This is a genomic window from Arsukibacterium sp., assembly GCF_018402695.1.
GTDB lineage: Bacteria > Pseudomonadota > Gammaproteobacteria > Enterobacterales > Alteromonadaceae > Alishewanella.
The window spans coordinates 1-57671 of sequence record NZ_JAGYIM010000017.1 but is presented as its reverse complement, the minus strand read 5'-3'; the positions used below and the strand labels follow the sequence as shown (position 1 = coordinate 57671).

The 57671-nt window shown below is 48.4% G+C and carries 57 protein-coding genes and 4 pseudogenes; 52 read left to right on the top strand and 9 right to left on the bottom strand.

Translation table 11 applies throughout. The features are described 5' to 3' along the window. The first annotated feature begins 218 nt into the window (after nucleotides 1-218). The gene (locus KG631_RS10810) at nucleotides 219-578 is read left to right on the top strand and encodes a hypothetical protein (protein WP_213999744.1); all 360 of its coding nucleotides are present in this window, start codon (nucleotides 219-221) and stop codon (nucleotides 576-578) included. Nucleotides 579-867: 289 nt separating this feature from the next. On the opposite strand, the gene KG631_RS10805 is transcribed toward KG631_RS10810, so the two are convergent. Further along, nucleotides 868-1908: an IS110 family transposase gene (locus KG631_RS10805; RefSeq protein WP_213377562.1), complete on the bottom strand. Its 1041-nt coding sequence runs from the start codon at nucleotides 1906-1908 to the stop codon at nucleotides 868-870. Between the two features lie 166 nt (nucleotides 1909-2074). Here KG631_RS10805 and KG631_RS10800 point away from each other — a divergent pair, with 166 nt between their 5' ends. From KG631_RS10800 to KG631_RS10760, 9 genes are all read left to right on the top strand, one after another. Beyond that, entirely contained in the window at nucleotides 2075-2368 is a 294-nt protein-coding gene (locus tag KG631_RS10800; protein WP_213999743.1) for a hypothetical protein, read from the top strand. 88 nt (nucleotides 2369-2456) lie between these two features. Further along, the gene (locus KG631_RS10795; protein WP_213999742.1) at nucleotides 2457-2819 is read left to right on the top strand and encodes a hypothetical protein; all 363 of its coding nucleotides are present in this window, start codon (nucleotides 2457-2459) and stop codon (nucleotides 2817-2819) included. A gap of 167 nt (nucleotides 2820-2986) precedes the next feature. Next, the gene (locus KG631_RS19235) at nucleotides 2987-3277 is read left to right on the top strand and encodes a 2OG-Fe(II) oxygenase (RefSeq protein WP_365868924.1); all 291 of its coding nucleotides are present in this window, start codon (nucleotides 2987-2989) and stop codon (nucleotides 3275-3277) included. Nucleotides 3278-3374: 97 nt separating this feature from the next. After that, a complete protein-coding gene (locus tag KG631_RS10785) occupies nucleotides 3375-3755 on the top strand; it encodes a hypothetical protein (protein WP_213999740.1) in 381 nt (126 codons plus the stop codon). Nucleotides 3756-3845: 90 nt separating this feature from the next. Then, nucleotides 3846-4292: a hypothetical protein gene (locus KG631_RS10780; RefSeq protein WP_213999739.1), complete on the top strand. Its 447-nt coding sequence runs from the start codon at nucleotides 3846-3848 to the stop codon at nucleotides 4290-4292. Nucleotides 4293-4387: 95 nt separating this feature from the next. After that, nucleotides 4388-4654 carry a hypothetical protein gene (locus KG631_RS10775; RefSeq protein WP_213377564.1) on the top strand — a complete coding sequence of 89 codons (267 nt, stop codon included), beginning with the start codon at nucleotides 4388-4390 and terminating at the stop codon, nucleotides 4652-4654. Between the two features lie 114 nt (nucleotides 4655-4768). After that, nucleotides 4769-5212: a hypothetical protein gene (locus tag KG631_RS10770; RefSeq protein WP_213999738.1), complete on the top strand. Its 444-nt coding sequence runs from the start codon at nucleotides 4769-4771 to the stop codon at nucleotides 5210-5212. A gap of 98 nt (nucleotides 5213-5310) precedes the next feature. Continuing rightward, complete coding sequence (locus KG631_RS10765) at nucleotides 5311-5937, top strand: hypothetical protein (RefSeq protein ID WP_213999737.1); 627 nt, start codon at nucleotides 5311-5313, stop codon at nucleotides 5935-5937. A 97-nt stretch (nucleotides 5938-6034) separates the two neighbouring features. Then, entirely contained in the window at nucleotides 6035-6568 is a 534-nt protein-coding gene (locus KG631_RS10760) for a hypothetical protein (protein ID WP_213999736.1), read from the top strand. Nucleotides 6569-6859: 291 nt separating this feature from the next. On the opposite strand, the gene KG631_RS10755 is transcribed toward KG631_RS10760, so the two are convergent. Next, complete coding sequence (locus KG631_RS10755; RefSeq protein ID WP_213999735.1) at nucleotides 6860-7900, bottom strand: IS110 family transposase; 1041 nt, start codon at nucleotides 7898-7900, stop codon at nucleotides 6860-6862. A 190-nt stretch (nucleotides 7901-8090) separates the two neighbouring features. On the opposite strand from KG631_RS10755, the gene KG631_RS10750 reads away from it, so the two are divergent. The 3 genes from KG631_RS10750 (at nucleotide 8091) to KG631_RS10740 (ending at nucleotide 10578) form a co-directional block, all read left to right on the top strand. Beyond that, nucleotides 8091-8585 (top strand): hypothetical protein, encoded by a 495-nt coding sequence (locus tag KG631_RS10750; RefSeq protein WP_213999734.1) that lies wholly within the window; start codon nucleotides 8091-8093, stop codon nucleotides 8583-8585. 409 nt (nucleotides 8586-8994) lie between these two features. Next, nucleotides 8995-9300, top strand: a complete 306-nt coding sequence (locus KG631_RS10745; protein ID WP_213999733.1) for a hypothetical protein — start codon at nucleotides 8995-8997, stop codon at nucleotides 9298-9300. An 831-nt stretch (nucleotides 9301-10131) separates the two neighbouring features. After that, the gene (locus tag KG631_RS10740) at nucleotides 10132-10578 is read left to right on the top strand and encodes a hypothetical protein (RefSeq protein ID WP_213999732.1); all 447 of its coding nucleotides are present in this window, start codon (nucleotides 10132-10134) and stop codon (nucleotides 10576-10578) included. A 289-nt stretch (nucleotides 10579-10867) separates the two neighbouring features. On the opposite strand, the pseudogene KG631_RS10735 reads toward KG631_RS10740, so the two are convergent. Further along, a pseudogene (locus tag KG631_RS10735) lies at nucleotides 10868-11909 on the bottom strand (IS110 family transposase). 1009 nt (nucleotides 11910-12918) lie between these two features. Between KG631_RS10735 and KG631_RS19230 the strand changes: the two are divergent. From KG631_RS19230 to KG631_RS10710, 4 genes and pseudogenes are all read left to right on the top strand, one after another. Beyond that, nucleotides 12919-13191, top strand: a pseudogene (locus KG631_RS19230) (hypothetical protein); the annotation flags it as partial. 714 nt (nucleotides 13192-13905) lie between these two features. Then, on the top strand, nucleotides 13906-14166 hold the full coding sequence (locus tag KG631_RS10720) for a hypothetical protein (RefSeq protein ID WP_213999729.1): 261 nt from the start codon (nucleotides 13906-13908) through the stop codon (nucleotides 14164-14166). A gap of 1459 nt (nucleotides 14167-15625) precedes the next feature. After that, entirely contained in the window at nucleotides 15626-15829 is a 204-nt protein-coding gene (locus KG631_RS10715; protein ID WP_213999727.1) for a hypothetical protein, read from the top strand. An 88-nt stretch (nucleotides 15830-15917) separates the two neighbouring features. Continuing rightward, complete coding sequence (locus KG631_RS10710; RefSeq protein ID WP_213999725.1) at nucleotides 15918-16358, top strand: hypothetical protein; 441 nt, start codon at nucleotides 15918-15920, stop codon at nucleotides 16356-16358. A gap of 451 nt (nucleotides 16359-16809) precedes the next feature. On the opposite strand, the pseudogene KG631_RS10705 reads toward KG631_RS10710, so the two are convergent. The 4 genes and pseudogenes from KG631_RS10705 to KG631_RS10685 form a co-directional block, all read right to left on the bottom strand. Continuing rightward, nucleotides 16810-18339, bottom strand: a pseudogene (locus tag KG631_RS10705) (IS66 family transposase). Nucleotides 18340-18388: 49 nt separating this feature from the next. Further along, on the bottom strand, nucleotides 18389-18736 hold the full coding sequence (gene tnpB / locus KG631_RS10700) for an IS66 family insertion sequence element accessory protein TnpB (RefSeq protein WP_019677928.1): 348 nt from the start codon (nucleotides 18734-18736) through the stop codon (nucleotides 18389-18391). Beyond that, complete coding sequence (locus tag KG631_RS10695; RefSeq protein ID WP_213999723.1) at nucleotides 18733-18987, bottom strand: hypothetical protein; 255 nt, start codon at nucleotides 18985-18987, stop codon at nucleotides 18733-18735. Before KG631_RS10695 ends, tnpB begins: the two co-directional genes overlap by 4 nt. 747 nt (nucleotides 18988-19734) lie before the next feature. Then, a pseudogene (locus KG631_RS10685) lies at nucleotides 19735-20774 on the bottom strand (IS110 family transposase). 640 nt (nucleotides 20775-21414) lie between these two features. On the opposite strand from KG631_RS10685, the gene KG631_RS18925 reads away from it, so the two are divergent. The 13 genes from KG631_RS18925 to wrbA all read left to right on the top strand — a co-directional run bounded on the left by KG631_RS18925 (nucleotide 21415) and on the right by wrbA (nucleotide 30860). Next, nucleotides 21415-21885, top strand: coding sequence for a transposase (locus KG631_RS18925; RefSeq protein WP_301003755.1), 471 nt, complete (start codon nucleotides 21415-21417; stop codon nucleotides 21883-21885). Beyond that, nucleotides 21866-22993, top strand: coding sequence for a transposase (locus tag KG631_RS10680; protein WP_301003754.1), 1128 nt, complete (start codon nucleotides 21866-21868; stop codon nucleotides 22991-22993). Before KG631_RS18925 ends, KG631_RS10680 begins: the two co-directional genes overlap by 20 nt. Nucleotides 22994-23202: 209 nt before the next feature. Then, nucleotides 23203-24570, top strand: coding sequence for a serine hydrolase (locus KG631_RS10675; RefSeq protein ID WP_213999718.1), 1368 nt, complete (start codon nucleotides 23203-23205; stop codon nucleotides 24568-24570). A gap of 120 nt (nucleotides 24571-24690) precedes the next feature. Further along, nucleotides 24691-25029, top strand: a complete 339-nt coding sequence (locus KG631_RS10670) for a hypothetical protein (RefSeq protein ID WP_213999715.1) — start codon at nucleotides 24691-24693, stop codon at nucleotides 25027-25029. A gap of 109 nt (nucleotides 25030-25138) precedes the next feature. Next, a complete protein-coding gene (locus KG631_RS10665) occupies nucleotides 25139-25453 on the top strand; it encodes a hypothetical protein (RefSeq protein WP_213999713.1) in 315 nt (104 codons plus the stop codon). Between the two features lie 95 nt (nucleotides 25454-25548). After that, entirely contained in the window at nucleotides 25549-25902 is a 354-nt protein-coding gene (locus KG631_RS10660; RefSeq protein ID WP_213999711.1) for an energy transducer TonB, read from the top strand. A gap of 136 nt (nucleotides 25903-26038) precedes the next feature. Next, nucleotides 26039-26179 (top strand): DUF4160 domain-containing protein, encoded by a 141-nt coding sequence (locus KG631_RS10655; RefSeq protein WP_365868841.1) that lies wholly within the window; start codon nucleotides 26039-26041, stop codon nucleotides 26177-26179. 129 nt (nucleotides 26180-26308) lie between these two features. Further along, the gene (locus KG631_RS10650; RefSeq protein ID WP_213999707.1) at nucleotides 26309-26707 is read left to right on the top strand and encodes a thiol-disulfide oxidoreductase DCC family protein; all 399 of its coding nucleotides are present in this window, start codon (nucleotides 26309-26311) and stop codon (nucleotides 26705-26707) included. Beyond that, nucleotides 26704-27186 (top strand): GNAT family N-acetyltransferase, encoded by a 483-nt coding sequence (locus tag KG631_RS10645; protein WP_213999705.1) that lies wholly within the window; start codon nucleotides 26704-26706, stop codon nucleotides 27184-27186. Before KG631_RS10650 ends, KG631_RS10645 begins: the two co-directional genes overlap by 4 nt. Further along, a complete protein-coding gene (locus tag KG631_RS10640) occupies nucleotides 27164-27523 on the top strand; it encodes a VOC family protein (RefSeq protein ID WP_213999703.1) in 360 nt (119 codons plus the stop codon). The genes KG631_RS10645 and KG631_RS10640 overlap by 23 nt, the downstream gene beginning before the upstream one ends. Before the next feature lie 245 nt (nucleotides 27524-27768). After that, the gene (locus KG631_RS10635) at nucleotides 27769-28911 is read left to right on the top strand and encodes an acyltransferase family protein (protein WP_301003767.1); all 1143 of its coding nucleotides are present in this window, start codon (nucleotides 27769-27771) and stop codon (nucleotides 28909-28911) included. 5 nt (nucleotides 28912-28916) lie between these two features. Continuing rightward, a complete protein-coding gene (locus tag KG631_RS10630; protein WP_213999699.1) occupies nucleotides 28917-29963 on the top strand; it encodes a serine hydrolase in 1047 nt (348 codons plus the stop codon). Between the two features lie 294 nt (nucleotides 29964-30257). Continuing rightward, nucleotides 30258-30860, top strand: a complete 603-nt coding sequence (wrbA, locus tag KG631_RS10625) for an NAD(P)H:quinone oxidoreductase (RefSeq protein ID WP_213999696.1) — start codon at nucleotides 30258-30260, stop codon at nucleotides 30858-30860. A 90-nt stretch (nucleotides 30861-30950) separates the two neighbouring features. Here wrbA and KG631_RS10620 read toward each other — a convergent pair whose 3' ends face one another. Further along, nucleotides 30951-31694, bottom strand: a complete 744-nt coding sequence (locus KG631_RS10620) for a glutaredoxin (protein WP_213999694.1) — start codon at nucleotides 31692-31694, stop codon at nucleotides 30951-30953. 116 nt (nucleotides 31695-31810) lie between these two features. On the opposite strand from KG631_RS10620, the gene KG631_RS10615 reads away from it, so the two are divergent. The 6 genes from KG631_RS10615 (at nucleotide 31811) to KG631_RS10590 (ending at nucleotide 36022) form a co-directional block, all read left to right on the top strand. Next, complete coding sequence (locus tag KG631_RS10615; protein ID WP_213999692.1) at nucleotides 31811-32122, top strand: YkgJ family cysteine cluster protein; 312 nt, start codon at nucleotides 31811-31813, stop codon at nucleotides 32120-32122. A 111-nt stretch (nucleotides 32123-32233) separates the two neighbouring features. Next, the gene (locus KG631_RS10610) at nucleotides 32234-32611 is read left to right on the top strand and encodes a hypothetical protein (protein ID WP_213999690.1); all 378 of its coding nucleotides are present in this window, start codon (nucleotides 32234-32236) and stop codon (nucleotides 32609-32611) included. A 105-nt stretch (nucleotides 32612-32716) separates the two neighbouring features. Continuing rightward, nucleotides 32717-33502 (top strand): ABC transporter ATP-binding protein, encoded by a 786-nt coding sequence (locus tag KG631_RS10605; protein WP_213999688.1) that lies wholly within the window; start codon nucleotides 32717-32719, stop codon nucleotides 33500-33502. After that, nucleotides 33499-34485, top strand: coding sequence for an iron ABC transporter permease (locus KG631_RS10600; protein ID WP_213999686.1), 987 nt, complete (start codon nucleotides 33499-33501; stop codon nucleotides 34483-34485). Before KG631_RS10605 ends, KG631_RS10600 begins: the two co-directional genes overlap by 4 nt. A gap of 2 nt (nucleotides 34486-34487) precedes the next feature. Then, nucleotides 34488-35153: a cob(I)yrinic acid a,c-diamide adenosyltransferase gene (gene cobO / locus KG631_RS10595; protein WP_301003753.1), complete on the top strand. Its 666-nt coding sequence runs from the start codon at nucleotides 34488-34490 to the stop codon at nucleotides 35151-35153. After that, a complete protein-coding gene (locus KG631_RS10590; RefSeq protein WP_365868833.1) occupies nucleotides 35150-36022 on the top strand; it encodes a cobalamin-binding protein in 873 nt (290 codons plus the stop codon). The genes cobO and KG631_RS10590 overlap by 4 nt, the downstream gene beginning before the upstream one ends. Here KG631_RS10590 and KG631_RS10585 read toward each other — a convergent pair. Further along, nucleotides 36019-38079: a serine/threonine-protein kinase gene (locus tag KG631_RS10585; protein WP_213999684.1), complete on the bottom strand. Its 2061-nt coding sequence runs from the start codon at nucleotides 38077-38079 to the stop codon at nucleotides 36019-36021. The two genes, KG631_RS10590 and KG631_RS10585, sit on opposite strands and share 4 nt — an antisense overlap. A 352-nt stretch (nucleotides 38080-38431) precedes the next feature. Here KG631_RS10585 and tagH point away from each other — a divergent pair, with 352 nt between their 5' ends. The 16 genes from tagH to KG631_RS10505 all read left to right on the top strand — a co-directional run. Then, complete coding sequence (gene tagH, locus KG631_RS10580; protein WP_213999682.1) at nucleotides 38432-39742, top strand: type VI secretion system-associated FHA domain protein TagH; 1311 nt, start codon at nucleotides 38432-38434, stop codon at nucleotides 39740-39742. A gap of 22 nt (nucleotides 39743-39764) precedes the next feature. After that, on the top strand, nucleotides 39765-40250 hold the full coding sequence (gene tssJ / locus KG631_RS10575; protein WP_213999680.1) for a type VI secretion system lipoprotein TssJ: 486 nt from the start codon (nucleotides 39765-39767) through the stop codon (nucleotides 40248-40250). A gap of 30 nt (nucleotides 40251-40280) precedes the next feature. Beyond that, nucleotides 40281-41609: a type VI secretion system baseplate subunit TssK gene (gene tssK, locus KG631_RS10570; protein WP_213999677.1), complete on the top strand. Its 1329-nt coding sequence runs from the start codon at nucleotides 40281-40283 to the stop codon at nucleotides 41607-41609. Nucleotides 41610-41628: 19 nt separating this feature from the next. Then, entirely contained in the window at nucleotides 41629-42957 is a 1329-nt protein-coding gene (gene tssL / locus KG631_RS10565) for a type VI secretion system protein TssL, long form (protein ID WP_213999675.1), read from the top strand. Nucleotides 42958-42981: 24 nt separating this feature from the next. Beyond that, complete coding sequence (gene tssM, locus KG631_RS10560; RefSeq protein WP_213999672.1) at nucleotides 42982-46527, top strand: type VI secretion system membrane subunit TssM; 3546 nt, start codon at nucleotides 42982-42984, stop codon at nucleotides 46525-46527. Then, nucleotides 46509-47237: a type VI secretion system-associated protein TagF gene (gene tagF / locus KG631_RS10555; protein ID WP_213999670.1), complete on the top strand. Its 729-nt coding sequence runs from the start codon at nucleotides 46509-46511 to the stop codon at nucleotides 47235-47237. The genes tssM and tagF overlap by 19 nt, the downstream gene beginning before the upstream one ends. A 19-nt stretch (nucleotides 47238-47256) precedes the next feature. Continuing rightward, nucleotides 47257-48027 carry a protein phosphatase 2C domain-containing protein gene (locus KG631_RS10550; protein WP_213999668.1) on the top strand — a complete coding sequence of 257 codons (771 nt, stop codon included), beginning with the start codon at nucleotides 47257-47259 and terminating at the stop codon, nucleotides 48025-48027. Nucleotides 48028-48105: 78 nt separating this feature from the next. Next, nucleotides 48106-49197, top strand: coding sequence for a type VI secretion system protein TssA (tssA, locus tag KG631_RS10545; RefSeq protein WP_213999666.1), 1092 nt, complete (start codon nucleotides 48106-48108; stop codon nucleotides 49195-49197). 57 nt (nucleotides 49198-49254) lie between these two features. Beyond that, nucleotides 49255-49755 carry a type VI secretion system contractile sheath small subunit gene (tssB, locus tag KG631_RS10540; RefSeq protein WP_097109783.1) on the top strand — a complete coding sequence of 167 codons (501 nt, stop codon included), beginning with the start codon at nucleotides 49255-49257 and terminating at the stop codon, nucleotides 49753-49755. Between the two features lies 1 nt (nucleotide 49756). Next, the gene (gene tssC, locus KG631_RS10535) at nucleotides 49757-51250 is read left to right on the top strand and encodes a type VI secretion system contractile sheath large subunit (RefSeq protein ID WP_213999663.1); all 1494 of its coding nucleotides are present in this window, start codon (nucleotides 49757-49759) and stop codon (nucleotides 51248-51250) included. Between the two features lie 55 nt (nucleotides 51251-51305). Further along, nucleotides 51306-52841, top strand: coding sequence for a type VI secretion system contractile sheath large subunit (tssC, locus tag KG631_RS10530; RefSeq protein ID WP_213994645.1), 1536 nt, complete (start codon nucleotides 51306-51308; stop codon nucleotides 52839-52841). A gap of 10 nt (nucleotides 52842-52851) precedes the next feature. Then, nucleotides 52852-53688, top strand: coding sequence for a type VI secretion system accessory protein TagJ (locus tag KG631_RS10525; protein ID WP_213994644.1), 837 nt, complete (start codon nucleotides 52852-52854; stop codon nucleotides 53686-53688). Nucleotides 53689-53693: 5 nt separating this feature from the next. Continuing rightward, the gene (gene tssE, locus KG631_RS10520) at nucleotides 53694-54182 is read left to right on the top strand and encodes a type VI secretion system baseplate subunit TssE (RefSeq protein ID WP_213994643.1); all 489 of its coding nucleotides are present in this window, start codon (nucleotides 53694-53696) and stop codon (nucleotides 54180-54182) included. Next, nucleotides 54182-56014, top strand: coding sequence for a type VI secretion system baseplate subunit TssF (gene tssF, locus KG631_RS10515; protein WP_213999661.1), 1833 nt, complete (start codon nucleotides 54182-54184; stop codon nucleotides 56012-56014). Before tssE ends, tssF begins: the two co-directional genes overlap by 1 nt. A gap of 24 nt (nucleotides 56015-56038) precedes the next feature. Further along, nucleotides 56039-57034 carry a type VI secretion system baseplate subunit TssG gene (gene tssG, locus KG631_RS10510; protein WP_213994641.1) on the top strand — a complete coding sequence of 332 codons (996 nt, stop codon included), beginning with the start codon at nucleotides 56039-56041 and terminating at the stop codon, nucleotides 57032-57034. Between the two features lie 20 nt (nucleotides 57035-57054). Then, nucleotides 57055-57671: Clp protease N-terminal domain-containing protein (locus KG631_RS10505; protein WP_301003752.1), on the top strand; the 617-nt coding region annotated here is incomplete at its 3' end.

Genomic DNA, 57671 nt, shown 5'->3' with positions numbered 1-57671 from the left:
GCGAGTAATTGGCTATGAAGAGCCTTATTGTAAAAACCATAAGCCAGCCCATGCTCAAGAGTGTGAGCACATAAAGGTTTTTATAATTAAGGAGTACGTTTTTGATTAAATCACATAACAAGCAAATTATGTACGCGCGTTTCACGCGCCGGACACCCTCCTGCGTCGGGCGCCGCATATTTGGGCGTTATGTGTGAATGACTATGGATTGGCGCCAAATGGAAGTATTTAACGGTATCGATCTCAATGATTCTTTCGTTTTAGATTGGAATTATGAGAATAACTGCCTGCGCCTTGAGCTGGAGGCCAGTATTTGGCCAGAGTCCAAATATTATGTTGAGCCAAAGCTAAATGAATATACGTGTTACCGAAAAGCAATACTTCAATTTGTTAATACAGTTTCCGTATCTGGTTTAAAGCCCAAATCAGCTGTAATGTCATCAACTGATCCTTACGGTTCAATTGATTATGGCAACATTGATACATTGCAGGTGGTCGATGGTGGATTTGAGCTTACCGGTGATTTCGGCATTATAAAAATATCTGGCGGGGAGCTTCGATTTGAAATTCACACATAACAAACCGTCTATGGACTCCCCCTCTATTGCAAGAACAAAGTGATCAAACTTGGCGGTGAATGACTGCATACGTCTATTCGGCTCGTGAGTTTCATGGTGTTAGCCATGCTCCAGCCCTGATAACTTTCGCGCACAGGTGCCTCATCGCATCAACGGTAATGAATACCGGGATTGTTATCAGGCCCTTCCTGTGCACGGTCGTTGCCGCTTTGTTTTATCCGCTTTGTAGTGCAATTCTTTGGTTGAGAGTTGTCGTTAACTTACTGTTTTACTACATTGTATTGCTACATCATGTTGATAAGCCTTGCGCATCTTGCCGCTGCTGTTTTGCCATAATTGCCCAGAGCATTCTGGCCTGTTTTGCGGCGATAGCGACTGCCACGACATTGTTTGGCCGTCGCTCTTGCAGCTTATAAATCCATTCAAACATCGGTGTCGTTTGTGTGGATTTTTGAGCTCTGCTCGCTGCCAGCATTACTGTTCGGGCGCCTTGCACCAGCAGTGTTCGCAAATAACGGTCGCCACGTTTGGTAATGGCTCCGAGCTGTGTTTTACCACCCGATGAATTCTGTCTTGGTACTAAACCGAGCCAGGCGGCAAATTGCCGGCCGTTTTTAAATACTGACACATCGCCGGCCGTTGCTACTGCTGCACTGGCGGTAACGCTACCGACACCACAGACCTCGAGTAGTGCTTTTGCTGTGCTATCTTGCTTACTCCAGCTTTCAATCCGTTTGTTAAGTGCAGTAATCCGCGTCTCCAAATCAGTCAGCCTATCAGCTAAATCCGCAATGCTTTGGCGAAACAGCAGTGGCAAGGTTTCCGATTCAGCCACCAAGGGTAATGTCTTGGCTAACGCTGCACGGCCCTGATTAATTACGATACCAAATTCGTGCAGGTAGCTGCGGATTTGGTTCATCAGTGAAGTGCGCTCACGCACCCATTGGTCACGCATACGATGCATGACTAATACTGCTTGTTGTGATTCTGATTTAACTGCTACAAAGCGCATATTGGGCCTGGTCAACGCTTCGCAAATGGCTTCGGCATCATTGGCATCGTTTTTACCGCCACGGCGGTAAGGTGCGACATATTGCGGTGTCATCAGCTTTACCGTATGGCCTAGTTTAGTGAGTTCACGCGCCCAATAATGTGCGCCACCACAGGCTTCAATACCAATGAGCATCGGTGGTTTATTGGCATAAAAGCGCAGCATTTCGCCTCTGGCTAACTTCTTTACCATCGATGTTTCACCGGATTTAGCATTAACGCCATGAATTTGAAACACCAGCTTTGCAATATCAACCCCACAACGTATAGACTGTTCCATGCGACTTCCCCTCACTTGTGACTGTTTGTTTTGACGCTCTCAGTTTGGCACATCGATGCCGGATAGTGAGGGGGAGTCCATGTTATTGCGTCATTCGGGGCCTGCGGCACCTGCGACGCTCACAAGTTCGCGCGCATGCGCGGGGCGTTATGTGGGGAGGCAGTAGTTGGAACCAGTAATCGAAACACTAGTACTTAGTGGAACTTGGCTCTACGCTGATGAAATTGAAAAAGAAGTTCATGTAATTAAGAGCAATTTCAAACCAGGTTCAGGCGATTATGAAGACCCACTGGAGATTCAGGATGATCAATATGGTGAGTTTTATGACATACGCACCGGTAAATATCCCGATGGAAGACCAGCTTATGGCGGTACGTACGCCACGCAAAGTGAAGCTATGGAATATGCGGCCAAAGTATGTCCATCGTTAAAATGGATTCTTAATGTTAAAAGCACATAACAAGCGCCTTAAACAACGCGGCCTGCGGCCGCTGGACTCGCAACAAGTTGCTCGCCGTTTAGGCGTGCGTTATGCCTAAGGAAGTCAGTTGAATCGTCGAGAAAGGATTTTCAGAGTCGTCTTAACGTTAATATTCGTTGCAGCAGCGCTGCTTTGCCTGAACCAAAGTATGGCCTCGTTTTGGGTTGCGGGCGGGCCGCCAACCGAATTCCCAAATGCCTGGTATCAAAGTGGCATCATTTGGGGCTGGCGTGGGTTAGCGTTACTGGTTTTCGGTATATTTTTGCAGTTTAAATGGCACAGCTTACGCTCTAGTTGGTTCGCCAAATTAATAACAGCAATTGTAATTTTGGGTATGCTGTATCCCTATGCAAGGGAGCAGCTTTTAATCGATTCGTGTCTTGATGGTGGTGGTGCATGGTCAACACAGCACTTCGATTGCACAAAGTAAGGCATAACAAGGCAAGCCAGCATCGCACCTTCGGTGCTGGACTCGCTAACGCTCGCCGCTGCTTGCAGCGTTATGTGTAATCAGGAATCACGGAGTTGAGTATCAAGAGATTTCTTTCCCGTCTTTTCCGCTGGGAGAAAGGCCGGCAAAACACGGGATACGATAAGATGCTCGTCGGGGCCGGTTTTTGGCCCAATCCTTTTGACGTGTACCTGCTCCGATTCCGAGAGGGTCAGGGTATACCGCCCCATGTCGATCAAGTTAATAGCGGAGAGCATTACCGGTTTAACCTGGTGCTCAAGCAGCCAAAGTCTGGTGGCCACTTTCGGTGCAGCAACCCGATTTTTGAGAGCTCAAGGATCAAACTCTTCCGGTCTGATATTTCTGAGCACTCAGTGACACCAGTCAAGCAAGGGAGTCGTTATGTGCTCAGCATTGGATGGGTTAAAAACACATAACAAGTGCATTAAGTCTGTTCCGGCCCGATGGGCCTCCACCGGACGCCCCTGACGGGTCGCCGCTTATGCAAAGCGTTAGTAATCAAGGCGAAAACCGATGAGCAACTCTATACAATTAGGTTTTATGTCAGTTCTTCTAGCGCTGGTTATGTACTTTGCTGTCCTCAGCTTTCAGAAAGATGATTTAGGCTTGGAGATTTCTACAAGTACAGTATGCCCAGGCATGTGTTGTCTAACTCGTTGCGAGACTCATAAAATTGAAGTGGTTGATGCGCAAAGTGTGCGTTTTCAAAATAGCCTGTTATCACCTGATGAGTTTGCCAAACACTTATTGCTCGCTCACAAAGAATGTGAGATCCAGCGTATTAACGTATTGGCTGCCTCAGATATAAACCATGACATAGTGCTAGATATCAGTAATAGGGTACGGGAAGTTGTTCCAGACATTGTTATCGCTTGGGATAAAATTGATTACTAACAAGGCGCTGTTGTCGCCACTATCGTGGCTGGGACGGCTTACGCTGCGCTCCAGCCGCCCCAAAGCTTTGCGTTAGGCATAAGGACGGGTATGGCTGATAACTTGAAAGCGCCTCAAATTGCAGTAAAAGCATCAGTAACTGAGCCAGATGATTTTTCTAAAGATGCACAGCTTTACCGTCGAAATGTGCTGGTAAGCTTTTCAGTGGCCTTACTACTGGCGCTGTCAGATACTCAGGAACCATCGTTTCTTGGTATCAAAGTATCTTCCTCGGTTATGTGGAGCTGCCTCCTAATCGCTCACATATATCAGTTCATAATGTGGCGGCTAACTTCGCATATAGAAATGGACACTGAGAAAAAATTTTTTAATTTTAAAGGCCTTATAAGGCAGGCACTCTTTAAAGGCACAGGAAAATTTCCAGGCAAAACAAAGGCTCAGGTCATACTACTGCGTGCCTTGCCTATATGGGCGTTTGTTTTCGGTTTTTTCATAATAGTTTTTGGCATATACAAGTCGGTTGTAATTTATGCCTAACAAGCAAATATTATCGCCAGCAAAAAACGCTGGCTGCGACGTCAATCCGCTGCGCGGCTTTCCGCGCTAAATTTGGGCGTTATAGCGACTAGACGATGATCGAATGGCTGAAAAGAAGAAGATTGGCTTCTCTGGTTGAAGAGCTCGCGATCTATAATGACAAGGGAATTGCCTGGAGTGGCCATGATCCTGCTAGAGCTGAAGTCGAGAGGTCGTTGTTGCTTGCCAAAGTGGAGCAGCAAATCGCATCAATAGGCGAGGAAAATGTCTCGCGGAAGCTTCTTGAAGCTATTGCTGACGGAGGCATAAGATTGGACAGCACAGGGAAGTATGTGCCATATGCAAAGCATGGAAAGCTATAACAATCGGCTGCACCGGATAAATTTCCGCTGTCATCTTTTGTGCATAAAGCCGCACAAAAGCCGCCATCAAAAATTTACCCGGTGAGCCGGGCGTTATAACTCAAGGAGAGTTAGTTGAAAGATTCTGTTTTTTTCACAATTCTGGCTGGTGTTTCAGTATTTGTTTTGGGGCAATTTATTTTGAAACTGGTCTTGGAGCCAATAGTTTCTTTTAAGGAAAGCTTGGGTAATTTGTCGGCATTTTGTTTGAGATACAGGGCCAAAATCACCAATGCTAATGCATCGCTAGAGCTTCAGAATGAACTCAAAGTACTAATTTCAACAATTCTATCGAAGAGTCAGTCGATCCCATTTTACTCAGCTTTCGCGAGGGTGCTCGGGTTGCCAAGTGAAACATCTATAATCGAAAGCTGTCGTCTACTAAATGGCATTTCATATGAAATGGTCAAAGAGACATCACAGCATCAAGGAAATCTACAAGGACCTTTTCTAATCCTTACGGATCTGCAAAAAGTCAGTGAGTTGTTAAAGGTTAGGCTTGATTACAGTGAGTTATAACAAACGCAGTCACAAACGGCCACTGCGTGGCCTGGACCTCAACCGCTGCGCGGGTTTCGGCCTGTGCTGCGAGCGTTATACCTACTGGGAGAATACGATTGAACCTTAAAGTTATTGTACCGTTGTTAGTTCTGGTTATCGCCGGTTGTTCTTCTGTGCCGACTGTAAAATTAAAACCTGAAACATTTAATGGTCTTAAAACGGTAAGGCTGGAGTCCAATCCAGATAATAATTTGATGTTGCACTCTGTTAGCACTGTTGATGTGCAGTTTGTTGGGGTTGGTTTTGCAACGTCAGCTGGAGATGGAAAAGGTGTTAAAGAGTTCGCTCTTGAATACATGGAACAGAATAATATCAGTCTCAACGAGTTGGTTCGCAGTCAGTTTAAAAATAAAGTCCAATCGGATAATTTGCCAATAGTTTTCACACAAGACTCACCTAACAAGCTTGTTCTTACACTAAACGTAGTTGTACTCGGTATGAAGCACGGATTTTCTGATGAGTTCAACGCATTATTCAACATTTCTGGCCAGTTATCGAACGGACAAGGTGAAGTCGTTTGGTCTTATAACGCGATACCAATGCCGCCTGCGCCGGGTTACTCAGCAACCTTAGATGAAATGTTTGCCTCACCTGAAGCATTTATAAAGTATCTATCGGCTGCGTCTGAGCCCATGGTGCACAAATTATACAAGCACTTTAAAAGTGGCTTAAAGCAGGTATAACAATCCGCGTCATTCGGGGCCTGCGGCCCCTGCGACGCTCACAAGTTCGCGCGCATGCGCGGGGCGTTAGGCAATACATATGATTCCAGTTGGATACATGGCAAAAAGAGTTGAATTGAAACCTGAATGGCTCAATACCGATCAAGTTAAAGATTTGTATTCTGTCAGCAACTGTACATCAAAGGATTTTGCCGATTACATCGAATTCTGGAAACACAACGGCTATTGGTTATTTGACTCACCAGAAGTAATAAATGATCTGGCCAAAGAGCACGGCATTGATATGTCCGGAACAAGAATGTTCTATTACGAGGTGTATGAATATCAATGCTATGAAGATGAACCGGAATGGGAAGAATTTGAACCAGAGAAGTCATTCGAAACTAATGTGAAGGTGCCAAGGGAAAAGGTGCTTGAAGGGTTTGATGTAGTGTCTCTCTACAATGGAAATGCGCCAGAATGCTCTTATCTTTCATGTAACCACATGGCGCAAGAGCTTAAAGTCAACAAGCATTGTCTTCTGTCCAGCCTTGAGGAAGCCAAAGCTCATTTAGAAAACAAAGCCTTCGATGGCTGTGAACCTGGGCCGTGTCGAATATTTGCTGTTTATTCGGTGCCAGAAAATGCCTAACAAGTGCCTCTATGGACTCCCCCTCTATTGCAAGCACAAAGTGATCAAACGTGGCGGTGAATGACTGCATACGTCTATTCGGCTCTTGAGTTTCATGGTGTCAACCATGCTCCAGCCCTGATAACTTTCGCGCACAGGTGCCTCATCGCTCAAACGGTACTGCTGTACCTAACTTGTTATCAGGCCTTTCCTGTGCACGGTCGTTGCCGCTTTGTTTTATCCGCTTTGTAGTGCAATTCTTTGGTTGAGAGTTGTCGTTAACTTACTATTTTACCGCTATATATTGCTACATCATGTTGCTAAACCTGTTTGCGCTTGCCGTTGCTGTTTTGCCATTATGGCCCACAGCATTCTGGCTTGTTTGGCCGCGATAGCCACTGCAACAACATTATTGGGCCGTCGTTCCTGCAAGGCGTAAATCCAATCAAACATCGGATTGGTTTGGGTGGATTTTTGCGCTCTGCTGGCTGCCAGCATCACGGTTCTGGCGCCCTGAACCAAGAGTGTTCGCAAATAGCGGTCACCGCGTTTGGTAATAGCGCCAAGTATTGTTTTACCACCGGATGAATTTTGCTTGGGCACTAAACCTAGCCAGGCGGCAAATTGCCTGCCGTTTTTAAATACTGACACATCACCCGCAGTGGCAACAGCGGCACTGGCAGTAATACTGCCAACCCCACATAGGGCTAACAACGCTTGAGCCGTGTTGTCCTGCTTACTCCAGCTTTCAATCCGTTTGTTTAACGTATCAATGCGCGTCTCTAAATCGGTCAGCCTATCAGCTAAATCCGCGATGCTTTGGCGAAACAGCAGCGGCAAGGTTTCTGATTCAGCCACCAAGGGTAATGTCTTGGCCAACGCTGCACGGCCCTGATTAATCACAATGCCAAACTCATGCAGGTAGCTGCGGATTTGGTTCATCAGTGAGGTGCGTTCGCGCACCCATTGCTCACGCATGCGGTGCATCACCAGTACCGCTTGTTGTGACTCTGATTTAACAGCGACAAAGCGCATATTCGGCCTGGCTAAGGCTTCGCAAATGGCTTCGGCATCATTGGCATCGTTTTTACCGCCACGCCGGTAAGGCGCAACATACTGCGGTGTCATGAGCTTTACTTCATGACCGAGCTTAGTCAGTTCTCGCGCCCAATAATGTGCGCCACCACAGGCTTCAATACCAATGAGCATCGGTGGTTTATTTGCGAAATAACGCAACATTTCGTGCCGGGCTAACTTTTTGACCATCACTGTTTCACCGGATTTAGCATTAACGCCATGAATTTGAAACACGAGCTTTGCAATATCTATCCCGCACCGTATAGAATGATTCATGCGACTTCCCCTTACCTGTGACTGTTTGTTTTGACGCTCTCAGTGTGGCACATCGATGCCGGATGGTAAGGGGGAGTCCATGTTATTGCTTAATTTCGTTCCGGCCACGAAAAGCGTGGCCTCCACTGGACTGCCTACGCTACGCTGCGGCAGCCAATTAGCAAAGCGTTATACAACTTAAGGAAGACTTGTGAAAATCTGGCGAAATGGAAAAACAGAAAAGATTTCACTCATTAAATCTATTTTTCTGCATATTTGGCTGGTTCCTGCCGTTCCCTTTGGCGCATATGCTTTTGCTTTTTTTTTAGATGCTCGTGGCAATCGTTGGGGAGCGGAAAAGGAATATTTCCTGATCTCTATTTTAAATATCGAACCGACGGTAACAGTATTCTTGCTCTCAGGCGTAGGATGCTTATTGTGGCTACTGACTATTAAAGCTTTAACTATGCCTGTTTTTGTTCTATCCAAAGAAAAATTGACACTTTATAGCTATGGCTTTTTCCCTGATCACTTAGCACTGGCATCTCTAGCCGAAATTAGACCTTATAATCTTGGCCCTATTGGTACTCTTATTGATTTCAAATCAAACGTAGGGACAAACTTCAGAGAGTTTGCTTTTCTTACAAAGATTAAAAAAGATGTTTTACAAGAACTTATTGGGGAGCATGGTGTTAAAGTTGTATAACAAGCGCCATCAAAAACGCGCCCTTTGGGCGCTCGACTCGCAACAAGTTGCTCGCGTTTGTGGCGGGCGTTAAATGTACAGGACTGAAGCATGGAGTTAGTCGGGGTAATCGCTGTTATCGCTATAGCCGTGCTCCTTAATGGCCTGATCGCGAAAGTGGAGGATGACTCCCCTGGTGGATCCAATAACCCGGACGGTAATTGGCCCGAAACCTTTCGCAAGCCAAAAATTCATCAGATAGTGATTTGGGCTCTGGGATTGTCAGTGGCAGCTTGGCTTATATACATGTTTGCGACGAAGTGATGACATTTAACCAGTCGCTTTTGTCGGACAATTTCTCCACCGCTTCGCGGCTACAAAATTGCCGCAAAGCTCTACGTTATGCCGTTTAGCTGGTTAAGGCTCTGATATGACTTATGGTGGCGCAGGAATAATTGCTCTTTTACCAGTCTTGCTGTTATCGATTTTGATCAACACGATTTGGTTTATCAAAGGTAATGGGAGCCGCAGCTGGAAAATACGTGTTCTTTTAATCTATGTCGCGATGATTATTTTCCCATGGTTCGCACCTTTGTTTCTCGGGTGGGAATTTGTTAATAACAGCCTGATTTTTGAAGCTGGTATCATTGTGTCGGTATTACTATTAGTTTTTGGTGGTTTTGCTATACCAGCTATTTCAAATTCTATATTAAGGAAGCAAAGTGAAACGGCATAACAATGCGCATCATTCGCTCCCTTCGGTCGCTGGGACGCCAACCCGCTGCGCGGCTCGCCGCCCATGTGCTATGCGTTAAGTGTCTATGAGAACTGAAACCAAAACTCAGGAATGGTTCTTGCGCGATCCGAGAACAAAAAAATGGATAAGGCAGTGTGGTGCGTGTGGGCAGTATGGGAGAGATCCAGTAACACCAGAAAATATCCCAAAAGTTAATTTTGAGAGTATGTTCCCAGTAATGGAATTAGATGATCGCGGGCTATGTCAGTATTGTTCACCAAGGTTTAAATAATGACCGGCGCAAAAACACTTAACAAGACGCTATTGTCGCCACTATCGTGGCTGGGACGGCTTACGCTGCGCTCCAGCCGCCCCAAAGCTTTGCGTTAAACTTCTTACGGTGTAATTTTGACAAGATTTCTCCTATACATATTTCCCGTTTTGGCTACATTTGGTTTTCTTGGCTATATGTGTACTGTAGGACCGCTGTACGATAGCGCATTCTTTTCGAGTTTTAAGTTTCTTTTTATACTAGGGTTTCCATTTTATATATTGTCAGTGTTTTTCAGTGCTCCTTATAGCTTTATAGGCACATATTTCGTGTATAAGTCTTATGTACTGAAAAAAAGTGGTAACAAAAATTGGCTGCATTTTCGGATCTCTGGTGTCTGGCAGTTAGTCTTAGCATTTAGTTACTTTGGAGCAACGGTAAGTGGTTATACAATTACAGTTTAACAAGCGCAGTCACAAACGGCCATTGCATGGCCTGGACCTCAACCGCTGCGCGGTTTTCGGCCTGTGCTGCGAGCGTTAGGCATTCAAGGAGGAAAGATGCACGCTTCAAGTAACAAGTATTTACTGGCTGCGGCAATATGTTGTTTTGCTGCCGCACTTGCTCATCTTGGCTGTATTGTTTTCGGAGGCGATTGGTATCGATTCTTTGGTGCAGGTGAGCAGATGGCCCAAATGGCAGAGCAAGGGCTTTGGTACCCAACAATCGTTACTTCTGTTATCGTCTTGGTACTTCTGGTTTGGGCGCTTTACGGTCTGTCGGGCGCAGGCGCAATTAAACGTTTACCGCTTACAAAATTGGCGCTAATCCTCATTGCCAGTATATTTTTAATTCGTGGCGTTTCCTTCGTCGGGTTAATGCCGATGTTCCCAGAAAATAGTCTGACGTTTTGGGTAATTAGTTCTGGTATATGTTTGTTTATTGGCGGCCTGTTTGCTCTAGGTTCATGGCAGCAGTGGTTAGTTTTAGGTGTAAAAAATGCCTAACAATACGTCTATGGACTCCCCCTCTATTGCAAGAACAAAGTGATCAAACTTGGCGGTGAATGACTGCATACGTCTATTCGGCTCGTGAGTTTCATGGTGTTAGCCATGCTCCAGCCCTGATAACTTTCGCGCACAGGTGCCTCATCGCATCAACGGTAATGAATACCGGGATTGTTATCAGGCCCTTCCTGTGCACGGTCGTTGCCGCTTTGTTTTATCCGCTTTGTAGTGCAATTCTTTGGTTGAGAGTTGTCGTTAACTTACTGTTTTACTACATTGTATTGCTACATCATGTTGATAAGCCTTGCGCATCTTGCCGCTGCTGTTTTGCCATAATTGCCCAGAGCATTCTGGCCTGTTTTGCGGCGATAGCGACTGCCACGACATTGTTTGGCCGTCGCTCTTGCAGCTTATAAATCCATTCAAACATCGGTGTCGTTTGTGTGGATTTTTGAGCTCTGCTCGCTGCCAGCATTACTGTTCGGGCGCCTTGCACCAGCAGTGTTCGCAAATAACGGTCGCCACGTTTGGTAATGGCTCCGAGCTGTGTTTTACCACCCGATGAATTCTGTCTTGGTACTAAACCGAGCCAGGCGGCAAATTGCCGGCCGTTTTTAAATACTGACACATCGCCGACCGTTGCTACTGCTGCACTGGCGGTAACGCTACCGACACCACAGACCTCGAGTAGTGCTTTTGCTGTGCTATCTTGCTTACTCCAGCTTTCAATCCGTTTGTTAAGTGCAGTAATCCGCGTCTCCAAATCAGTCAGCCTATCAGCTAAATCCGCAATGCTTTGGCGAAACAGCAGTGGCAAGGTTTCCGATTCAGCCACCAAGGGTAATGTCTTGGCTAACGCTGCACGGCCCTGATTAATTACGATACCAAATTCGTGCAGGTAGCTGCGGATTTGGTTCATCAGTGAAGTGCGCTCACGCACCCATTGGTCACGCATACGATGCATGACTAATACTGCTTGTTGTGATTCTGATTTAACTGCTACAAAGCGCATATTGGGCCTGGTCAACGCTTCGCAAATGGCTTCGGCATCATTGGCATCGTTTTTACCGCCACTGGCGGTAAGGTGCGACATATTGCGGTGTCATCAGCTTTACCGTATGGCCTAGTTTAGTGAGTTCACGCGCCCAATAATGTGCGCCACCACAGGCTTCAATACCAATGAGCATCGGTGGTTTATTGGCATAAAAGCGCAGCATTTCGCCTCTGGCTAACTTCTTTACCATCGATGTTTCACCGGATTTAGCATTAACGCCATGAATTTGAAACACCAGCTTTGCAATATCAACCCCACAACGTATAGACTGTTCCATGCGACTTCCCCTCACTTGTGACTGTTTGTTTTGACGCTCTCAGTTTGGCACATCGATGCCGGATAGTGAGGGGGAGTCCATGTTATTGCATCACTCGCTCCCGTTGGGCGCTGGGACGCCAACCGCTGCGCGGCTCGTCGCCCGTGTGCTTTGCGTTATAGCGACTAGACGATGATCGAATGGCTGAAAAGAAGAAGATTGGCTTCTCTGGTTGAAGAGCTCGCGATCTATAATGACAAGGGAATTGCCTGAGTAGGCCATGATCCTGCTAGAGCTGAAGTCGAGAGGTCGTTGTTGCTTGCCAAAGTGGAGCAGCAAATCGCATCAATAGGCGAGGAAAATGTCTCGCGGAAGCTTCTTGAAGCTATTGCTGACGGAGGCATAAGATTGGACAGCACAGGGAAGTATGTGCCATATGCAAAGCATGGAAAGCTGATAACAATGGCTGCACCGGATAAATTTCCGCCGTCATCTTTTGTGCATAAAGCCGCACAAAAGCCGCCATCAAAATTTACCCGGTGAGCCGGGCGTTAGCAGGTGTTCGGGTTTAACTGTTTTGGTCAGTAGTTTTATTCCGGCTTTGCTCGCGTTTAGTTTTCTTAGCGGCGCCACAAAGTCAAAGGTCGCCAGTTTGTGGGTTTGCTGCAAACGGTGGTGGCGGTAGCGTTGTTCTTCTTGGCTTCGCTTAAACTGTTTTACAGGTTCCGGTTGAGCTCTCGCCGTATCGCAGCTGGCCGGTGTAGGTTTTTAATTAAAAGCAGCCGTGCCGTTGTTCGGGTTTGCCAGTGCGGCAAGCCGCGCAAGTCCGGTTTTGGCTGCTAACAAGCAAAAGCCAGCCGACGCGTACCGCGCAGCTGCACTTGAGCGTTAAGTGTCACTATGGAAATCGAAGAAATATCAAAATTGAGATACAGGAAAACGGTGAAATGTTTGTCGTGCTAGCAAGCGGCGGCAAGCCCATGTATCAATACATTTATCGAGAGGCGGCTGAAGTTACTGGGACAATGAAGTAAAAGGTTTCAAAGCTCCTACTCCGAGGAAATGGGGTCACTCCGACTGGTTTAAACAAATTGTCAGTGTTGTAGCTTCCGGATTGGGCGTCACGCTAAGCTGTCAAACGCCACAATCTGGGTTAATGTACCAAAGCACACAAAGGCAGAAATATGCGCCGTGCAAACACTTAACAAGGCCAATCACAACCGTGCAATGCAAAACGCATTGCACTGGACCTCGCTACGCTCGGCCTGTGTTGGCGGCGTTATACGCAATAGGGAAGTTATGAGTAATCTACGGTTTTGGTGTATTGCGGTAGCTGTAACCGTTATTTCATGCATGTTGACGTATTATCACTTCGTTTATACAGGTGCACTAGTAGCAGCTGTTTTTGGATACTTTGGTTCATTAGCAGTCTTACCGCTTATGCTTGTAACTTTGTTAGTAATTTTAGTGCGTTTTAGTTATGCCTGATATTTTTACTACTACCCAAAAGTGGCTGTTTATTTTTTAGTGCCCCTTGGTTTTCATGCTCTTTAGGTTTGGTGTACTTGTATTGGCAGGTGCAATATGGGAGTCACTAATGCAAATTGCGTATAACAAGGCTCCATCAGTTCGCAGCCTTTGGCTGCCGGACTCCTTACGCTCGCCGCTGTGGGCGGCGTTAGTTATCCATGAAGAGTTTTAGTTACATTCTGAATGTTATGTTGATTAGCTTTGTGTGTTCTTTTGTCAGTTGTGATATTTAAATTGAACGATAAAGTGGGTCTGCTTACTGTGTTATTTGAAGATGCTCAAACTGGTGAAGCGCTTCAAGGACAGTTTCAAATTAGCCTTCTTATGGAATTGCAGACACTTCATGCGGAAAAATCCAGTGGAAGCGGCCAAAGCGGTTAATGCCATAGTTTGCAGTTCTACTGAAACAGCTTGATGATTACCTAGCATTATCAACCCGTATCTGAAAATGCTAAAAGTACGATTTTAAAAACTAAGGAAGATGTTCTTGAGCATTGCGGCAACTAACGGTAAATCAGCGGAAAAGCACTCGCTGGCTGCGCCAAAGCGCTCGCTTTTTCCGCTGTTTAAAGCGTTATGTTCTGAGGTGAAAAATGAGACTTACATTAACTTTGTTGGCATTGGCGCTTTTTCGGAAGCACCATTTGCACTTGAGTTACATATTGGAATAACTAAGCAGCAATCTCTTACGCTAAATGGTAAGGACGTCACATTAGATTATCTTCAATGCCAAGGTCGATGCTGCTAAATCGAATAATGAAAAAATCAGTATTGTAATCGGTGGTTATAAACAGGACGAAGCTAAACTCAAAGAAATTTTAGGAGAGCTGGAAGAGTTTGTTGTGCCAAATCAGCCACCAATTTTGATACTGCAAAGTGATGTTAAGCATTAAGAAACATAACAAGGCAAGTCAGCATCGCTGGACTCGCTAATCGCTCGCCGCCGCTTGCGGCGTTATACAACATACAGGGTTTAGCGGTGGGTTACGTTCCTTTTTTATTACTTGTTATGGTAGTACTGCCGCTCATATTAGTGCCAGTGGTTTTGTTTCCTGCACTTTTAGTGCTTAGAGCCCGTAATGGTTAAATCACTACAAATTTATGGCGCAGTTGGTGCGTCCGTCGGCGGTTTGCTTGGGTGTGTTTTTAGCTATTCGTTTTATGCACTCAGTAATGAGTTTAATAATTACTATGTGTTCTTAACTTTGGCGTCGTTACTAATTGGCTTAGTAGTTTCAATCTTTGCATGGCGTTCAGTTCATAGGCGAAAAGTTGTATAACAAGTGCCTTAAACATCGCGGCCTGCGGCCGCTGGACTCGCAACAAGTTGCTCGCCGTTTAGGCGTGCGTTATATGCAAGGAAACTTATGCGTAAATTTCTAGTTCTCATTGCTCTTAATTGTACCTTTTGCAAGTGCTTCTCAAATTAGTGCTTGTGACGAGGGCTATACGGCATTCATTTACGAAAAAATTGAAAAAAGTCAAGACTCTATATCTTATGTGCCTTTTGAACTAGGCAAAGAGTTTGAGGGTATTTGTGAGATTAAACACATCGAAATGATGGATGGGCTAGCCTATCTTTTATACAAAAACACTGAAACCGGTTCTTATTTTTATAGGGCTCTACAATGGTTTGGATGGTAGCAACCAAATGCATGGTCCGTTTATCAGATAACTTGCATATAACAAGTAAAGCCAGCCGACGCGTACCGCGCAGCTGCTTTGAGCGTTAGCCGTACGGAGAGAGAATGGAAGTATTGGCGAATTTAGGACAAGCGATAGCAGTTATTGCAGCCTCGCTGGGCAATTATATCTGGTGTAGACGCTTGGAAACGAGAATATATCGGAAAGAGAAAGCTAGAGTTAGCTGAAGATGCCTTAGCACTGTTTTTTGAAATAAAAGACACAATTGCCCACATAAGCAGTCCCATTCTCAAATACTGAGGAAGGTAAATCCCGACAAAGATCAGACCGTGAAAGTCCAGCAGAAAGTGGATTGCTGGACAGAGGTTATATAGTATTTGAGAGGTACGAGAGTAGAAAAAGCGTATTTATTCAATTCAGTACTTTGAAGTATCGATTTATGGCCACATTTGGTTCAGAAACTGAAAAGATTTTTAGCTGATACAAATAAAACTCTTAATAGCATTTTCATAGCGGCTCGATTGCTTGCTACACATTACTGGCCCAGACAAGGCAGGGTCCATATGACAGAGCAAGAGTTTGAAAAGCATTTAGATGACATGAACAAACACGAAGGGGTTTTCTGGGATATGTTGAATGACGAAGACGAAATTCGCTCTAAGTTAGAAACAATTCAAAATGAATTAGAAAAAATAACGAAGCCTTGCTTTGAGGAAACAATGCGAAGCTACGCTATGTTTACTAAAAGGCTAAATAAAAATGGCTAACAAAGCTCATCACTCGCTCCTTACGGTCGCTGGGACGTCAACCCGCTGCGCGGCTCGCCGCCCGTGTGCTTTGCGTTATGTGTAAACCATGATCGACAGAGAAGCAAGAAACAGGCTGGCGGAGCTAATTCGTGCGTTGGCTTCGGGAAGAATTACGAATGACGAGTTCGAGGACGCGCTGCCTCTATCGGAAGACAATGCCGTGAAAGAGGTCTTCCATCATGGAGCTTGGTGTCTCTACAGTGATATGAAAGAGTACAGGCTCAAAGGAAAGGATGCGCTGTCAACCGAAGAGCGTTCACTTGTCGCAAGGTGGATCTTATTCCTAAAGTCAGATTACGAATACGAATGGCCGTCCGCTAGCTTTAGGGAACATGTCTTGAAACTGGTCTCTCTCGGAATATTTGGTCAAAGTACTCTCGACAAATGGCAGGCAAGCGGCGACGTTTCCTACTGGCCTTTTTTAGGCTCTGAACAATTTCAGGAAGCCAAGCATGCGAAAGGCTACCTCGGTGCTGGAAGCACATAACAATCGCAGGCACCGGGACAAAGTCTCCGCTGCGCTTCAACTTTGCCCGTGCTGCGGGCGTTAAGCAGCTTAAAAGATGAGCGATATTCAAAACATGCCCTTTTATAAAACTAGTTCATTTTTGTGCTATACAGCAATTTCAGGGTAAGCGTCTGGTCGTTACAGGTTCATGTTTAATGCCCATTAATGCACTGGTTATTTGAGTCGTTCTCAGCGCACTATTTTGTTTCAGCAGTGAAACCGTAGAATGCTATTTTGGGGGTTGCAGAATGCCATTTTTGACCCTGCTATATATTACCGTTATAACGGTAGCATATTTTTCGCTATACCTTACGTGAGTCCGTGTCCGACGACGTATGTGCATCTGGATGTTCTGATTTTAAGTGTTCGGCGAACACAGAGTAATGCGCTAATTTAAGTGTCCACTTAATTTTAGTGGACACTTATTATCTTAAATTGCGTCACCTGGCTGTGTGGTTAAATCGATATTCCAGGGTAACAACTCATCGACACGATTGATGGGGTGATTGCAGATGCGCTTGAGTACCGTGGTCAGGTAGACATTTGGATTGATGTCATTGAGTTTGGCGGTGCCGAGTATTGAGTACAACACGGCAGCCCGCTCCCCTCCGGCAGCTGAACCAGCAAACAAGTAATTTTTCCTGCCCAGGGCGATGGGCCGCAATGAGCGCTCTGCACTGTTGTTATCAATCTCAGCATAACCGTTATCCACATAGGCAACCAACGCCTCCCATTGTTTCAGAGCATAGTGGATTGCTTTGGACAGCGGCGAGCCTTTCGATAAGGTGCGCAATGTTGTCTGTAACCAGATATGGAAGCGCTCAAGGATAGGCTTGGCATGTATGCCCCGGATGTGTTGTCGTTCATCCGGTGGTTGGCCGCGCGCCTGTTTCTCAATCACATAGAGGGATTGGATAGTGGTTATCGCTTCATCAGCTAACGGCGAAGGGCCTGTTTGGGTGATGTCATAGAACTTCCGCCGCACGTGTGCCCAACAACCGTGCTGGGTTATTTGCCGTTGGTATAATTCGTTGTAACCGGCATAAGCATCGGCCTGCAGTGAGCCTTTGTAGCCTTTTAAATGCGCCGTGGGATGGATGCTTTTACGGTCTTCACTGTATTGCAGCCAAACCGCTGGCGCTGTGGTATCTCCCAGGGGCGACCATCACGCACATAAGTCCAGTAACGTCCGGTTTGGGTGCGGCCTTTACCGGGTGATAGCGTCGGTGCGGTGGTGTCATCGGCATGCACGTGGTTGGCAGCTTTCACATGGCGTCCGATGGCATCAGCCAGTGGCGTGAGTAAGGCGCCAGTTTGTCCTACCCAGTCTGCCAGAGTAGAGCGTTCAACATCAATCCCTTCACGTTCCATCTGCTCAGCCTGGCGGTACAGCGGTTGATGGTCGAGGTATTTATCGACAATAACCTGTGTGAGCAACGCTGCACTGGCCAGTCCTTTTTTAATCACACGCTCAGGCGCTTGGCCTTGAACCAGTGTGTCGCAGTGCTGGCAGCTGAACTTTGGCCGCACAATGCGGATAACCCGGTAAGATGCCGGTACCACATCCAGCATTTCAGAGACATCATCACCGATATGGGTTAATTCGCCCTGACATCCCGGACACTGGCAGGCGGCTTCAACACGCAACTCTTCTCGCGGCAATTGTGCAGGCAGAGAAGCGCGTCGACGTGGCGTCGCTTTGTCCCTCTGTTGCCGGTGCAACTAGCTTAGGTAAGGCACTGGTCTGCATCTCCAGCTCTTCAAGTTGTAATTCCAACTGATGAATTTGCTTGTCGAGATGCTCGGACGAACGCCCGAAGCGGGCACGTTTTAACACGGATAACTGGTGGCGTAACGAGGCAATAACGGTATCCTGCTGGGCAAGCGTTGACTGCAGTTGAAGGATAATTTCCTGCAACTGTTTCGGGTCATTGGGTAAGTGAGATGCCATCGCTTTCATGCGGTACATGATAGCATAAATCGGAATCTAACTCATTGATTAATTGCACTTATGCAGCATTTTTTGGTGTGTTTTTTCTGGCAGGCGGGCGCCAGTCTAAGCCTTCCAGTAGCAGCGCCAATTCGGCCTGCGTTAAGTGCACTACACCGGTTTTTGCGGTGGGCCACACGAACCGCCCCTGCTCCAGGCGTTTGTAAAATAAACACAACCCCTGACCATCCCACCATAGCAGTTTAACCCTGTCCCCACGCCGCCCACGAAACACAAACACATGCCCGCTAAAAGGGTCTTTCTGCAACACATGCTGTGCCATGGCCGCCAGGCCATCAAAGCCCTTGCGCATATCGGTGTAACCGGCACACAGCCATACACGCAGCTCATGGGATAAGGTAATCATGACAACGCCGCCACCAATTGCTGCAACATACCCGGTGTTGCCTCATGCAATACCAGTTGGTGACCACTGCGAAACGACACCGTTATGGCAGGTTTATGTAGTGCCTGCGGTGTCTCAACCGCCCGGATACTGACAGGAAGGAATGGTGTGGGGGCAGCTTGCGTATCCACTTCACCTTTAGCGCGCCTGACCCACAAAGCCTTACCGACGTTAACTTCCCGCACCCAGCGAAATACCTGGTTGGTATTCACATCGTTTTGCGCGCTAACTCAGAGACCGACAGCGTACGTTCTTTCGATTCCTGAACGAGCTGCCATTTAAACTCGGCCGAAAAGGCCCGGCGCGCATCGGATTGTTTTAATACGGGCATTCATAACTCTCACGGTTAATAACAGTGACAGCTATGATGCGTGATCAGTCAGCAAATAAAAGATGTGATGGCCGGACGCTTACATTTCAGGCTTGGTTTTGATTGTAAGTTTAATATTTAGCGATGTAACTGGCCTGGACGTATTGTGGGTCTTTTTACTTTATATTTATTCTAATAGCTGGATATACTGCTTTATTTTTGAGACGAAGAATGTATATACCCGCAGGCGAACTAAAGCTCGGAGAGCATGATATATACAGGTTCATTGTATTTGCCTTAGGGGTAGCTTTGACTTTAAGTATATTGCTCAGTATTAATGGTGTATTCCAGCATGCTTAACAATCCGTCTATGGACTCCCCCTCTATTGCAAGAACAAAGTGATCAAACTTGGCGGTGAATGACTGCATACGTCTATTCGGCTCGTGAGTTTCATGGTGTTAGCCATGCTCCAGCCCTGATAACTTTCGCGCATGGGTGCCTCATCGCATCAACGGTAATGAATACCGGGATTGTTATCAGGCCCTTCCTGTGCACGGTCGTTGCCGCTTTGTTTTATCCGCTTTGTAGTGCAATTCTTTGGTTGAGAGTTGTCGTTAACTTACTGTTTTACTACATTGTATTGCTACATCATGTTGATAAGCCTTGCGCATCTTGCCGCTGCTGTTTTGCCATAATTGCCCAGAGCATTCTGGCCTGTTTTGCGGCGATAGCGACTGCCACGACATTGTTTGGCCGTCGCTCTTGCAGCTTATAAATCCATTCAAACATCGGTGTCGTTTGTGTGGATTTTTGAGCTCTGCTCGCTGCCAGCATTACTGTTCGGGCGCCTTGCACCAGCAGTGTTCGCAAATAACGGTCGCCACGTTTGGTAATGGCTCCGAGCTGTGTTTACCACCCGATGAATTCTGTCTTGGTACTAAACCGAGCCAGGCGGCAAATTGCCGGCCGTTTTTAAATACTGACACATCGCCGGCCGTTGCTACTGCTGCACTGGCGGTAACGCTACCGACACCACAGACCTCGAGTAGTGCTTTTGCTGTGCTATCTTGCTTACTCCAGCTTTCAATCCGTTTGTTAAGTGCAGTAATCCGCGTCTCCAAATCAGTCAGCCTATCAGCTAAATCCGCAATGCTTTGGCGAAACAGCAGTGGCAAGGTTTCCGATTCAGCCACCAAGGGTAATGTCTTGGCTAACGCTGCACGGCCCTGATTAATTACGATACCAAATTCGTGCAGGTAGCTGCGGATTTGGTTCATCAGTGAAGTGCGCTCACGCACCCATTGGTCACGCATACGATGCATGACTAATACTGCTTGTTGTGATTCTGATTTAACTGCTACAAAGCGCATATTGGGCCTGGTCAACGCTTCGCAAATGGCTTCGGCATCATTGGCATCGTTTTTACCGCCACGGCGGTAAGGTGCGACATATTGCGGTGTCATCAGCTTTACCGTATGGCCTAGTTTAGTGAGTTCACGCGCCCAATAATGTGCGCCACCACAGGCTTCAATACCAATGAGCATCGGTGGTTTATTGGCATAAAAGCGCAGCATTTCGCCTCTGGCTAACTTCTTTACCATCGATGTTTCACCGGATTTAGCATTAACGCCATGAATTTGAAACACCAGCTTTGCAATATCAACCCCACAACGTATAGACTGTTCCATGCGACTTCCCCTCACTTGTGACTGTTTGTTTTGACGCTCTCAGTTTGGCACATCGATGCCGGATAGTGAGGGGGAGTCCATGTTATTGCGTCATTCAGGGCCTCTGGCCCCTGCGATGCTCACAAGTTCGCGCGCATGCGCGGGGTGTTAGGGAACAATTTGAGTATCGAGAATTATCAGAAACTAAAGTTCCGCTACAAAGCTTACTTTGTATTCATTTGTTGGGGGGGAATAGTCTTAGGTTTTTACCCCGCATTACAATATGCGCTGTGGCTTGAAAGTTTATTTCTGACTTCAGAGAGAAGTGGTTGGTTTGACTTTTTGTACCTAACAGGTTTTTTTATTTGTGTTGGTGTTGGCTGGCTCATAGTTACTTGGATTATATGTAAGTTCAAAGGTTGGCAATGGAGACAAGCAATTGATTACTTTATTAAGTATAAAAACCTTCCAAAGCACTGGCTAAAGGAGTAAGTGGTGTTGTTCCCTAACAATCGCCATCAAAAACGCGCCCTTTGGGCGCTCGACTCGCAACACGTTGCTCGCGTTTGTGGCGGGCGTTGAGGCTGTAGAAAAACCTCTTTTCAGCTGATCAAGTTTGTGATCAAATAGCGTTGTCTGATTAAAAAGTGGACAACGCCTAATGCCTAAATACATTCCTTACGATTACAACCAGAGCGCCATGGTAGTGATTAATTATCTCGACCAACTGCAGCCCGGCACTTTTGAACATGCTATTCATTACCTGATTGATAACAAATTCGACCTGTCGATATTTCACTGCAAATACCAGAATGAAGATAACGGCCGCCCGGCGTATGACCCGGCGGTGCTTTTGAAAATCATTTTGTTTGCTTACTCCAAAGGTATTACCTCTAGCCGCGAAATACAGTGGTGCTGCGAAACCAACATCATCTTTAAAGCGCTGTCTTGCGATACCGTACCGCACTTTACGACGATAGCGGCCTTTGTTAGTAGCTCGTCAATACAAATTGCCCAGTTGTTTGAGCAGGTGTTGCTGGTGTGCCATCAGCAGGGTTTGCTGGGCAACGAACTGTTCGCGATAGACTGGAAGGCCAGCCCCGGGATGCAAAATGTCTTCGAATGCCGCTAAGGAATGGTCTGGCACATTTAAAGAGTTGGCGGCAAAGCGGGATAAGTTAAAGCGGCAAATCCGCTACCACTTGGAGCAACATAAAAAGCTGGATGAGCAAGCCAGTGCAGATGAAGTGCGTAAAGCCCGGCACCAGCAAAGCATAGACACGCTGAATAAGGCGCATGACAAGATTACTGACTTTTTAAAGACCGCCAGTCCACGGATGGGCCGGGGCAAAAAACGCACGGAAGTGAAAAGTAACATCACCGATAATGAATCAGCCAAAATGACCACCAGCAAAGGCACCATTCAGGGCTATAACGGCGTGGCAGCGGTGGATAAGAAGCATCAGATTATTGTGGACGCGCAAGCCTTCGGTGAAGGGCAAGAGCACCACACCTTAGTGCCGGTGCTGGAAAAGATAAAACAGCGCTATAAAAGTATGGGGATAAGCGACAATATCTTTGCCGGTAACACTATCGTGACGGCCGACACCGGTTTTGCTAATGAGGCTAACAACCATTACCTGTATCAGCAGCAAATAAACGGCTATGTGCCGGATAACCAGTTTAGAAAACGTGACCCGAAATTCAGCGAGCAAAAGCAAAAATACGGCAAGCGGCATCAGGACAAGGCAAAGGGGCAAAAGCCTATCTTCCCCTCCAGTGTTTTTGAGTTTGACCCGATAGCCATGACCTGTATTTGCCCGGCGGGAAAATCGTTACCCTGTCGGGGCACCAGGCCAGAGCCGGACGGCCAACAACGCGCTTTGTTTGGCGGTCGGCTGTTGCAATGCAGGCACTGTGATTTAAAAGAGCAATGTATGCTCACACCAGAGTCAGCCAATCACCGAAACGGTAATGGCCGTCAGGTGTCATTTTTACTCAAAGCCAATGCACCACCGAATTACACCGACTGGATGAAACAGCGGGTAGATAGTGAGGCAGGCAAGCAGATATACAGCCATAGAATGTCGGTAGTGGAGCCGGTGTTTGGCAATATCGGCACCAATAAAAGGCTAAACCGGTTTAGTTTGCGCGGCAAAACCAAAGTGCAAGGCCAATGGCAGTTGTATTGTTTAGTGCATAATTTGGAGAAGGTAAGTCGATACGGTAAGTTAGGGTAAACAGGCTGTCGATAGTGCCCAACAAGGCCAACTAAAGCAGCTGTTTAAGTGAAATGGCATCCAATAAATCTTGTCTTGAAATTCCCGCCAAAAGCATGCAAAGTCGCTAACAAATAATAAACAGAATAGCCTGAGTAGAAATGCTGTGCACTTAACAGGTTTTTCTACAGGCTCGTTAGGTGCTATATAAGTCTCAGTAAGGAATTCTTGTGTTAAGGATAATTTTATTTACCATTTTCTTGTTTATATTCTCAGCCACTACTTATGCAAATCAGGCTAGTAATATTCAAAAATTAGTTAAGCAATATCAAGAGCTTGGCTGGTTTTCAGGAAACGTACTTGTATTTGAAAATCAAAACAAAATTTTCGAATCATCCGTAGGCTACGCCAACTTAGATGAAGGGATAAAACATCAAGCAGATACTCTATTTGATATAGGTTCAATTCAAAAAGATTTAACCGCTGTTTTAGTGTTGCAAGCAGTTGATGACGGTTTAATCGGGCTTGATGAACCGTTAGTCAAATACGTTTCAGATCTTCCAATTGATATTTCAAACAAGGTTAAAGTTGTCCATTTATTGCGACATACATCAGGCATCCCTGATGTTTTTAATGCTGAATACCGGACAAACTTTCGCCTTTACGACACTATTGCTAAGACAATTACGTTGGTGAATGATTCAGAGCTATTGTTTGAACCAGGCAGTGACCGGCGGTATTCAAATATGGGCTATGTTCTTCTTGGCGCAATTCTAGAGAAAGCCTACAACAAAGATTATTGGGCGCTTGTTGAAATAATGATTATGTCTAAAGTGCGTGCCACTTCTCTTGAAACTGGAGTAATGCCAAAGGTTATGGCTGAACTTTATCATTTCAATTATGACGGTCAGCAAGTTCTAGTCGATAAGGATCAAAGAGAGCATAAAGGTCCAGCCGGAGGAGGTTTTTATTCTGCTACAGACTTAATGTTGTTCTATCAACAACTTTTTAATGGGAAACTTTTATCCAAATCTTCATTGACCTTTTTTAAAAACTTACAAAAAGATAATTCACAATGGGTTGCGTTTGGTGGGGGTAAAGGTGTAAGCACCGCAGTAGAAATAAATTTCCTAAGTGGAGTATGGGTTTGCGTACTTGCTAACACTGACGGTTTAGTAGCTGAAGAGATCTCTGGTCGAATCATGGGGTTAATGCATGAGGGTGAAATTGAAGCACCTCGTGTTCCTCCTTCGACTTTTGCCTATAAATTGTACGAGCAAATTGGCAAGAAAAGGTTTAATGAAGAGTTTAAGCCTAGATATAAAGCTGAAGGATACGACACTTTTATTGGTCGAGTGTTGACGGATTTGGGTAGAAATTTAATTAGTGCTGGAAAACCTGAAGAATCAATCTTCTTCTTTGAGTATTTAACTGAAAACTTTCCCGAAATGCCAGAGGTTTATGATGGCCTTGCGCTAGGCTATTTTAGTTCGGGATATCATAAAGAGGCGTTAAACGCTTTTCAAAAATCCGTTGTAATGAAACCAGATTACCAGAGCCTTTTTCATCCAACTAACTATGTTGTTAATTTAGAATAGTCGCAACTTAACAAGCGCATGTTTCGGACAAATTTCCGCTGCGCTCCAATTTGTCGCAAATGCGCATAACCGAGTGTCTACTTTTTATGGGTAAGAACAGTATTGTAAGGAATTGATGATTTGGCTGTTTATTTAGAATCTTTTTACACAACACTAATGGGTGGTTTGGTTATATTTTCTGATTTTTTAGTCCCAGTACTGATGGTTGCAGGTTTATTTCTGCTGTCATGGCAATTTGTGCAGTATCAAAAAAGAATTCGTTACTTGGAGATCACATTAGGTGCACTCATTAAGCTTGCTGGTATTGAGTTAAATGACCCCACTTTTGTCCCTCCTGAAGTGCGTAAGGCCCTAGATGAAGGCCATAGATTAAAAGCCATCAGGCTTTATCGAAAATTCACAGGTGCAAATTTAAAAGAAGCAATAGAGGTCGTGGATGTATTGCTCAAAAAAACATAAAAATACGCATCACTTGCTCCTGTTGGTCGCTGGGACACCAACCCAGCTACGCGTCTCAACGCCCGTGTGCTTTGCGATACGCTTGATTTTGCCAGCAACGGATTGAATATTGGAAAGTGATCAGCTAATTAAAAAATCTGTCGGAGTTGTTATTTCCATTCCGCTAGTTGTACCGTTGTGTTTAATGATGGCCTGGCCAGTTATGCTTTATGCTTCTATTGGTCTTTGGGACGCGCATGAGTCCGTTGCAACGTGGAAGGACCCATTTTATGCCTCTATTATGGCTTTTTATCCCATTCCCGTGCTATTTGGTTTGTATTTTTGTACCCGAGGGATTGTTAAAGGAATACCGCTTCAATCTGCACTTGGGACGGTTATTGGTTATATACCTTTCGCTTGCTTCACTTTATTTTGGTTCATCTAATGCGTATCAAAAAAATATTATCGCCAGCAAACAGCGCTGGCTGCGTCGTCAACTCGCTGCGCCGCTTTCCGCGCTAAATTTGGGCGTTCTATGCCATGATGATTGAGATACTTTTCGCTTCAACACTGCTTACGTTCGTTGTAACCGATGAATATGAGGTTGAGTCTTGTTCTGATGAGAAATTTGAACTGCTTAGTGCGATTATTCCTAGGTGGCCTATGTATACTGAAAGGTTTAGCGGATTAGGTTTTGTCGATATTCGAGTCATGGTTGACGATAGCGGTAAGGTAGCTGAAACAGTTATCACTGACTCTATGCCTTTTAGATTATTTGATAGGGAGTCTTTGAGGGCAGTCAGAACTTGGCAATTTAATCGGTCAAGCTATAAAGAGCGCTGTTTCGACATAAGGTTTAAGTTTGATTTTGATAAGTTCAATGAGCCAGAGTAAGTGGCATATAGCAAACAAGTTCTATCGCCAACAAAAAAATGCTGGCGGGCTTCCACTAGCCGGCCTTTTCTTCACTTGGCTAGGCAATAGCCGCCACTAAATATTGGCTTTATGCCAGATTTGACTCCTCGTGTTGATGCAATATGATGAAGCTATGCTTTTCAGTGGGATGAATACGATGCCAGTAATCAGCCGATTTTACGGAATTTGGATTGCTATGTATTTTAACGATCACAATCCACCGTATTTTCATGCAGAATATTCTGGTTGTAGTTGATAGAACCATACTGGCGCCGAGCCAGAGCAGGAGAACCTCTTAATTACACAGCACCACTAGTGCAAATTATAGCCATGCTGGCATGGTTCAACATTATTGGCTAGGGTTTGCGACAACGACACAGCAATTATGAATAACAGACACTTAGTGGTATTTGATGGCGTATGTAACTTTTGCAATGGCGCGGTTAACTTTATTATTAAACGCGATCCTGCGGCACACTTTGTGTTTACGCCGATGCAAAGCGAACTGGCAAAACAAACAATGCATGCCTATGGTATCAGTGACACCGGGCCAGATACCTTTTTACTGGTTAAAAATGGTAAAGCCTATGTCTGGTCTGATGCGGCCCTGGAAATAACCAAAGACCTCAGTGGCTACTGGTACTTATTCAACATATTAAAAGTGGTGCCTCGCTCCGCCAGGGATTGGTGTTATCGTTTGTTTGCCCGCAACCGTTACAAACTGTTTGGCAAAGCAAATGAGTGCAGAGTGCCGACTGAGGCTGAAAAAGACCGGTTTTTATGAATATTGAGCAAGCCACTGCGGCAGATTTGGCAGAAGTAAGTACCTGGTTAAGCAGCGCTGATGACTGCCGGACCTGGGCCGGACCGCGGGTAAGCTACCCGTTAACGCCAGTGCAGCTGGCCGCTGAAATTATGTTTTGCCCGGATAATGCTTATTGTTATAAAACACAGAGCAGCCTGGCTGGTTTCGGTCAGCTGATTAATATTAATGATGCCTGTTATCACCTGGCCAGAATTATTACTAACCCAGCGTGGCGGGGGCAGGGCGTTGCCCGGGAGTTATGCCGTCAGCTGATTAAGCTGGCCTGGCAACGCGGTGCAGAGCAACTCAGCCTGAACGTTTACCGGCACAATGTGCGGGCACAGGCGCTTTATCAAAGCCTGGGGTTTTGCGAACAGCCCGAAAAATCAGATGCTAATATGGTCTATATGCTACTGGACAACGAGGACCTGAATAATGAAACAGACTGGCAAAATTAATTATCTGGAGATGCCGGCGCGCGATTTGGCACAAACCAAAATATTTTTCAGTACCGTGTTTGGCTGGGAGTTTATCGATTATGGCCCGGACTACATGGCAATAGCGAATGCTGGCTTAGATGGCGGTTTTTTTAAATCAGACAAGGTTGCGACTACCCGCAATGGCAGTGTGCTGGTGGTGTTGTATAGTAGCGAGCTGGAACACACTCTGGATAAAGTAACAGGGGCCGGCGGCCAGATAATCCAGAGCATTTTTGACTTTCCCGGCGGACGCCGCTTTCACTTTACAGACCCAAACGGCAACGAATATGCGGTTTGGTCTGAACCCTATGCGTAATCAGGCCATCAGATGTAATTTAACTTTTAAGGTTTCAGGTCTCTGGGTTAACGCAGGTCAACACGCCCTAGTGAAAAGGAGAAGACACTCATGGATATTAGCTACCGAACCGGCTACGGATCCCTGGAGGTCACTCTAAGCGGAAAGTTGACTGCTTAGTTGCAGTTGTTCAACGTAAATTATGCTAACTTCCGGAATATACCGCCAACACATACAGCGATGATGGAGCAACAGGAAAGGATGTGATGCAAGCAAAATGGCTGAGACAAGCCAGGGGGCAATTGTGGTCATGGCTGGCTCGTCCTCCTGCAATCCCCGGACAGACTGAACGTATTTGCTCGGTTGATCTGGCCCGGGGCATTGCTGTTGCGCTGATGATACTCAGCCATAGTGTCATTGGTATGCTGAGCTTTGACGAGTTGCCGGGCTATGGACAGATCCCAATCCATCTGATCACCAAGTTTTCGTCTTCTACCTTTGTTATGGTATTCGGTATTGCCCTTGCTGTGGCGTTTCTGCCCCGGGTTGGCACAAAGCAATGGCCTCGCCTCCGGCTGAAATTGCTGCTAAGCGGCGTGGTAGTCTTCTTCTGGTACAAAGTGCTGACGGTGGCTGAAATGCTTTACCTGTTTCAGCCTGCAGATATTGTCGACACGTTGCTATATCGCGACTTTCCGTCCTTTGTAGAAATCCTTGGTTTTTATGCCTTTGCCTTGATGTGGGTGCCGTTCCTGTTGCCACTGTGGCGCCGCACGCCGTTGATTTTAAGGTTGTTGAGCCCGGCTGCGCTGGCATTGCTGGGTGTTTGGGTAGCAGATAATGTGACCTTCTGGGGCAGCCAGCAGCTACGAGCCATTTTTGTGGAGGATGACGACTATTACGTCTGGGGGCAGTTGACTCGCGGACCACTGGTGCTGCTGGGCTTGTTAATTGGGGAGGCGCTGCTGTGGTGTCACGGCAAATTGCGTTGGCGTCTGTCACTGGCGGGGGCTTTGTTACTGGTGTCAAGCTTACTCTTTCTGTCTCTTTGGTGGCTGGCCTCGCCGGAACTGGCGCAAGCTCTTGCTCTGATTGCCGCCAACGTGGGTAAGCACCCACCGGATCTGCCGTTTATGCTGTTTTCTATGGCGGGCGCGTTTCTGATTATTGGCCTTTGTGTGGCGGGTGGCCCCTTGCTCTCGAAGGTGTTGTATCCACTAACGGTGATTGGGTCCAATGCCCTGCAAGCGTTTATTTTTCACATTGTTGTTATTTTTGTGGGCTTTCGTTATCTGATGGGCTATTGGCAGAATGTCGAGTACCACTTCGTGTTGATGCTGACGTTGGGCCTGATCCTGGCCACCGCTGTTTGGATCAAGCTTGTTGAATTTGTGAAAGTATATAGGTGAGAGTTATGACAAGCCGAATAGTGCGATTTGTGCTGCTGCCGCTAATGCTGTTACCGTTGATGGCACCGTCCGTTGCGGCTTCCTCCTGGCAGACACGCCTGGCTAATGATCTTGCGGCAGCCGACCGGGCTTTTTCCGGTGATCTCAGTGTGTACATCAAGGACATCGACAGCGGCGAGGAGGTAGCGTTACGTGCCGACTCGCCTTGGTATCTGGCTTCCAGCGTCAAGGTGTTCATCGCTGTTGCGCTCTACTCCCAGGTGGAGCAGGGCAAGTTGACACTTGATGATAAGGTAACGCTGGACTACTCGGATTATGTTGATGGTGCGGGCAATACCAACTGGTCCGAGGTTGGTACGGTATTCACCCTGCATCAGCTTTACCGAAAAATGGTGATCGAAAGTGATAACACCGCCACAGACATGGTGATCCGCACCTTGGGGCTGGACAACATTAACAACACTATTGCGGCACTGGAACTGAATTATGTTGGCCCGATCACCACCTTGGCCGATGTGCGGCGTCTGGCCTACAGCGAGTTTCATAAGGGGGCGCATGAATTTGCATCTACCGAGTTTTTCCGCATCCAGAAAGCCAGCGATCCTGAAGGTCGGGCTAATGTAATTGCTGAATTGTTTGGGGTAACGCGGGCAGAACTGGGACAGCCAGACCTGGACAGCGCCTTTGACGCCTATTACGCTACTACCTATAACTCTGGCTCGATGCGTGGCGTGGGGCAATATCTGGAGCTGTTGGTTGGCGGGGCGCTATTGTCTGAGAAGTATACCGCCAAACTGCTGGATACGATGGAGTCCATTACGACCGGTGGTAATCGTCTGCAGGCAACCCTGCCGGAGGGTATTCGTTTTGCGCATAAAACCGGCACTCAGCACCGGCGAGCCTGTGATGTTGGCATAGTGTGGGCAAAACCGAACCGCAAGCGGCCTGTGGTTGTCGCTGCCTGCACACGCGGGCCATTGAGTACCGCCGAGGCGGAAGCGGCTTTACGCGCTGTTGGCACAGCAATAACCCGCTCGGGTCTGCTCGATTAGCACAACGGCTGTGTATCTGGACATCTCATATTATATGTCCTGCCAAAAGCATGCAGAGTTATTAACGAATAGTAAACAGAGAAGTCGTGCTGAAAATGTTCAATAGAAGGTAAGGTTTGTTCGGTTGTTAACAGATGTCGGGGTCAGCGTAATATGGATAATGCGCCAATCATATTAACGTCAGCCAGCGAGTGCGGGCAGAGAACAGGGTATTAGTGCTCCCGGTGGTCTATGCTTACAGGGCTAATATCAGCTTAGCCCTATTGCAAAACCAGCTAAAACAGGAGGAGCAACATGACAAAAATTCTCGTTCTTTACTACAGTATGTATGGTCACGTTGAAACCATGGCACAAAAAGTAGCGGAGGGCGCCCGCAGCGTCAGTGGTACTGACGTTACTCTCAAGCGCGTGCCCGAGCTTATGCCGGAAGAGGTGGCACGAAAAGCTGGCGCCAAGCTTGACCAGACTGCCGATGTCGCCAGTCCGGACGAGCTGGCAGATTATGACGCTGTTATCTTTGGCACTCCGACCCGCTTTGGCAACATGTGCGCCCAAATGCGTAACTTCTTTGACCAGACAGGCGCATTGTGGGCCGGTGGTAAACTTGTCGGCAAAGTGGGCAGCGTTTTTACCTCTACAGCTACTCAGCATGGCGGTCAGGAAACGACTATAACGTCTGTGCACACTACGTTGCTGCACCATGGCATGATCATTGTCGGCGTACCTTATTCCTGTCAGGAATTAAGTAACATGGATGAAATTACCGGCGGCACACCTTATGGTGCCAGTACTCTTGCTGGCAGTGATGGTAAACGACAACCGTCCGACAATGAGTTAAAAATTGCTTATTTTCAGGGTGCTCATGTAGCTAAAGTTGCGCTTAAACAAGCCGGCTGACGGTTAATCTGCTACAGCGAAAAAGGGCCGGGAAACACAACGAACACAGGCCCTTTTAGTCCTAATACTGGCCGCACCGGCTATGTTGCTTTAAAAAAGTGCCTTACCAAGCATCCAGCAGCCGGCGGCAATCATAAAGAGGTTTTCTGTTAACGAGACAAAGCCTAACGGAACGTCACTGTTGCCGCCAACGCAGGCACATTTCAATTCCCGTTTATCAATGTAAACGGCTTGACATACTGAAATACCACCAACCACCCCGATGAATAAGGCAACGGGTGCCACCACAAACGCTGATAAACCAGCCAGCATGCCAATACCCGCATAGGCTTCGGCAAACGGGTAAATATAGGCATAGCGCACCCAACGTTGGGCCAATAAGTCGTAACCTAAAAACTGGTTGCTGAAGGCTTCGACATCCTGCAATTTCTGTAGCGCCAGCAGGGCCATGCTGCAGGCCACAAAATTTTCGACACTCGCTATCGACAGCAGGGCAATGCCCATTGTCCAGTTTATTGCCAGGGCCATCAGCAGTGCGATGGCAAATATCGCGATAACCGGCCGGTAAGCCGCGGCAAACTTATCAGCGGGTTGGGTTTTATTAAAATAATCCAGTAATTGGTCATAACCGCCAATCCGTTTATCGTCAATAAAGGTTTGTGGCGTGGTGTCTACCTGATGCTGTTGCTTGAACTTTTCAGTTTGCTCCTTGTTACTCAGGTGGTTATCTTTAACCTGATAGCCCTGACGCTGCAGTAACGCTTTAGATTTCAGCCCAAAGGGACAAATATGCTCGTCAGTTACCATCCGATAAAGTGTGGCTGTTTTTGCCATAAGCGCTCCTTTTCCGGTTAAGTGTTAACCTTAGTTGCTTACTGTGCCAATGCAAGGTATCAGTTGTTAAGGCGACAACGGTTGCTTCTACCTTAGCTGGCGGGCTAAACTTAGTTATGACTATTCCCATTACCACAATCACCTCCGTACTGACACCGGTAACAGTAAGCTGTGCCAACTGCCAGGCGTGTTGCTGCCGCCTGGAAGTAATGATAATTTCTGACACTGGCGTGCCTGATCATCATATCGCAGTCGATCATTGGGGCGGTGAAACCATGTTACGGCTGGCTGATGGCTGGTGTTCTGCGTTAGATCGCGATACATATCGCTGCACGATTTATGAACAGCGGCCGTGGGTTTGCCGGGAATTTGCATTAGCGTCAGACGATTGCCTGACAGAGCGGGCGGTGCATGGTCTGGATTGCTAGCTTGGGAATTCGCAGTGTTGTAGCGGGCTTTTTTTGGTCGCAAGATTGCAAAACTATCGTTTTCTGTTTAGATTGGATAGCATAATTAGCAACAGATGGCAGGGAATAACAATGAAAAAATGGTTAGGTGCCGCAGTGGCCGCGTTGATTGTAACTGCACCGGTACAGGCAGATACCCAGGATTACAAATTGATAACCGTAGCAGGTTATTTAAATTTTTATCTGTTGAATATTAATGCCTGTCAGGATTTTCACCCGCAGGTACGTCAGGCAGCGTATGACGCTGAACAAATATTGTATCCCTGGTTAGAGAAACTGCACACTAAACTTGGTGATGGTAAGCAGGTCGCTGAAATTGTCTTAAAGCGTCGGGCGATGTTAAACAGCCAGATAGGTGAGGGTGACTTTACTCTGGACCATTGTCAGGCCATTGTTAAAATTTTAAATGAAGACGGTTTGGACAAAACCTTGCTGGCAAATCTGGACTAATGCCGGTATAAGCGGCTACTATCGCCGCCTTAGTACAATAAGACTCAGACACTGCCGGCTTTTTGCCGGCAGTGTTGTTTCATCCGCATAATTCAGGAGCTGCGTTTGCCCCCGGCGTTGTTACGACTTAATCAGGCTGCACTAATGATTGATAGTCAATCGATAGTGGCGCCAGTTAGCTTCAGCGCTAATAAAGGTGATTTTATTGGCATTATCGGCCCCAATGGTGCCGGTAAAAGCAGTTTGTTAAAACTGATTAATGGCACCCAGCCATTAAGCGCTGGCGATATTCTGTTGCAGCAGCGCTCCTTAAGCAAATTAACTGCCCGCCAGCGAGCCTGTAAAATAGCCAGTGTCAGCCAGGTTAGCCCACCGGTGTTTGCTCTGACGGTCTATCAGGTGGCCGCTATGGGACTATTGCCGCACAAGGGCTGGTTTGCTGGCAATACCAGCGAAGATGAACAACAGATAAAGCTGGCATTAAGCCAACTTGGCTTGCAGCACAAAGCGCAGGCGCTGGTAGAAACCTTGTCGGGTGGCGAGTTACAACGGTTATATCTGGCCAGAGCGCTGGTGCAGCAAGCCGAGCTATTGCTATTGGATGAGCCCACTAATCACCTGGATGTATTGTATCAGCATCAGATCCTGCAACTTAGCCGTGGCCTGGGGAAAACCGTGCTGGCCTGCCTGCACGACCTTAATTTAGCCGCGCGTTACTGTGATAAAATTGCGCTGTTACATCAGGGACAATTACTGGCTTTTGGCAGCCCCGAGCAGGTGCTGACGGCAGAGCAGCTAAGCCCGGTGTTTCAGTTACCCTGTGAGGTTAGCCAGCATCCGGTTCATGGTAAGTTGCAGATCACTTTTTTTGCCAGTGGGAGCAAGCTATGAAACAGCAACTGATTCTGGCATGGCTGTTACTGGCACTACTACTAAGCGGTCTGCTGAGCCTGACCATCGGTAGTGCCAGCTTAACGTTGGCTGATGTTTGGCAGGCCCTGTTGGGCAGCCAGCAAAACCCGCTGGCCAGTACTATTATCTGGCAGGTGCGGCTGCCGCGCTTACTGTGCGCGATGTTGGTTGGTGCCGGGTTAGCGATAGCCGGCGCGGTACTGCAAAATGCCAGCCGTAACCCATTGGCTGATCCCTATTTATTTGGCTTAATGGCAGGTGCAGGCCTGGGTGCCAGTATCGCCAGTATTTTATTACCAGCCCATATGTTAAGCCTGGCTGTTGCCGCGTTTCTGGGGGCATTATTTGCGGTAGCGCTGGTATTTCTGGTGTGTATGGGCCGGCAGTGGCGAAAAATTGAAATGACCTTGCTGGCCGGCGTGGCCGTGTCTTTTATGCTAAGTGCTATCAGCAGTTTTATTTTGTATTTTGCAGAACCCTTTGCTGCCAATAAGGTGATTTTCTGGCTGATGGGCAGTTTAAGTCGCACCGACTGGGGCAGTGTTGCTTTAATTGCGCCGGCAGTCAGTGTCTTGTTGCTGGTTGCACTGATGTTACGCCGGCAGCTTGATGCCTTGTTACTGAGCGATGAAAGCGCGCAGACGCTGGGCGTAAACCCAACCCGGTTGCGTTTTATATTGCTGTTGCTTACCGCGCTGGTTACCGCCTGTATAGTAGCGCAGTGCGGCGGTATTGCCTTTGTCGGGTTAATGATCCCGCATCTGGTACGGTATTTTGTCGGCGTTACTGCTGTACCGTTGTTGCTGGGTTGTACAGTATTTGGCGCCTTATTTCTGGTCTGGATAGATAATCTGGCCCGTAGTGCCTTGCTGAACCAGGAGATCCCGCTGGGGATTATTACCTCGGTACTCGGCAGTGTGTTTTTTCTGGTAATTATGCGCCAACGCAGGAGTGCAGCTTAGCAATGACTGACAACAACGGAACAGATAACAACGAGGCCTCTAGCAACGGGGTTAACAGCACCGCTGAAAATGAGCAAATACGCCAACAGCGGCATAAACAGCGGCAACAAAAGTTACAACAACAAGTACAACAGGGTATTGCTAAAGCCACCGTTGAAAAAGGCCTGTTACTGGTTATTACCGGCAATGGTAAAGGTAAATCCACCTCAGGTTTTGGCACTGTTGCCCGAGCCGTTGGCCATGGCCTGAAGGCGGCCGTGGTGCAGTTTATTAAAGGCAGCTGGGACTGTGGTGAGCGAAATTTACTTGAGCAGCATCAGGTGGAGTTTGCCGTTATGGCCACCGGTTTTACCTGGGACACCCAGGATAAAGCCGCTGATATAGCTGCTGCTGAACAGGTATGGGCAAGGGCAGAACAAATGCTGGCCGACCCGGCTCTTGACCTGGTACTACTGGATGAACTGACTTATATGGTGAGCTATCACTACATTGAACTGGAACGGATTGTCCGGGCGCTGCAAAACCGGCCATCTGGCCAGCACGTGGTGATTACCGGCCGCTCCTGTCACCGTACCCTGGTTGAGATGGCTGATACCGTCAGCGAAGTGCAGGTTGTAAAACATGCCTTTGACGCCGGCATTAAAGCGCAGCGGGGTATTGACTGGTGATTAAGCTGTGGCAGGGGGCACTCGTACTGGCAATTTTACTGGTACCGGTGCTGGCAGTGCCGGTATCAGTAATAGCGGCGGAGCCGCAGGAACGGAATGGCCAGCCAGTGCCGGCCAAACGAATTGTCGCCCTGGCACCGCATATTACCGAACTGCTGTACGCTATTGGCGCCGGTGAGCAATTAGTAGCGGTCAGTGCTTACAGTGATTACCCGGCTGCTGCCCGTGAATTGCCAGAGGTAGCCAATTATGCCGGTATCAACCTTGAGGCCATTCTGGCCTTGCAGCCCGATTTGGTTATCGCCTGGAAAACCGGCAATGTTGCTACCGATATCAGCCGCTTACAGCAGTTTGGGATTAATGTTGCGTTCTCTGATCCGCTGTTAATCAGCGATATAGCCACTGAGCTGCGCTATCTGGGGCAACTAACCGGTCATCAGCAACAGGCCGATGCCCTGGCAGAAAATTTTGAACAACAACTAACGGCTATTCAGACGGAGTATAAAACGAAAGCCAGGCTGCCGGTCTTTTTCAGTATGGGCACCGAGCCGCTGACGTCAGTCGCAAACCAGGCCTGGCCCGCACAGGCTATCCGGTTGTGTGCAGCTGATAACATTATGGATGAGACGCTGGGTGATTACCCGCAGCCGGGCATAGAACAGGTGTTGCAGGCACAGCCGCAAGTCATAATTCAGGCAACGGCCGGTGCCACGCCGGCAGATACCAGTTTCTGGCAAGCGTATCAGGTGATACCGGCGGTAGAGCGCAACCAGTTTATTGTAGTTGATGCAGATTTACTGTACCGCACCAGCCCCCGCACCTTGCAGGGGATCAGGCAGTTGTGCCAGGGGCTGGATCGCTTTCGTTAACTATTAATGCTGCTCATCAGGGTATTGGCCCGGCGCATTAAGCGCTCAGCGTTACGCACCTGATTAGTTTTTAACAGTTCACCCGATAAGGTCAGATACTTGTCGGCCAGTTGTCGTTTTAAACTCACCAGCAAACTAAAGTCAGCCGGTAACTGGCTGCTGTAAAGCTCATATTGCTTGTAGATAGTGTCAGTCTCCCGCGCAGAGCGGCTGATGGTTAACTCTTCGCTAAGCTGATCAAAGGTTTGCTGATAAAACACCGCGGCTTCCTGATGAGGAAAGGGCAGTGGAGTCGCTGATTCTTTAGCACTGTGGTAAGCCGCCATAGCTGCGACAGCCGTTTGCAGCTGCTCACCGCGTAGCAGTAACTCCCGGGTTGGTTCGCTGCCGGCAAAAACATGCTTGCCAGCTTTTATCAAGACATGCAAAGCCTGGGCATTATGCTCTCGGCTGGCATCGGCAAATGCGCGCTGGTATGCGCCAATTTCAGCCTCATCCGGCACTATGCTGTAGTTTTGGTCTATCCGTTTAATATCTTCAACAATATTATATATATCGGTTTGTGCTGGATCAGACTGGTATTGCTGGTTAACCAACAAAGTGTTCAGTTGATTTCGCAGCACATCAAGTGCGGTTTGCTTGCTACGGTTCATGCTACTGGCAATATCTGCCAGATAAAGAGAATCGGGATATAAGCTGCGGGCCCGGTCCAGCAAGTGTTCAATTTGCGGGTAATCCGGGTAATTATAACGCCGGTCACTGATTACGGTATCAATCTGCTGCTCAAAATAGGCCAGCAGTTTATCAGACTGCAAACGCAGTAAACCTGAGCGTATTATGGGTTCGGCAGTTTCCAGGGTAGAGAAAGCCTCCAGAAATTCGGCTGGTTCACTGTCTGCCAGTGCCAAGTAGTCATTGTATTGTTGCTGTTGCTGCTGTTGTTGCTGTTGCAGTGTCACCAGTTGCTGTTGCTGCTGACTGTGTAAATGCCACAAACCACCCGCAGCCAGCACGGCAATACAGGCTGCTGTTGCCGCTGGCCAGTAGCGACGGTTCAGGGCATGTAGTAGCTGCGCAATAGTGGTGTTGCGGCTGCTGCTGTCGAAGCGTAGCGCTTTTTTTAAAGCCAGCCACTGCAGCGGGTTTAAATGAGCTGGTTTATTAGCCCGTTTTTGCTGTTGGGCGGCTTTGTCAGCAGGGATCCGTTCAAACGGATGTTTGCTCGTCAGCAGTTCATAGCTGATACATCCAAATGAAAAAGTGTCATCAGCAACGGACGGTGTTTTACCTGCCAGCAAGTCTATGCTGGCGTAGGCCGGGGTGTAACCACTTAACGCTGCTGCGGGGTTGTGTTGCTCTGCAGCATAAATGTCATGATTAAGTTGCAGGGTATGAGCCACACCAAAATCCAGTACCTTTAACTGGCCACTGCGGTTCAGCATAATATTTGCCGGTTTTAAATCGGCGTGTACTATGCCCTTACTGTGAGCGTATGCCAGAGCCGCACCTAACTGATCCAGCAATTTAATGGCAGCATTAAGCGGCAGGCCTTTGGGTTTGTAGCGTTTAATCACCTGATCCAGACTTTCACCATCCAGAAACTCCATTACAATAAAATAACGGTCCTGCTCACAATCAACATCAAATACCCTGACAATATTAGGATGCGACAGTTGCTGGGTTCTGTGGGCCTCCTGCAACAACAATTGTAATGCTTCCGGCTGGCTGACGAACTGAGGTTGCAGTACTTTAATCGCGACCTGACTGTCAGCAACGCCGGCGTCAGCTAAAAAGGTATCCCGCGCCCGGTAGATATCACTCATACCACCAGAGCCAATTTTTGATTCCAGCAGATAGCGCTGCTTAATGGTTTTGCCCGTTAAATCGCTTGACGTTGCTGCTGTTGCGGCGGTCTGGTTGGGCCGGGCAAAACGGGTTTTCTCATTGTCATCACTGAGGTTAGTTGAGGTACTCTCAATACAAGTGACAGAACTAACATTGCTAATACCGGCCGTTGTGTGATCAGCTGGTGTGGTTTTATCGGCGGTATCGGACATCTCAGTGGTTACCTTCTGGTTTATTGCTCTAGTCGCTGCACAGCTGTCACTTCCTTATTACTTATATGCCCGTTTACAACTAAGCAGGCATTGTAAATAGACTGTCTTTACAAATAAGTGACAAATTAACTGTTTGCATTAGCTAAGCTACGTCTGGCAGTGACTTTACAGCTGTCATGTAGTGTTTAATGTCCGGCTATTTTAGCTTTAGATGAAAAAACATCAAGCATAATTGCATTTATGTAAACAAGATATATATTGACATGGTTCTTTTTAGACACTAATCTTTGCCGCTGCAACTTTTGTTAAATTAAATGTAGTTAAGTAATGCAATGCTGGCAGGGAGTGTTAAGTGAGTCAGACGGATATGTTACTGGAACTGACGGTGTTAAGTTATCACCGCTTATCACCACGTCAGGTAGCGGTGAAACGCTTTGACGGCAGCGGCGGTACCCTTGGCCGGGCAGAGCATGCTGATTGGCATTTACCGGATCCGGAACGGGTGGTATCCAGTATTCATGGCCAGGTAAGTTATAACGCTAACAGCTTCTGGATAACGGACAGTTCAACCAATGGTTTGTTTGTTAACCGCTCGGTAACCCCGCTTGGCAATGGCCAGAAGCACTTGCTGGTCGATGGCGATTTATTATGTCTTGGCGATTATGAAATTAAAGTCGCTATTATTTCTGCTTCAGACCACAACGCTATCGATATTCCGACACACGCTGATGCCTGCGTATCCGCTCAGGGATTACCTGTCAGTGACTTAGCCATGGCTGATTATGTTAATGACAGCGGAGCCGGCCCGGTAGCAGCTGGCATGGCAACAGTTGGTATATCGGTTGTGGACAGTCTGGTACGCCAGGATAACGACGTGCTGGCACAGAACGATATGATGAGTGAAAGCTTTGCGCCGCCGCAAAGCCTGATCCCCGATGACTGGCAACCGCAATGGCAACCGCACACTTTACCTGATGAACCGCTCAATCTGGCAACGCCAGAGATGAAACCTGATACTGCTGCCCGAGCGCTGGAGCCTGTTTCTCAGAGCCAATCAGCCAATGCTGAGCAGTGTTTGCAGGCGTTTCTCAGTGCGTTGAACGTACCCGCTCCCGCAGAGCAGCAATTACAGAATCCGGTTTGGTGGGGCCAGTTAGGCGAAGCATTGCAGGCGTCATTGCATGGCATTATTGATGTGATGCGCTCGCGTTCAGAGATGAAAAATACCCTGCGGGTAAACCAGACTACCTTTCAGCAGCGGGAAAATAACCCGCTGAAATTTTCTGCCAGCGTCAGTGAGGCGTTTCACAACTTATTTAACCACAATGCCAGCAGCTTTATGGGGCCGCGCCAGGCCATTACCGCAGCTTTTGCCGATATCAGCCAGCATGAGGCCGCTATTGTCGCAGGTGCTGCAGGCGCTATGCAGGGATTACTGGCTCAGCTGACTCCTGAATTGATTGAGCAACGGGATTTTGGCTCCAGTTTTATTGATAAAGTGAACCCGGCTCAGCGCTACTGCCGCTACTGGAATTTATATCAGGCGTTACATCAGGAGCTCCTAAGTGAGGTGACGCGCACTGCAAAGGGTGGGGTAAATGATGACTTTATCCATGCCTATGAACACTATTTAGCCAACCCGGCTAAAAATAACCAAAAATGACAGAGCAATGGAGTTGTCACTTATGAAACGGATCTACCTGCTGGTATTAGTCATGTTAACTACAACCTTGTTAGCTGGCTGTCAGGCTGTCTATTCAACTTTTCCACCATCCACCACCCTCCATTTCAGGGTAGCTGATGATATTAACCCCGATGCCGACGAGCGGCCGTCACCGGTGATTATAAGAGTATACGAACTGGCATCAAAAACGGTATTTGAAAACCAGGATTTTTTTGCACTGTATGATGACCCGGAGCAGACGCTGCGCACCGATTTACTGAAAATTGATGAACTGGTATTCGAACCAGGCCAGCGTACCGAATACAAAATGACGTTGTTACCGACCACCAAGGCAGTTGCGGTGATTGCGGCTTATCGTGATATTGAAGGCGCGCGCTGGCGTGCCGTGGTTGACGTAAAGCCAACCGGTTATGACGACTTTTACGTCTATGTAGACAAGCTTGCCGTGTATATCCGTGAACATGATTTGGAGCGGCCAGCCCGCTAGCAGCGGCAGTTAGCCCGGAGTAATAAGCTAATGAGTGAATTCAGTAAAATTGCCTGGTCAGAGGGCATGTTTTTACGGCCGCAACACTTTCAGCAGCATGAACGTCATTTGCAGTACAGTCAGCAAAGCCGCCAGTCGCAGCTGGCGCCATTTTGCTGGGGAGTTTATGACTACCAACTGGACAGTCAGTGTTTAAAATTCAGTCAGTTTGGCCTGACCAGTCTGCGCGGTATTTTACCTGACGGTACCTTGCTTGATTTACCTGATATTGAACCCTTACCAGCACCGCTGAGCATTGCCAAGGGCTGTCGCGACCAGCAGGTATATTTATGTCTGGCCGTCGATAAAGTGAATGGTCTTAACATTGCTGAGCAGCAAAGCAGCCAGATAACCCGTTTTCAATTTGCAGATCATAACCTTACTGATACCAGTTTGGCCGAGGCTTCAGTCGAGACGCTGCAATTAGCCAGGCTGCGGCTGATGCTAAAGCTGGAGAGTGATGATCGAAGTGGTTTTGTTGGTTTTGCCATCGCCAGAGTAAGAGAAGTGACCGAGCAGGGCGAGGTTAAACTGGATGATAAGTTCATACCGCCTGTGCTTAATGTGCAACGAAATCCAACCTTAAAAGCACTGATTAACGAGTCTTTAGGCATGCTTAATCAGCGGGCGCAGGCGTTAAGTGGCCGGATAAGCAAAGGCCAGGGAACCAGCAGCTCTATTGCCGACTTTCTGATGTTGCAGGTACTTAATCGGTATGAGCCGCTGTTAAAACACTGGCAACAAGTTGATGGCAGTAATCCGCTGAGCTTTTACCAATTGATGGTATCCATGCTGGGAGAGCTGGCAACCTTTACCAGCAAGGAAAAAAGGCCGCCTGAATTCCCGGCTTATGTCCATGATGAGCTGACCATGGTTTTTGGTAACTTAGCGGTCATTATGAATCAGACACTGAGTGTGGTGCTGGAGCAAACGGCCCAGGCTTTGCCGCTGGAGCAGGCTAAATTTGGCATTTTAGTATCACCACTAACCGATAAAACCCTGCTGGAATACGCCCAGTTTGTGTTGGCGGTAAGTGCCGATTTACCAGCAGAAGATATCCGCAAACATTTGCCGGCCAGACTGAAAATTGGCCCGGTTGAACATATTCGCGAATTGGTTAATAACCAGTTACCCGGTATCGCAGTAACCGGTTTGCCGGTTGCACCCAGACAAGTGCCTTATCACGCCGGTTACCACTATTTCCAGCTGGATAAAAGCAGCATTTACTGGCAGCGGCTGGCGAACAGTGGCGCCCTGGCATTGCATTTGTCGGGCAATTATCCCGGCTTAAAGCTGGAACTCTGGGCAATTAAAGCCTGATTAACAGGGATGGAAGGCAATGTCTGATCAAACCATTATGAAACCGCGACCAGGGGGGCGCAGCAGCCGGCCCGAGGCCAGTCCCAGCATAGCTGTGCGTCCTGTCGCCCTGGGCAACGCCAGTGTAGATAATGATAAAACCCGGATTGCTACCGGTAATCGCAGTACTCTCAGCGGGCAGGGGCCGCAAACGTTATCTGTCAGTGACAACGTGCTGGTTGATGAAGCCGCGGTATTGTTTTCGCTGGTGGCGCCCATTCGCAGTACTGCCAGCCACAACGATGTCAATGGCTTGAAAAAACAGTGTGTTAATCTGATTACCCAGTACGAGCAACGCTTGCGCAGTAAAGGCATAGCAGCTGAGGTTATTGAGCAGGCCCGTTATACCCTGTGCTGTTTTATTGATGAAGTTGTCCTGAATACCAGCTGGGGTGGTAACAGCGACTGGGCGACAGAGAGCTTGTTATCTACCTTTCACAATGAAACCTTTGGTGGCGAGTACTTTTTTACCTTGCTGGAAAACGCGATTAACCAGAGTGGGCATAACCTGATGCTGCTGGAGTTGCAGTATTTATGCCTGTCCTTTGGTTTTGTTGGCAAAATGCGGGTTGAAGATCGCGGTTTTGAAAAACTGGAGCTGATTAAAGACCGCGCTTATAAGGCCATTCGCAGCCAACGAGGAGAGCCTGCGCGGGAGTTATCTCCGAAATGGCAAAGTGATGTGGTGCAGTCGGGGGCACTGGAGACCAGGCTGCCGCTGTGGGTATTGTGCTCCGTGGTAGCCGCATTGTTGCTTGGCGTTTATATGTATCTTAATTATCAGGTTAACAATTACTCTGACCAGGTGCACCGCGACTTGAACGCACTGGTGAACTGGCAACCTGACTCGGTATCAGGTCAGAGTGGCCAAATTCATCAGCAAGCGGTCCGCTTACAGCAGCTACTACAAACCGAAATCCGCCGCGACATGTTGCAGGTTATTGAGCTGCCTGATCGGGTACGGATCCGGGTGGGTTTACATCATTTATTCACACCGGGTGGCGTCACTATAAATGAGAGCTTTCAGCCGGTTATCAGCAAAATTGCCCGGGCGTTAGAAGGCACTGACGGCCGTATCCTGGTTAGCGGCTTCACCGATGACTTGCCAATTTTTACCAGCAAATACCCGTCAAACTGGCACTTGTCGCTGGCCAGAGCCAATGCCATGGCTGATACGCTGGCAACCGGTGGGCAGCTGCATGGCCGGTTGTGGCCGGAAGGACGTGGTGAAGCCGATCCGATAGCACCAAACGATTCGGCAGAGAACCGCGCTCTGAACCGGCGTGTTGAAATAGACTTGTTAGAGTAATAGCGTAGTTCAAGGGTTAGGTTTATGAAAATTAAGGGATTTTTTCAATCATTACATCGTGCTCTGACAGCCGGTTGGGTTATTACCTTACTAGGACTAACTGCGCTGGCATTATTGATTTGGTTTGGTGGGCCGTTAGTGGCTATCGCCGGCATGGAGCCCTTGGCCAGCAGTACTGCCAGGCTGGTGACCTTACTGGTGATTGCATTGATTTGGGGGGCCAGCCATTACATTCGTGGTATGCAGGAAGACCGCTCAAACAAGCAGGCAGTAGATACCTTACTTAATGGCGATGATCAACAGCAGCAGGATGCAATGGCCAAACGGGATATTGAAATACTGCGCAGCCGGATGCAAAAAGCGCTGGATATTCTAAAGCATGCTCGTTTTAGCAAAGCGCGCGACATTTACCAGCTACCCTGGTACATGCTGATTGGTCCACCAGGCTCCGGCAAAACCACCGCTTTGCAACAGTCCGGGCTGGAGTTTCCGTTAAAAGAACAAATGGGAGTTGACGCCATTGAAGGCATTGGTGGTACCCGGCAGTGCGACTGGTGGTTTACTGATCAGGCAGTATTAATTGATACTGCCGGACGTTACACCACCCAGGACAGTCATGCCCAGCAGGATGCGACGGCCTGGCAGGGCTTTCTCGGGTTGTTGCGAAAGCACCGGCCACGCCGGCCAATAAACGGGGTAATAGTGTTTGTCAGCCTGGCTGACTTACTAAACCAAACCCGGACTGAGCGTAACTTACACGCCAGAGCGATAAAACAACGGGTGCAGGAGTTACAGAACCAGCTTGGCATGACTTTTCCGGTCTATGTAATGTTCACCAAAGCCGATTTAATTGCCGGCTTCTCGGAGTTCTTTGATGATTTAGCACCAGAAGACCGGGAACAGGTGTGGGGAACCACCTTTGCGCTGGCAGCAGAAAATGAAGAAAAAGGTGTCGTTGCCCAGTTTAATAAAGAGTTTCACGCCATTATTAACCGGCTGCATCAACGATTGTATAGTCGGTTGCAAACTGAACGTGAACAACAGAGCCGGGCAGCTATATACGAGTTCCCCCGCCAGCTGCGGTTAATTCAAAGCGCGGCGGATGATTTTTTAAAAGAAATTTTTGCTCCTAATCCGTTCGAGAAAGCCACTATGTTGCGCGGGGTCTATATTGCCAGCGCAACCCAACAAGGCCAGCCGATAGATCGGGTCGTGGCCCAGCTTGGCGGCAATTTTGGCCTGGCTGAACCGCCACTGCGCCGCCATACCGGCGAAGGTAAAAGTTTCTTTCTGAAACGGTTTTTTGAGCAAATTGTTATACCGGAGCGTGAACTGGCCTCGGTTAACCTGCAGCATAAAGCCAAACATCGCTGGATCAGGCACGGTACCCTAGCCGCGACGGCAGTGGCGTCGGTCTGGTTACTCAGTGCCTGGACGTCCAGCTACAACTGGAACCGGCAGCTGGTAGATGAGGTTGCCGTGTCGTTGCAGCACTATCAGAGCCTTGAGCAAGAGCAAGCACAGCAATCAATGCTGCAGCTGAATGAGCAGCTCAATGTGTTGCGGGATATGCCGGCAGGCTATGCCGGGTTACTACCGGCCGATGGCCCGAAAAACCTCGGGCTTTATCAGGGTGATAAGCTGGGGCAATCTGCTAAAACGGCTTATCAGCGTGCACTGTATGCCGATTTTATGCCGTTTTTACTGCAAAGTTTAATTACTGAAATGCAGCAGCATGCCGACCATCGTGACTACTTATATGAAACGTTAAAAACCTACCTGATGATTTTCCAGCCGGCACAGTTTGAGACAGAGCAGGTGCAGGCCTGGTTTGCTCAGTACACCGAGCGTATGTTACCGGCCGAAATTAATCAGCCGCTCAGACTGTCCCTGCAAAGCCACCTGGATGCCTTGTTACAGGCCGGTATTCAGGGCGCCAGTTATGATGAGGTGGTGGTGGCTGCTACCCGCGACCTCCTGATGACGGTACCACTGGCTGAACGTGCTTATCAGCGGATCCGTACTGAGCTGATGGAGAGTCATATTCCTGATTTTCGGTTGTCTGATGTGCTGGCGACCGACAGTGTCACCTTATTCAGCAGGCGCAGCGGTAAACCACTGCGTCAGGGGATCCCGGGTTTGTATACCTATCAGGGTTTTCATGGGGTGTTTAATATTGAAAAACGCCGGATCATTCGCCAGTTAATGGCTGACAGCTGGGTGTATGGTGATGACATGGAAGGTGCCAGCGAGCAAAGCCCCCCTGATTTGTCTGCCCAGGTAACCATGCGTTATATGCGGGACTATGTCTACTTATGGCAAGAGCTGTTAAACGATATTGAGTTGCAGCCCATAACAAATGTTGAGCAGGGCCTGGCCCAGACCAAGATCCTGGCAGGGCCGGAGCAACCGATCCAGAATATTATTAAAGCAGCCCAACAGAACCTGAGGCTAACCCAGTTACCTGAGTCTGCCGAGCTGGATATGGCGGCCGATGTTGCCGGCAAAGTAGCAAAAACCCAGTTTTCCAGCCAAACCACCCGTTTAAACCGGGTACTGCCGGATGAGATGCCAGACGTCAGCCGCAGCCTACCTGGCAAGGAAGTTGAGGCCGCATTTTCGGCGCTGTTGGCAATTGAACCGACCCAGCTGGAGCAGATAGGCCAGACCACACGGCGTTACTATGAATATCTGGAGCGGTTATATGTGCCGGGTGGCAGGGCACGGCAGGCTTATGCTAACCAGCTGAACTCACAGGAAGGTAATGAGCTGGACGTGGCGCTGCGCCGGTTACGCAGTGAAGTACCGGCACCGTTCAGTACCTGGTTGGGCAATATTTCCAGCGACACCGCGCAGCTATTTGCCAGCGGCAGTCGCCAGCATATAAATGAAGCCTGGCAAGGTAAAGTATTAACCGAGTATCGCGGTGCAATTGCCGGTCGCTACCCGCTAGACCGGCGGGCCAGTGAAGATATTAAGCTACGCGATTTTGAGCGGTTCTTTGGTTATGGCGGTACCCTGGATAGCTTCTTCAAAGATTACTTAAGCCCCTTTGTTAATACCAGCCGCACCCAATGGACCTTTAAAAAAGATATTGGTCTGGATGCCGGTGTGCTTAAAACCTTCCAGCGTGCCCAGCGTATTCGCAGCACCTTCTTTGAAGAGGGTAGTCAGAAGTTAAAAGTGGGTTTTAGCTTAAAACCACTATTTCTGGACCGGCATATTACCCATCTGATGCTGGATATAGACGGCCAGGAACTGTCTTACCGGCATGGTCCAACCCGTTCCAGCCAGTTCTACTGGCCAGGTGATCGCAATAAGCTGCAAACCCGGCTGGTGTTTACCCCGGCAAATGCCGGCTTGTCTGCCAATGCCAGTTATGCAGGGGAGTGGTCCTGGTTTCGTTTACTGGATGAACTGACCCGGGAGCGACCACAAACCCGCGCCGACAAAGTGCTGCATCTGGCAGTGCAGGGCAACAAAGCACGGCTGGAATTAGTACCCGATACGGTAAATACCCCGTTCTGGAGCAACGAGCTGGAGGCCTTTTCATGTCCGGCCAGTCTGTAGTAAAAAGCGCGGCGGTGCAGGTAGGGATATGTGGCAAAGTTGCCAGCCAGGGTGATTTTCTGGCCCAGAGCCTGGAGGTAGCATTTGTTGATAGCTGGAATGAATGGCTACAAGCTGTACTGGCGGTTAGCCGGGAACAACTGGGTGCAGCCTGGCTGGAAACTTACTTAACCAGCCCGGTATGGCATTTCGCGCTATCACCCGGGGTATGTGGCGATCTGGCGATGGCAGGCACGCTGATGCCCTCGGTCGATCAGGTTGGCCGTCATTATCCTTTTACCCTGGCCGCTGAACTGGCGGTGACACCGGTACAGGCATGGCAGGAAAATGGCTGGTGTGACAGCCTGGAGCAGCAGGCCCTGGCTACGTTAGATGAAGGATTTCATTTGCAGCAATGGTTGTCAGATCTGGACAGGCTGTCAATAGCCTGGCCTGAGGCGAAACGGCTGACGGTCAGTCAGAGTAACAACGAAGCGATTCGTCAGGCCTGGACCATCAGCGCAAGTCAGCCACTGGATAGCCTGGCGCTGTTACATCAAAGTTATCTGCAACAATTCCCCCGGTATTGCCTCTGGTGGACCACAGGGTCCGAGCACGTCGCGCCCTGCTTGCTGGTAACGTCTGGGTTACCACAGGTAAGCCAGTATGCAGCGATGCTGGATGGCGACTGGTCCCGCTGGAACTGGCAGCAAAAACATATTCAATATTAATCCGGACGGTTTCAGTTCTATGCAAATTGCATTTCATGCGCAAAGCCATAAAGGCCTGGTAAGAAAACTTAACGAAGATGCCTGCCTGGCACTACCCGAGGCTGGCGTTTGGGCAGTAGCTGATGGCATGGGGGGCCATGCTGCCGGTGATGTCGCCAGCCAGATGGTGATGGATATGTTAAAAACTCTGGTGGACAGTGCCGGCACGGCGCTAAGTCCGGCCATGTTAAGTCAGGCGCTGCAAAATGCCAATAAGGCGCTGGTGCAATACAGCAAGCAACAATTACTTGGTTCGATGGCGGGTTCGACGGTAGTGGTGTTGTTTATTCAGCAAGACCGCTACCATTTATTGTGGGCTGGTGACAGTCGCTGCTACTTACTTCGCAACAATAAACTCCGGCAACTAAGTCATGATCACAGCCAGGTAAATGAAATGGTAGCTCAGGGCTTACTGGCCGCAAGTGAGGCAGAAAGCCATGAATTGGCCAACGTCATTACCCGGGCGGTGGGGGTGGATAGCGAACTGGAGGTTGCTGTCTGCGCAGATGAATGTCAACCAGGTGATTTGTTTTTACTGTGCACTGATGGTTTAACAAAAGAGCTGCCAGATCATGAAATTCATCAGTATTTACAACATGATGATATTGCTGATGCCAGCAAAGCTTTGTTGCATTCTACATTGGTAGCGGGCGCAAAAGACAATGTCACCAGTATTTTGGTTAAGTTGCAAAGTATAAGTAATGTTAATTTAATTGATAAAACTATACCGTTAAAACTAAAAAATGTATAAATATAGTTTGCATTGTTGTTATTTGGTGAACTATAAAGTAACATATTTTGCTGTTAGTAGATTTAATGGTTAATTGTGATGGATCGCAGTGAATTAATAGATTTCGAGTTGTTAACTAAACCCGTAGCGGCGCAAGCAGTGGCGGGTATCGATCCACGTAGCGATATTTCACCTACCTCGCAGTATTACAGCTTAAAAGACGTACGTAGTCAGGCTCGTGCCAACGAGCGGGCGATGTTATTTGAAGATGATGATTTTCAATCACTGGTGCTGGACTGGCGCCCCCTGGCTCAGGCCCTGCCAGCTATTCTGACCAACCAGAGTAAAGATCTTGAATATGCCGCCTGGTTGATTGAAGCCTGGTGCCGGACTGAAGGCTTTGCTGGTTTGGCAGCCGGATTCAAAGCAACCCGGCTGTTGATTGAGCATTTTTGGCCGGATCTCTATCCCTTGCCAGATGACGAAGGCATGGAAGCCCGGATTGCACCGTTAATTGGTCTGAACGGCTATGAAGGCGACGGTGCCCTTATTACCCCTATCCTAAGTATTCCGCTGACCGAAGTGACCTCCGTCGGCTGTTTTGCCTGCTGGCAATATGTCAGGGCAGCAGAATTATCCAGAAAAGATGAGACAAAGCAGAAGCAACGCGCTGATGCCGGTATTGCCAACCTGGAACAAATTCAACAAGCGGTGCAGGAAACTCCGGCAAGCTTTTATCAGCAGCTTTGCAATGATATTCAGCTAGCTATTGCTGAATTTAAATTGCTGTCTGATGCCATGGATGCGGCGATGGCAGGTGAGCCCCAGCCAACAACCGCGATTAGCAAAGCCATGCAAAAATGCCTTGATGCGGTGACATATCTGGCGGCAGACAAGCTGAAAGTAGCGGGCGACAGTCCGGCAGAAGTCAGTGCTGAAGGGACTACTACCAATCTTAATCCCGCCAGTGTCGATGAGCAGTTGCAGTCCAGACAGCAGGTTATTCGCTCATTGCAGCATGCTGTCGAGTTTTTTCGAAAGACAGAACCTCATTCGCCAATGTCGTATGCGCTTGAGCAGGTGATCCGCTGGAGTGATCTCACTTTACCGGAGCTGTTGCAGGAGTTGATTGACGATAGTAATACCCGAAACAGTTATTTTCGTCTGGCGGGGATACCGCAGACTAAGTAGTGCAACCGGCCAGCGTTGCCTGCGCGGCCACGACAGACAAATATTAGGAGAGAGTAAATGGAAAGTATTCACAGCAAGTTGTCACGGGTGCGCAAACCCCGAGTCCACATTACATATGATGTAGAGACTGAAGGTAACGCCGTCAAAAAAGAACTGCCTTTTGTCGTTGGGGTAATGGGAGATTTTGCCGGCCACAATACTCAGGCGCTAAAGCCACTTAAAGATCGTCGTTTTGTCCAGATTGACCGGGATAATTTTGACGAAGTGTTAAAGCGGATGAACCCGAAGCTTAATTTTAAAGTGGAAAATAAGCTGGCCGGTGATGGCAGTGAGTTTGCGGTGGATTTGGAATTTAAATCGATGCAGGACTTTGAACCCGCGGCTATTGTCCGTCAGGTAGAGCCACTGGAAAAACTAATGGCTACCCGCAATAAACTGCGCGATTTAATGACAAAAATCGACCGCTCTGAAGATCTGGAGAATATCCTGGAACGGGTACTTAACAGTGATGCTGACCTGCAACAGCTGGCGCAGGAACTGAATTTAGAGGACAAATAACATGAGTACGGAAGCCTTAGCACAAAGCCATGACAGCAGCAGTACTGAATTAGCATCGCTACTGGATCAGGCAATTGGCGCCACCAAACAAACAGACGCTTCACGCGCTGAAGAGCTTATTCGCACCCTGACCGAAGAAGCGATGAGTGGCACGGTTAGCTGGAATAAAAACCTGACCGTTACTTTTAATGAAGCCATCAACCGCTTAGATTCTCTGATTTCTGATCAGCTGGCGGCCATTATGCACGCTGAAGACTTTCAGAAGTTAGAAGGCAGCTGGCGTGGTCTGAATCATCTGGTAACCAACTCTGAGACCGGTAGCTCATTAAAAATCCGCATGATCAGCATGAGCAAAAAAGAGCTGTACAAAGATTTAAGTAAAGCGGTGGAGTTTGACCAGAGCCAGACCTTCAAAAAAGTCTATGAGACGGAATTTGGTACACCGGGCGGCGAACCTTATGGCGCGATAATCGGTGATTATGAGTTTACCAATCATCCGGAAGACATCGAAACCCTGACCTATATGTCAAATGTTTCTGCGGCCGGTTTCTGTCCGTTCTTATCGAGTGCTTCACCTGCACTGTTTGGTTTTGATGAATGGACAGAGCTTTCCAAGCCTCGCGATTTAGAAAAGATTTTTGAGTCACTGGAATATACCAAATGGCGCTCGTTCCGGGACAGCGATGATTCCCGCTTTGTTACTCTGAGCATGCCACGGGTATTGGCACGGCTGCCTTACGGTAGTTCTACCGCACCGGTAGAGGAATTCGGCTATGAAGAGTTTGAATTAGATGCGCAGAAAGCCGTGGCGAAAAACACCAACCATAACCACTACTGCTGGATGAACGCCGCTTATGTGCTGGGCAGCCGGCTGACTAACGCCTTTGCCCAATATGGCTTTTGTACGGCTATTCGTGGTGCAGAAGGCGGCGGTAAGGTTGAAGGCCTGCCGTCACACATCTTTATGAGTGATGATGGTGATCCGGACTTAAAGTGCCCGACTGAAATCGGCATTACCGATCGGCGTGAAGCAGAGCTTGGCAAAATGGGCTTTTTACCACTGTGTCATTACAAGAATACTGACTACGCGGTGTTTTTCGGTGCGCAAACAGCGCAGAAACCGAAAAAATACGAGAGCCCGGAAGCCACTGCAAACGCGGCCATTTCTGCCCGCTTGCCTTATTTAATGGCAACGTCACGTTTTGCTCATTACTTAAAAGTACTGGCCCGTGACAAGATCGGTAGCTTTATGGAAGCAGAAGATGTCGAAGTATGGCTGAACCGCTGGATCCTGACTTATGTCAACGCCTCTGAAGGCAGTGGCCAGGAAGTACGCGCCCGTTATCCGCTGGCAGATGCCAAGGTCCAGGTGCGTGAGATCCCGGGACGGCCGGGCTCTTACAATGCGGTGGCCTGGTTACGACCATGGCTGCAACTGGAAGAGCTGTCTACGTCGTTACGTTTAGTCGCTAAAATTCCGGAAATGGGTAGCTAAGCCAGCATCAGCTGCGAGTGCGCAGTTGGTTGGCAGAAGTAAGGACGGACAAGTCATGGTTGACGCAGTTAATTTTGTTGCTGATACGGTCTTTGATATTACAGAAGACCACCGGCCTTGTCCGTCTTATGCCAGCTATGAGCGCAAAGGCTTACTCAGCCGGTTTTTACGTGAGGCCGATCCGTTAAAAGCAGTGCTGTTCTGGCTGCAACATATTGAAAGCCGTCCCTGTGTCGGGGCGGCTTTTGTTACGCCAATATTGGGGCGGGCTATCGCGGAAATTGACAGCCTGATTAACCAGCAGCTCAATACTATATTGCATCATCCTGTACTACAGGAGCTTGAAGCCAGCTGGCGCGGTTTACTGTATTTAACCGAGCAGGCAGAGCGCTTCGACCGTGAGCAAAAAGTAAAAGTGAAATTAATTTCTCTGTCCTGGCCGGAGCTAAGTAAGGATATTAACCGGGCTATAGATTTTGACCAGAGTGATTTTTTCAAACTGATTTACGACAACGAATTTGATATGGCCGGCGGTGAGCCTTTTGGGGTGTTGATTGGAGATTATCAAATCAGCCATAAAATCCGCCGCGGCCAGAGCATTAATGATCTTGATACCTTAAAAGAGGTTGCCCGTACCGCCGCAGCGGCATTTGCGCCTTTTATAACCGCGGCTCATCCGTCATTGTTTGGCGTCGATCATTTCTCAGAGCTTGGCCAGGTGGCGGATATCGCCAGCCAGTTTAAACAGCCGGAATATGTAAAGTGGCGGGCGCTGCGTAATATGGAAGATGCCCGCTTTTTGGGTTTGGTTCTACCCCAGGTGCTGATGCGACCGCCCTATAAAGATGATGGCAGCCGTAGTGAAGGCTTTGTGTTTAAAGAGCAGTTTAACCGGCCACAGCGTGACTATTTGTGGGGTAATGCGGCCTGGGCGTTTGCTGGAGTATTGGTGCGGGCATACAGCGAGTCGGGCTGGTTCGGTCAAATCCGTGGCATGAAAGCCGGCCATTATAATTTTGGGCTGGTGACTCATTTGCCCGTCAGCCAGTATGAAACTGAAAAATATCAACCATTTAATAAACCATCAGTAAATTTACTGGTGGGGCATCGCTTCGAAGCCGCGCTATCAGATGCCGGTTTTGTGCCGCTGTCGGCAGTGCCTTACAGCGATTTTTATGCGTTTTACAATAATGCTTCGGTGCAGGAAGCGAAAGCCTACGATAGAACCTTATCCACTGTTAACGCCCGCTTGTCTGCCATGTTGCAGTACATCTTATGTGTGGCCCGTTTTGCCCATTATATCAAGGTGATTGGTCGCGATAAGGTGGGGGGGTATGTCTCAGCTGAGGAGTGTGAGCAGGAATTACAACGCTGGCTGCACAACTATACCACGGCTTCAGAGGATGCGTCTTATGAGGTCAGAGCGCGCCGGCCACTGCGGGAAGCGCGGATCAAGGTGAAAGAGAAGCGGGGACAGCCGGGCCGCTATTATTCAGTAATCCAGCTGCAGCCGCATTTCCAGCTGGATCAGATGGTGACATCAGTAAAATTAGTCGCGGAGTTGTCTCCGAAACAAAAGGCGTCTGCCTGAGGGATCTTTTATGCAAAAACTAAATTCGTTAATCAGTAGTGGCCAGTTGCAGCAGGCAATGGAGCATGCTCTGACTGTATTGCGGGATGACCCGCTAAATGCCCAGATGCGTGCAGTCTATGTTGAGCTGTTGTGCATTGCCGGTGAGCTGGATAAAGCCGATGCGCAGCTGGACATGATTGTACGCCAGCATCCGGATTTTTTATTAGGTGCTGTCAACGTCCGGCAATTAATTCGGGCCGAAACTGCCCGGCGGGATTTTTACCAGGGCGGCATGACCGCGACTTTGTTTGGTGAGCCGGCGCCAATGTTCAGTGCCTTGCTTAAATTACGCTTAGCAATGCACGAGCAGGATATCAGCACAGCGGCACTGGCTGCTGAGGAAATGGAGCAGTTACGGCCAGAAGTAGCTGTCGAACAGCGCGGCCAGCGGTATAGCGATATTCGTGACCTTGACGATAGCTTGGGCGGTTATCTGGAGTTGTTCGGCACTGACGGTAAATACTATCTGGCTGGCTTTGAGCAAATTGCCAGTTTAAAGCTTCATCCACCAAAAAGCTTGCTAGACACCATCTGGCGCCGGGTTGATATCAGTATTATTGATGGCCCGCAGGGCGAGGCATTTTTACCGCTGATCTACGTTGGCAACAGCGCTGATAACGACACTGATCCGGCTATCCAGCTTGGCCGGGTAACCGATTGGCATGAGCACGATGCCAGGCTGATAACCGGCAGTGGCCAGAAGATGGTATTGCTTGGTGAGCAGGCAGTGGCACTGGGTGATTTGCTGGAGCTGGACATTCTGAATGAAGCCAGCCTGGCTGCGACGCCGGCGATGGCTGAGTAACCACAATGAAAGTGCATCAGAAGCAGGCGTTACAGATGTCGCTGCTTGACCGGCTGATTGACGATGCACCCGGTCAGAAAGATCCGGGCCGGCAACGCCGTGGTTTCGATTTAAAAGCCTTGCGACAAAGCGTGCGGCGAGATTTAGAAAACCTGCTCAACACCCGGGTGCAGTGGCATGTCTGGCCCGAAAGCTATGCTGAATTGCCACAAAGCTTGCTGAATTACGGCCTGCCAGATTTCTCGGTGATGGTAGTTGATTCCATTGAAGGTCGCCAGCAGTTATGCCGGGCGGTAGAGCAGTGTATCCGGCGTTTTGAGCCTCGTTTCGTTGAGGTCGACGTGTCATTACCCGACGAGCAGCAAAGTATTGAACGGGTATTGCGGTTGCGAATACAAGCACTGTTATACGCTGACCCGGAGCCGGAACATATTATGTTTGATTCTGAAGTAGAGCCAGTTCACCTGGGGCTGACCATCAGGGATTATCAGTAATGAATGATGAGTTGTTGAAGTATTACAATCGTGAACTGACGTTTATCCGCCGGATGGGGGCAGAGTATGCCGAGAAATACCCAAAAATAGCCGGCCGGCTACGGATCAGCGAAGAGACAGTAGAGGACCCGCATGTATCGCGGTTAATCGAGGCTTTTTCGCTGTTAACTGCTCAGATCCGGCAAAAACTGGATGACAGCTTCCCCGAATTAACCGATGCCTTACTTGGCCAGATGTACCCGGACTATCAGGCGCCAATTCCATCAGTATCGGTACTGAAACTGGTCAGTCAAAATTTGTCGACCTCTGGAATCAGGGTTAAACGCGGTACTGAATTTGAAACCCGGGCGGAGGGGTTAAAACCCTGTACCTTTCAAAGTTGTTACGACACCGATATCTGGCCATTGGAAGTGGTGCAGGCCGAGTTTAAAAATGCGCCTTTCCATGCGCCTAAACCACCGGCCAGTCAGACCGCGAAGGCGCTATTGAAACTCAGCTTAGCTTGCGAGTTTGATAACACGTCGCTGCAGGAGTTGGCAGTAGGTAAGTTGCGGTTTTATCTTAACGGCCAGCGCCACCATGTTTACAAGTTGTTTGAGCTTATTCTGCGCCATGTGATCAGTATCGGCGTGGCGCCAGCGGGGCAACCCGAGCAGATGCGCTTTTTACAGCCACGGCATATTCAGGCCGTCGGCTTTGCCGATGATGAGCAGGTGGTGCCCTACAGCCAGCGAAGTTTTGCTGGCTACCGCTTAATAATAGAGCAATTTTTATGTCCGGAAAAGTTTCTGTTTTTTGCTTTAACCGATCTGGACCCGGACTGGCCTGGTGTCGCCGATAAAGTAGATTTTTATTTCTATCTGGCCGAGGGGGCAGATGAACTGGAGCGCCATGTCACGGCTGACAGTGTGCTGCTTGGATGCACCCCGGTCATTAACTTATTTAAGCAGAAACTGGAGCCGGTGAAGCTGGAGTCTGCCCAGTATGAATACCGGCTGGTGCCTCGTTATCTGGATGCAGATGTTTGTGAAGTCGTACAGGTGCAGCAGGTACAGGCATTTGACCCGCAAGGTAATGAAGTCACGCTTAACCCTTATTATAGTCAGGGCCATCCTGACTACCTGCAGCAGCAACAGTTATTCTGGCACACCCGGCGCGAATTTGTCGATTGGGCAGGGGGATATGCCGAAGCTGGCACCGAAGTGTATTTATCCATTATTGACCGCCTCTTTAAAGGGGTGAGTAATAATGATGAGCAGCAAAACTGGGTAATCCAGGTTAATGCATTGTGCAGTAACCGTAACCAGCCCGCATACTTGCCCTTTGGTGGCGGCGAACCGGGGTTTGCCATCAGCAAACATGCTGATGTGATTAAATCGGTGCGCTGTCTGATCGCACCGACTATGAGTATCCGGCCGGCATTAGCAGAGAGCAGCCGCTGGCAGCTGGTAAATCATCTTACCCTGAATCATTTCAGCGGGGAGCAGGCGCTAAAGGTGTTGCAGGAAACTCTGAAACTATACGATTTTCGCTGTACACCAGAGTCCAAAGCGCTGATTGACGGTATTACCGGGTTAACCCTGAGCAGTGGCTCTGCCAGGGTTAACCAGCAAGGGCGGATTGCGGTATGCAGCGGTACCGAGATTTTGCTGGAATTCAGCCAGTCTGCCTATGCTGGTAGTAATGTGTACTTTTTTGCCAATATCCTCGATGCATTTTTTGCCCAGTACGCCAGTATCAACAGCTATACCCGCTTGACAGTAAAACTGAAGGAACACGAACAGATTTATCATCGCTGGCCGGCCAGAGTAGGCAGCAGGGTACTGTTGTGAGTATAAAATTGTGAGCGTGAACTTATGAGTTTAGCAGCTTTAGTGGCCAGCCCGGCGGACTATGATTTTTACCAGGCCGTGTATCAGGTAGAACGCCAGCTTAGCGCTGAGCAGAAGCAATGGCATGGCGTTGGCCGTGATGCCTTCCCCGCGGCCGAGTTAGTGCGGTTTAAGGCAGAGCAACATCTGGGCTTTGCCGGGCAACCCATAAATAAAGCCAATTCCCGCACCAACAGTGATGACAAACTGGCGCTGGAGCTGTACGTCAGCTTTCTGGGGTTAACCGGGCCCAGTGGCGTGCTGCCGCAGCACTACACCGAAATGGTGCTGCAGCGGTTGAAACAGCGCGACGGCGCAATGCGTGATTTCTACGATATGTTCAATCATCGGCTGATTTCGCTGTATTACCGGGCCTGGGAAAAATACCGCTTTGCCTGTCAGTATGAAATTGCCGATGGCGTAAACGATCCGTTCAGTAAGTTGTTGCAACAGCTTACCGGCTGTCAGGATAACCTGGGCTTGTACTACGCGGGAGCCTTCAGTCAGCGTAATCGTCCGGCTCAGTTTCTGCAGCAAATATTGACCGACCTGCTTGGTGCAAATAGCCGGGTGGTCTCGTTATCAGGGCGTTGGTTAGCAGTTGACGCTACTGAGCAAAGCCGGCTTAGTGGCCGCACCTTACCAGAGGGCCAGAATGGCGCGTTGGGTCAGACCACCATGCTGGGACAACGGGTATGGGATGTCAGCTCTGCGCTGGTGATTGAAGTCGATGCCCCGGCAGCAAAATTGCCCGCTTTGTTACCCGGCGGTAACCGTTATCAGCTCATTCAGCAGATTGTCAGCCGTTATCTCGACCCTCATTTGCAGGTTCGGCTGGTGATCAAGGGTAAACAACAGGACTTTGCCTGTACCCGCCTGGCCAGCCGGCAAACTGCGCTTGGCCGCGGTAGCCGGTTAAGTATCCGCGCTGCAATATCGCAGCATCCCGCTCAGGTTGGTTTTCAACTGGGCCGGCTTTAATTAATGCACAGGAAGCATGTATGTCGACAAGTTCTCTGAAAAGTCTGGTAGAAAAACTCAATAGCGACTGTAAGCAGGCATTGGAGGCCGCTACAGCACGTTGTCAGTCGCGCAGCCACTATACGGTGGAAATTGAGCATTGGCTGGATGCCTTAGTGCAGCGTGACAGTGCCGATTTTAATTTACTGTTTCGCAGCTTTGCCATCGATACTGACAAGCTGCAGCAGCAACTGCAGCAGGCGTTAGAGCAACTGAAAACCGGCAATAACTCGCTGCCAGGGATTTCGGTGCAACTGATCAGCTGGTTAAAAGCTACCTGGCTTAATACCACTATTGAATTTGGTGACCGGCAAATTCGCAGCGCTTACTTATTATACACCTTGTTACAGGATGAAAGCCTGGCTGGCCTGGTACTGCGCCGTATTCCGGAGCTGGATAAAGTTAACCCGGCAGAATTATTGCGGGTCTGGCCCAATCTGGCGGCGCAGTCAGCAGAGCAGAGTGATGCGCCGACTAATACAGGTGCAAAACAGGGTGGCAAAACGCCGGCGCTGGATCAATTTACTATTGATTTAACTGCTCAGGCGCGAGCCGGTAAAATTGACCTATTGTCGGCTACGAGATCCCTGTGCCCCCG

Coding starts and splice junctions, on each gene's coding strand:
- wrbA (WP_213999696.1), top strand. CDS start 30,258: ATGACAAAAATTCTCGTTCTTTACTACAGTATGTATGGTCACGTTGAA.
- KG631_RS10745 (WP_213999733.1), top strand. CDS start 8,995: ATGACTTATGGTGGCGCAGGAATAATTGCTCTTTTACCAGTCTTGCTG.
- KG631_RS10740 (WP_213999732.1), top strand. CDS start 10,132: ATGCACGCTTCAAGTAACAAGTATTTACTGGCTGCGGCAATATGTTGT.
- cobO (WP_301003753.1), top strand. CDS start 34,488: ATGACTGACAACAACGGAACAGATAACAACGAGGCCTCTAGCAACGGG.
- tssL (WP_213999675.1), top strand. CDS start 41,629: ATGTCTGATCAAACCATTATGAAACCGCGACCAGGGGGGCGCAGCAGC.
- tssF (WP_213999661.1), top strand. CDS start 54,182: ATGAATGATGAGTTGTTGAAGTATTACAATCGTGAACTGACGTTTATC.
- KG631_RS10640 (WP_213999703.1), top strand. CDS start 27,164: ATGAAACAGACTGGCAAAATTAATTATCTGGAGATGCCGGCGCGCGAT.
- KG631_RS10810 (WP_213999744.1), top strand. CDS start 219: ATGGAAGTATTTAACGGTATCGATCTCAATGATTCTTTCGTTTTAGAT.
- KG631_RS10620 (WP_213999694.1), bottom strand. CDS start 31,694: ATGGCAAAAACAGCCACACTTTATCGGATGGTAACTGACGAGCATATT.
- KG631_RS10775 (WP_213377564.1), top strand. CDS start 4,388: ATGATCGAATGGCTGAAAAGAAGAAGATTGGCTTCTCTGGTTGAAGAG.
- KG631_RS18925 (WP_301003755.1), top strand. CDS start 21,415: ATGCCTAAATACATTCCTTACGATTACAACCAGAGCGCCATGGTAGTG.
- tssC (WP_213999663.1), top strand. CDS start 49,757: ATGAGTACGGAAGCCTTAGCACAAAGCCATGACAGCAGCAGTACTGAA.
- KG631_RS10550 (WP_213999668.1), top strand. CDS start 47,257: ATGCAAATTGCATTTCATGCGCAAAGCCATAAAGGCCTGGTAAGAAAA.
- KG631_RS10585 (WP_213999684.1), bottom strand. CDS start 38,079: ATGTCCGATACCGCCGATAAAACCACACCAGCTGATCACACAACGGCC.
- KG631_RS10630 (WP_213999699.1), top strand. CDS start 28,917: ATGACAAGCCGAATAGTGCGATTTGTGCTGCTGCCGCTAATGCTGTTA.
- KG631_RS10635 (WP_301003767.1), top strand. CDS start 27,769: ATGCAAGCAAAATGGCTGAGACAAGCCAGGGGGCAATTGTGGTCATGG.
- KG631_RS10760 (WP_213999736.1), top strand. CDS start 6,035: ATGGCAAAAAGAGTTGAATTGAAACCTGAATGGCTCAATACCGATCAA.
- tssG (WP_213994641.1), top strand. CDS start 56,039: ATGAGTTTAGCAGCTTTAGTGGCCAGCCCGGCGGACTATGATTTTTAC.
- KG631_RS10780 (WP_213999739.1), top strand. CDS start 3,846: ATGGCTGATAACTTGAAAGCGCCTCAAATTGCAGTAAAAGCATCAGTA.
- KG631_RS19235 (WP_365868924.1), top strand. CDS start 2,987: ATGCTCGTCGGGGCCGGTTTTTGGCCCAATCCTTTTGACGTGTACCTG.
- KG631_RS10610 (WP_213999690.1), top strand. CDS start 32,234: ATGAAAAAATGGTTAGGTGCCGCAGTGGCCGCGTTGATTGTAACTGCA.
- tssE (WP_213994643.1), top strand. CDS start 53,694: ATGAAAGTGCATCAGAAGCAGGCGTTACAGATGTCGCTGCTTGACCGG.
- KG631_RS10660 (WP_213999711.1), top strand. CDS start 25,549: ATGATGATTGAGATACTTTTCGCTTCAACACTGCTTACGTTCGTTGTA.
- KG631_RS10645 (WP_213999705.1), top strand. CDS start 26,704: ATGAATATTGAGCAAGCCACTGCGGCAGATTTGGCAGAAGTAAGTACC.
- KG631_RS10525 (WP_213994644.1), top strand. CDS start 52,852: ATGCAAAAACTAAATTCGTTAATCAGTAGTGGCCAGTTGCAGCAGGCA.
- tssC (WP_213994645.1), top strand. CDS start 51,306: ATGGTTGACGCAGTTAATTTTGTTGCTGATACGGTCTTTGATATTACA.
- KG631_RS10710 (WP_213999725.1), top strand. CDS start 15,918: ATGATCGACAGAGAAGCAAGAAACAGGCTGGCGGAGCTAATTCGTGCG.
- tssA (WP_213999666.1), top strand. CDS start 48,106: ATGGATCGCAGTGAATTAATAGATTTCGAGTTGTTAACTAAACCCGTA.
- KG631_RS10715 (WP_213999727.1), top strand. CDS start 15,626: ATGACAGAGCAAGAGTTTGAAAAGCATTTAGATGACATGAACAAACAC.
- KG631_RS10600 (WP_213999686.1), top strand. CDS start 33,499: ATGAAACAGCAACTGATTCTGGCATGGCTGTTACTGGCACTACTACTA.
- tssJ (WP_213999680.1), top strand. CDS start 39,765: ATGAAACGGATCTACCTGCTGGTATTAGTCATGTTAACTACAACCTTG.
- tssM (WP_213999672.1), top strand. CDS start 42,982: ATGAAAATTAAGGGATTTTTTCAATCATTACATCGTGCTCTGACAGCC.
- KG631_RS10655 (WP_365868841.1), top strand. CDS start 26,039: ATGCAATATGATGAAGCTATGCTTTTCAGTGGGATGAATACGATGCCA.
- tssB (WP_097109783.1), top strand. CDS start 49,255: ATGGAAAGTATTCACAGCAAGTTGTCACGGGTGCGCAAACCCCGAGTC.
- KG631_RS10680 (WP_301003754.1), top strand. CDS start 21,866: ATGTCTTCGAATGCCGCTAAGGAATGGTCTGGCACATTTAAAGAGTTG.
- KG631_RS10785 (WP_213999740.1), top strand. CDS start 3,375: ATGAGCAACTCTATACAATTAGGTTTTATGTCAGTTCTTCTAGCGCTG.
- KG631_RS10805 (WP_213377562.1), bottom strand. CDS start 1,908: ATGGAACAGTCTATACGTTGTGGGGTTGATATTGCAAAGCTGGTGTTT.
- tagF (WP_213999670.1), top strand. CDS start 46,509: ATGTCCGGCCAGTCTGTAGTAAAAAGCGCGGCGGTGCAGGTAGGGATA.
- tssK (WP_213999677.1), top strand. CDS start 40,281: ATGAGTGAATTCAGTAAAATTGCCTGGTCAGAGGGCATGTTTTTACGG.
- tnpB (WP_019677928.1), bottom strand. CDS start 18,736: ATGATTACCTTATCCCATGAGCTGCGTGTATGGCTGTGTGCCGGTTAC.
- KG631_RS10615 (WP_213999692.1), top strand. CDS start 31,811: ATGACTATTCCCATTACCACAATCACCTCCGTACTGACACCGGTAACA.
- KG631_RS10755 (WP_213999735.1), bottom strand. CDS start 7,900: ATGAATCATTCTATACGGTGCGGGATAGATATTGCAAAGCTCGTGTTT.
- KG631_RS10650 (WP_213999707.1), top strand. CDS start 26,309: ATGAATAACAGACACTTAGTGGTATTTGATGGCGTATGTAACTTTTGC.